This window comes from Pseudoalteromonas prydzensis (assembly GCF_001661495.1).
Lineage (GTDB): Bacteria > Pseudomonadota > Gammaproteobacteria > Enterobacterales > Alteromonadaceae > Pseudoalteromonas > Pseudoalteromonas prydzensis.
In genome coordinates, this window is sequence record NZ_BDDT01000012.1 from 1 (window position 1) to 56,362 (window position 56,362).

The window sequence follows — 56,362 nt, forward strand, 5'->3', positions numbered from 1 at the left end:
GAACCTAGAACCTAGAACCTAGAACCTAGAACCTAGAACCTAGAACCTAGAACCTAGAACCTAGAACCTAGAACCTAGAACCTAGAACCTAGAACCTAGAACCTAGAACCTAGAACCTAGAACCTAAGTTTGTTTTCACCTCTTGATTTTTTATCATCCACCACCATATCTTCAGAGTTAATGACGTTTCACAGTCTTAAATTAAAGTAATGTTTACGGCTTGTTGTAAATTTTCTTGCAGAAAACGCATATCTTAACTATGTGATGGTTTGATGTTTCGCATAGTCTGGTATAGTAGCGCACGTATTGAACGCTGCTTTTGCAACGTTCCTCGAAATTGCTAATTAATATGTGCTCAAAGAGTAATCTATTAATTAGTAATTATAAAAATGGGTTAGCTGATAATCGGCTAGCAAAGAACACATTGTAACGGTTTTATCATGATATCTAATTTATTTACCAAGATTTTTGGTAGTCGCAATGACCGCACTATTAAAAATTTAAGAAAGACGGTCGCGCTGATCAACGCGCTTGAAACGCAACTTGAAGCGCTTTCAGACGAAGATTTAAAAGCCAAAACAGCAGATTTTAGAGAGCGTTACGATAACGGACAAAGTCTTGATGACATTTTACCAGAGGCATTTGCCGTGGTACGTGAAGCATCAAAACGTGTAAATGGCATGCGTCACTTTGACGTGCAGCTACTTGGTGGCATGGTATTACACCAAGGCCGTATCGCAGAAATGCGTACCGGTGAGGGTAAAACCCTTACTGCAAGTTTACCGGCATACTTACGCGGTATTACAGGTAAAGGTGTTCACGTTATTACCGTGAATGACTACCTTGCCAAGCGTGATGCCGAAACTAACCGCCCATTATTTGAGTTTTTAGGTTTAACTGTTGGCTGTAATGTACCGGGTATGATGCCGCAACAGAAAAAAGAAGCCTATGCTGCCGATATTACCTACGGTACAAATAACGAATTTGGTTTTGATTACCTACGTGACAACATGGCGTTTAGCATTAACGAGCGCGTACAACGTCCACTTTACTATGCGGTAGTCGATGAAGTTGACTCAATTTTAATTGATGAAGCCCGTACACCACTGATCATTTCCGGCCCCGCTGAAGATAGTTCGCAGCTATATGCTGAAATTAATACCATTGTCCCTTTACTTGAATTACAAGAGAAAGAAGACGAAGAAGGTGTTGAAGGCGATGGCGATTTCACCATTGATGAAAAAGCCAAGCAAGTTCATTTAACGGAACGTGGCCAAATTAAGGTTGAAGAACTGCTAATTGAACGTGGGTTGATTGAAGAAGGCGATTCGCTTTATTCAGCGGCAAGTATTACGCTGCTTAGCCATATTTATGCTGCATTACGTGCCCATAAACTGTATCAAAAAGACATTGATTACGTTGTAAAAGAAAACGAAGTTATCATTGTTGATGAGCACACTGGCCGTACAATGGAAGGCCGTCGTTGGTCTGAAGGTTTACACCAAGCTGTTGAAGCGAAAGAAAATGTAAAAATTCAAAACGAAAACCAAACATTGGCATCCATTACATTCCAAAACTACTTCCGTATTTACGACACCCTTGCCGGTATGACAGGTACTGCTGACACAGAAGCATTTGAGTTTCAGTCAATCTACGGCCTAGACACCGTTGTTATGCCAACTAATAAGCCGATGATCCGTGAAGATCGCGCTGATTTAGTGTATTTAACGCAAGAAGAAAAATACGAAGCTATTTTAATCGACATTAAAGATTGCCAAGAGCGCGGCCAGCCAGTGTTGGTGGGTACCATTTCAATCGAAAGCTCTGAATATTTATCGCAATTCTTACGTAAAGAAAAAATCAAGCACAACGTACTTAATGCTAAATTCCATGCCCAAGAAGCAGATATCGTTGCCGATGCTGGTTTACCAGGCACTGTAACCATCGCAACTAACATGGCCGGTCGTGGTACTGATATCGTGTTAGGCGGTAACTGGAATAGCGAAGTCGAAAAGCTTGAAAACCCAACTGACGAGCAAATCAAAGCGATTAAAGAAGCATGGCAAATTCGCCATGATGCAGTAATTGCCGCTGGTGGTTTACATATTATTGGTACTGAGCGTCATGAATCGCGCCGTATTGATAACCAGCTACGTGGTCGTTCGGGTCGTCAAGGTGATGCGGGTTCAAGCCGTTTTTACTTATCAATGGATGATGCGTTAATGCGTATATTCGCTGGTGAACGCATGACTAATATGATGCGTAAACTGGGTATGCAACGCGGTGAAGCGATTGAGCACCCGTGGGTTAACCGTGCCATTGAAAACGCGCAACGTAAAGTTGAAGCTCGTAACTTTGATGTTCGAAAACAATTACTTGAATACGATGATGTGGCAAACGACCAACGCCGAGTGGTGTACTCGCAACGTAATGAATTGCTTGAAGAAGGCGATATTTCAGAAACGATCATGGTTATTCGTGGTGATGTATTAAATAATACGATTGACCAATACATCGCACCGCAAAGTTTAGCTGAGATGTGGGATATTCCTGGACTTGAAGAACGCTTAAAGCAAGACTTCTTAATTGAGTTACCAATTTCACAGTGGTTAGCTGACGATAACAAGCTTTATGAAGAAAAGTTACGTGAGCGCATTGAAGAAGCGGTTGAACAAGCTTATAAAGATAAAGAGCAGCAAGTTGGTGATTCAGTACTTCGTCAATTTGAGAAAGCGATCATGCTACAAAGCTTGGATCAACATTGGAAAGATCACCTTGCAGCAATGGATCATTTACGCCAAGGTATTCATTTACGTGGTTACGCGCAAAAGAATCCTAAGCAAGAATACAAACGTGAGTCGTTTGAACTGTTCTCAGAAATGCTTGAAAACCTTAAAATTGATGTAGTAAGCATTTTAAGTAAAGTACAAGTACGCGCTGAAGAAGATGTTGAAAAAGTAGAAGAGCAACACCGCAAGAGTGAAAATGCACCGCGCGAATATCAACATGAAGAAGTTGAACACGTAGGCGGCGAAACACCACAAGGTGCTGTTGTATCTGCACGTGTAGAGCCAAAAGTTGGCCGTAATGAACCATGCCCATGCGGCTCTGGTCAAAAGTTTAAACAGTGTTGTGGTAAGTTAAAATAAGCTGTTTTAATACTGAAAAAAGCGACGCCTGCGTCGCTTTTTTTGTTTTTTGGAATGTGGTGAAAGGGTAAAGGTGCTAGGAAGATAAAGGTACTAGGGAAGTGACTAGGTGCTAGTAGCTATGTTTAAAGCGTAGGAGCGGCTTTATGCCGCGCGGTTTAAAATTCATGGCTAAAGCCATTTCCTACGGGATACTCTCTCGTAGGAGCCGCTTTGGCCGCGAAAGATTTTAGTGATTTATTCACAAAGAGGTTAAGAGAGCGCTGCGCTTAAGAGGTAAATAAAGGAGCTAGGGAAAATGGTTAGGAGCGCGTTGCTCGAAGCCCATGGCTTTTGTTTTCTCATTTCCTCTCATTCACTTCTCTTTGTGCAAAATGGTCTTGTTTAGTGGGGTTATGCCGCGAAAGGTTTTTAGTGATTTATTCACAAAGAGGTTAAGAGAGCGCTGCGCTTAAGAGGTAAATAAAAGAGTAGAGGGGTTAGGTGCTAGGAAGATAAAGGTTCTAGGGAAGTGACTAGGTGCTAGCACTTATGTTTTAAAGCGTAGGCGGGGCTTTCTGCCGCGCGGTTTTGATAAAGGTAATATGATGACGAAAAAAATTGTGCATGTTGCGGTGGGGGTTATCAAAGCAGATAACACACTATTTATTTGTAAGCGCCCAGATGACAAACACCAAGGTGGTTTGTGGGAATTCCCAGGTGGTAAAGTAGAAAGCGGTGAAACCGTATTTGCAGCACTTAAACGAGAACTTCAAGAAGAAGTCGGTTTAACAATTAATAGCTCAAGCGAGTTGATGACGATTGAGCATGATTACGGCGATAAGTGCGTAAAACTCGACGTACATTTAGTGACTGACTTTAGCGGCCAAGCCCATGGCGCAGAAGGCCAACAAAGCGCTTGGGTCGCAATTAACCGCTTAGATGAATATAACTTCCCCGCTGCAAACGTAGAAATTATCGAAAAAATAAAAGTGGATGTTTAAATTTACCTAGGCGAGTGGCTTGCCACCGCGTTTCAAAATGTGGCGTGGTGTTTGTGCGTCAGCAAGCTCAACGCCTACGGGTGTTAAGTTGTACTTTGATGTGTAATTTATTACTTGTAGGCGAGTGGCTTGCCACCGCGTTTTAAAATTTCGTGTTTGTTTATTAAGGAAGCTCAATCTCTACTGGAGAGATCTCGATTAAATACTATATTTACTTGTAGTTAATTGAGGGAAAGTAATGGTTGATACTAGTAAGCGGACTAAAGGGCGATACTCGAGAGTTAATCACTATTACTCAGTTACAATTTGTACTGAAAATAGAGTGCAGCTTTTTTGTGATTTTGATAGTAGTTGTTTAATTATGAGGGAGTTACATTTTTTTTCGCATTCGGGAAACCTTAGGACAATTTGTTTTACATTAATGCCTGATCACTTGCATTGGCTATTCCAGCTTAGAAATACTGATGATCTATCCAAAGTTATTGGTCAATTTAAAAGTATTACTACGATTAAATTGAACCGTTATTTACTTTCTAGCGGAAAAATTTGGCAAGCTAACTTTTATGATCACAAGCTTAGAACTGATGAAGACTTACTTAACCAAGCTAGGTATATAGTTGCAAACCCGCTTAGGGCTGGCTTGGTTAAAAGTGTAGGTGATTATCCATTTTGGAATTGTGTATATTTAAATTAACCTCACTTCTTCTAATCTATTTTTTATTTTCTTCTGCATTTTAAATGTGGTGTTTGTGCGTCAGCAAGCTCAACGCCTACGGGTGTTAAGTTGTACTTTGATGTGTAATTTATTACTTGTAGGCGAGTGGCTTGCCACCGCGTTTCAAAATGTGGCGTGGTGTTTGTGCGTCAGCAAGCTTAACGCCTACGGGAGTTAAGTTGTACTTTGATGTTTAATTAATCACTTGTAGGCGAGTGGCTTGCCACCGTTTAAATGTGTTGTGGCCTTTTGCGTCAGCAAGCTTAACGCCTACGGAGTTTAATCGCTCTATTGGAGCGACTGATAAACTTTGTTACATATTAAAAATGGCTGTTTGGGCTTATCGGTTTATTGTTGCATGGAACAGGTTTAAGATGGGTGCAACGAATATTCTATTTAAGAGCCTTATTTGAGTGGCTGAGTATTCAAACCATAACTAACAAACGAGACAATCATGAAAAAAGTAACGCTTACTGCGGCAAGTATTGCACTTGCTTTGGGATTAGTCGGTTGCGGCGAACAACAAGAACAAGCTAAAGCACCAGAAACGGTAGCTGCAAGCGCACCGGTAGAACAGCTCAATTCTGGTATTGAACTAGCTAATATGGACAAGTCTGTCCGTGCTCAAGATGATTTTTATTATCACGTAAATGGCCAATGGTTGGTGACGACTGAAATCCCGGGTGATAAATCAAACTATGGCTCGTTCTCACAGTTATATGATGATTCGCAAGAAGCGATGAAAATAGTGCTAGAAAAAGCGGCTGCGAATACGGCGGTTAAAGAGGGTACTGATGAATATAAGCTGGGTGCTTTTTTCAAAAGTTACATGAATCAAGATAAACGTAATGAGCTAGGTATTACACCGCTAAATGCACCTTTAGCAGCTATAGATGAGGTAAAAAACAAGTCTGATTTAGTGGCGCTAATGGCGAAAGTTCGCATGCAAGGTGGCGCAGTACCATTTGGTTGGTATGTAAATAATGATGCTAAAAACTCTAGCGAGAATGCATTGTATGCATATCAATCAGGCCTTGGTTTACCTGATCGTGATTACTATTTAAAAGACGATGAAAAGTTCACTAAAATTCGTGCGCAGTACCAAGTTTATGTAGCTGATATTTTAAAACATGCTGGTGTTGAAAAGGCAGATGAAGCAGCTAAAGCGATTATAGCGCTGGAGACCAGTATTGCAGATGCGCAGTGGACACGTGTTGAAAGCCGCGACGCTACCAAATCTTATAATAAAATGAGTGTAGCGGATGCTAACAAGTTGACCGGTGAGTTTGACCTTGCTGAATATTTTAAAGCGTCTGGTGTGAATGTAGAAGATATTATCGTTAGCCAGCCTAGCTACTTTGAAAAATTTGCAGATATCTATAAAACGACCGATTTAGCAACGTGGCAACAGTATTTAAAATTTCACTTAGTAAGCAATTATGCTGGCGTATTAAATAAAGAGTTGGTTGATTTAAACTTTAACTTTTATAGCACTACATTACGTGGCGTTGAAGAACAAGCACCTCTTTGGAAGCAAGCTGTAGATGCATCAAATGAAGTGTTAGGTGAAATATTAGGTAAAGTATACGTTAAAGAAAACTTCCCACCAGAAGCTAAAGCGCGCATGGAAGAGTTAGTTGATAACGTGATCAAAGGTTATGGGGTTGCGATTGAAAACCTCGAGTGGATGAGCCCAGAAACCAAGCTTGCTGCGAAAGAAAAACTCGATAAATTTACACCAAAAATCGGCTACCCTGATAACTGGAAAGATTACTCACAGTTAAGCATTAATGCTGATGATTTGGTGGGTAACTATATTCGCCATAGCGAGTGGGCTTATGCGGATATGATTGACAAGCTAGGTAAGCCCGTTGATCGTTCTGAGTGGCATATGACACCACAAACAGTGAACGCTTACTATAATCCTGTGAATAACGAAATTGTATTTCCAGCAGCCATTTTGCAACCACCATTTTTTAACTTAGAAGCAGATGATGCGGTTAACTACGGTGCAATTGGTGCAGTAATTGGTCATGAGTTAGGCCATGGTTTTGATGACCAAGGTGCTAAGTATGATGGTGATGGTAATTTACGTGACTGGTGGAGTGAGTCAGACTTGAAACAGTTTGAAGCACGTACCGGTCAGTTAGTTTCACAGTACAACGAGTACCAACCGTTTGCAGATGCAAGCGTTAATGGCGAATTAACCTTAGGTGAAAACATTGGTGACTTAGGTGGCCTTACAGTTGCCTTTACTGCTTATCAACTATCCCTTGGCGGTGATAAAGCGCCTGTGATTGACGGTTATACGGGGGAGCAACGTTTCTTTATGGGTTGGTCGCAAATTTGGCGTCGTAAATACCGTGACGAAGAACTACGTAACCGCCTAATGACAGACCCTCATTCACCAAGCCATTACCGCGTGATTGGTATCTTGTCGAATATGCCTGAGTTTTATCAAGCATTTGACGTTAAAGAAGGCGACAAAATGTATATCAAACCAGCCGACCGCGTAAAAATTTGGTAATTAATTTTTATTAGTTTGCTGATTAAACGGTGGCTCAGGCCACCGTTTTTGTTTTTAGGGAAGTAAAAGGTTAAAGAGAAAGGGGCTAGGTTCTAGGGAAGTGACTAGGAGCGCGTTGCTCGAAGCTCATGGCATTTACCCTCATTGTCTTCTCTTTGTGCAAAATGGTCTTATTAGCGGGGTTATGCCGAGCTCTAAAATGTGGCTCGGAGTTTGTGCGTCAGCAAGCTCAACGCCTACGGGTTTTAAATTTTACTTTGATGTTTCATTAATTACTTGTAGGCGAGTGGCTTGCCACCGCGAAAGGTTAAAAAAGGTGCTAGGTGATAGAGAAGTGACTAGGAGCTAGGCTAGAACCTATCGACTAAGACCTAGATCCTATAGCTAGATCTCACTTTTAAAACTGGTACACTCTGGTTTATTAGCGGTAAAAGCGGTTTAAAAATGAAAACTAAAAAACATCACTTAAGTTTAGTGGTTCTGGCTGGTGGGCTGGGCTCACGTTTTGGTGGTAATAAACAAATAGCTGAAATTGCCGGTCTTGGTTGTACCATAATGGAACTCAGTATTGCAGATGCCGTTGCCGCAGGGGTTACTCAAGTGGTATTAGTGATCAACCAAGCGGTGAGAAGTGAGATTGAGCATGTTATTTTACCGCGTTTACCTGTGGGTATAGAGGTTGTGCTTGTGGAGCAACGCATTGACTTAGTGCCCGAGCAATTTCAAGCTTTAGTGCAACAGCGAGAAAAGCCTTGGGGAACAGGTCATGCTTTATTGTGTGCTAAAGAGCATGTTCATAATCCAGCCATCGTTATTACTGCGGATGATTACTATGGCGCGTCGTCGTTTTTATTACTTGCAGATCATTTTAAAAGTAACAATAGTTGGGCTATGGTTGGGTATCCAATTATTGATACCTTATCAGAGCAAGGGGGCGTGAATAGGGGCGTATGCCAGGTTAAAAATAACCAATTAGTTGATGTTGTTGAGTATTTAAATATTCAGAACGAGAACGGTCAAATAATAGGCGACAACCCACAGGGGAGACGTGAGGTGATCGCTGCGGATGCATTAGGGTCAATGAGTTTTTGGGCCATTACACCTGCATTATTTGACTCACTTGAAGCCGGTTTTTTGGCGTTTCTGCAAAAATATGACAACGGTGTCAGATTGGAGTATTATTTACCGGATCAAATTCAACATGCGATCACATCTAATCAGCAAATAGTTACTATTTATACTGCTAAAGAGTCATGGTATGGAGTAACCTATAAATCAGAATTACAGGATGTTACAGGTAAATTATATGAATTACGTCATGGATGAAACAGCCCCGATCTTGCCTTTTCCCGGGCACAATAATAGCGAAGTAAGTATGAAGTCAAATTCCATTGCGGTTCACTTATCTGAAAGTTTTGGCCTTGGTAATGAAGAAGTCAGTTTGAAACCAATTGGTAGTGGTCACATTAATACTACTATGTTATTGACGGCACCCAAAAAATCATTAGTCGTACAAAAGCTGAATACTGAGGTTTTTCCTGAGCCTGATATGCTGGTAAAAAATGCCCGCTTAATTGAACGTCATTTAACTAAAAAGCATCAGTCGGGTGATTATGACTTAGCGATTATTCGCCATGTTCCGACCGTTGAAAATGGTTATTTAGTTGATTGTGATGATGGTGTTTGGCGTGCACTCGAATTTATTGGCGGCAGTTATAGTGAAGATGTTGTGTTAAATACTTCACAAGCACAAACTGCAGCCAATGCATTTGGCCAATTTGCTGTTGCCTTGGAAGATTTTGATGCCAAGCAATTGCATCATGTCATTCCTGATTTTCATAATTTGGCGATGCGTGCTGAAAAACTCAAAGCAGTGGTTGCAAGCGATCCGGTTAAGCGTTTAGCAAGTTGCCAAGCTGAAGTCGATTTTTGTTTTGCACAGTTTGGACTCATTGATGAGCTTAAATTGTTAGCAGGCAATGTACCGGTTAGACCTTGCCATAATGATACTAAAATCAATAATATGTTGTTCTGCAATAAGTCACATGATGCCAAAGCAGTGATTGATTTAGACACCTGTATGCCAGGTTATTGGTTATATGACTTTGGTGATATGGTGCGTACCTTCTGTTCACCAGAGCAAGAAGATTCAACTAATTTAGATAACGTTTGTGTTCGCGAAGAAATTTTTGCGGCTGTAGTGAAAGGCTATGTCGAGCCTTTGAAAGATTTGATCACCGAGCAAGAAAAACAAAGCTTTTGGCTGGGTGCTAAGGTTATGACCTTTATGATTGGTTTGCGCTTTTTAACCGATTACATTGATGGCGATCATTACTTTGCTACTAAGCATGCTAACCATAATTTAGAACGTGCGCAAAATCAGTTTGCTTTATATCGTGATATTCTCGCCAAAAAGAGCACACTGAAAGCCATTTTAAGAGACGTGTAATAAAGGTTAAAGGTTAAAGGTGCTAGGAAGATAAAGGTACTAGGGAAGTTACTAGGACCTAGCGCCTAAAAAACCTAGCACCTATGTTTTAAAGCGTAGGCGCGGCTTTGCGCCGCGAGGTTTATAAAATTCATGGTTAAAGCCATTTCCTACGTCGGCAGTTACGGTTAATGCTAGCCCCTGCTTTTCCTCTGTTATCTATCCTTATCTACTTTACCTGATCTTCTGTTTTAGGTAACTTGCAGTTAAGTAAATCCAAGGATAATAAGAATGAAGCAGTTTAATCGTCGAGATTTTTTAAAAGCCGCCAGTGCAGCGGCTGCAGCTAGTGTGGTTGCAGGCTGTGCAAGTGGCGCTAATGGCAGTGCTATTGCTCCTATGCAACAAGGGCAATCGGTAATTGGCCTGATTGCACCAAAAATGGATGTAGTACGAGTTGGTTTTATTGGTGTTGGCCAGCGAGGCTTTGGCCATGTAAAGCACATGAGTCATATTGCTGGCACTGAAATCAAAGCAATTTGTGACACTCATAATGAAGTATTAGAACAATCTGCAAAATACCTTACCGATAAAGGGCTGGTAAAGCCTGCTCTGTATACGGGGTCAGATAACGCTTATCAAGAGATGCTTAATCGTGATGATATCGACATTGTAATCATCTCGACTCCGTGGGCATGGCATGCGCCTATGGCGATAGATACCATGAACAGTGGTAAGCATGCTTTTGTTGAAGTGCCGTTAGCACTCACAGTGGAAGAAATGTGGCAAATTGTTGATACCGCAGAGCGTACTCAGAAAAACTGTATGATGATGGAAAACGTCAATTATGGTCGTGATGAATTGATGGTATTGAATATGGTTCGCCAAGGCGTGTTTGGTGAGCTGTTACACGGTGAAGCTGCGTATATTCATGAGTTACGCTGGCAAATGAAAGAGATTGAACATAAAACCGGCTCGTGGCGCACAGCTTGGCATGCAAAACGTGATGGAAATTTGTATCCCACTCATGGCTTAGGTCCTGTGTCGCAATATATGAATATTAACCGTGGCGACCGCTTTGACTTTTTAACCTCGATGAGCTCGCCGGCGTTGGGCCGAAGTGCTTATGCGAAGAAAGAATTCCCAGCCGATCATCAACGTAATCAGCTTAATTATATTGCTGGTGATATGAACACCACGCTCATAAAAACAGTCAAAGGCCGTAGTATTATGGTTCAACATGATACCACCACGCCAAGACCTTACTCGCGTCATAATTTAATTCAAGGCACTAATGGGGTGTTTGCCGGTTTTCCAAATCGTATCGCCTTAGAAAATGGTGGCTCGAAAAGCTTCCATGAGTGGGATTACGAAATGGCTGATTGGTATAAAAAATATGATCATCCTCTGTGGCTGAAAATGGGCGAAGAAGCACAGCGTAATGGCGGTCACGGTGGTATGGACTTCTTAATGTTTTGGCGGATGATTTATTGCCTGCGCAATGGTGAAGCGCTCGATCAGGATGTATACGATGGCGCCGCTTGGTCTGTGATATCGCCGTTATCAGCAGAGTCAGTGAGTAACCGTAGTGCATCAATTGATATTCCCGATTTTACCCGCGGGGCGTGGCAAAGTGCCAAACCGCTAGGGATAGTTGGTTGAGGATAGGGGTTCTAGGGAAGTGACTAGGTTCTAGGAGCTAGGTTAAAGTTAGCATCGGTGTTTGGGTTTATTGTAGTCGGGGCTTTATGCCGCGCAAGCCACGAGCCACGAGCGTCGGGCTGCGCGAGGTAAACTCGAGCCTACGGGGTGGCATCGGTGTTTGGATTTGCGTAGGCGCGGCTTTATGCCGCGCAAGCTTATAAGTGACTTATTCACAAAGAGGTTAAGAGGCGCTGCGCTTAAGAGGTAAATAAAGGGATTAGGCACTAGATAAGTGACAAGGTACTGGGCTTTACCTTGCCTTCTCGGTGTAGCGCGAAGCGCCTCAGTGCTCTCGGTAGTAAAGTTTTTTAGTAAATTATTCACCACAGAGGAAGAGATTAAAGGAACAAAGTTCAGTTGGGGTTATGCCGCGCGGCTGACAAAATTCATGGCTACAGCCATTTCCTACCTCGTGAGGATAAGATTGGTATTTTCTGAAGGTTACGTGAAGGTATTACAGATGACTAAACGGTAATTGCCTATAAATAGCGAGTGTTTATACTCAGGCTGTATATAGGCAATTTATTACATTACATGTAGCTTATCGCATGATGCTTTCTTTAAGGTACTGAAATAGCTCTTTGTAGCCTTTAGCTGGCTTTTCAATTTTCACTTCTTTTGCAGCATTACGAATTAATTGTCGTAATTTTTGACGATCAATGGCTGGGTGTTGCTCTACGGTTTGGTTTACTAGATCATCACCTTGGGCAATTAAATCATCACGCAGTTGCTCAATTTTTTTAATCAATACTTCTGCTTGATTATTTTTATTAAGCATAACGTCGATAATAGCGTTGATCTCATCGATATTTTCCACAGTTCGCAACGTTTTTGCGATGTAATTTAAGTGACGACGGTATGCATCACTTTTGTTACTGATTTTGTCAGCAACAACCATTGCCGCTTTTAAATCGTCATTTAAGGGTAAGCGCTCGCGCTGTTTTTTCCCCATTTTGGCAATTTCAGCACCTAACTGATGAAACTCTTGCGCTTCGCGCTTTAGCTCACTTTTTGATATATAGATAATTTCTTCTTCAATTTCAGCAGGCTTGCCTTTTTTCTTCGCCATGAGGGACTCATATGATAACGTTAACTGTGTTTATTATACTTGATTCTTTTAATGATTAATATTAGCTGATGCAATGCAGTGAGTGTGTTAGCATTTAAGTATTATGATTGCGCCCGCAAAACGCTCTAAGCTCAGGACTAAAAAGATGAAAAGCCAACAGCAAGATCCTATTTATACGCAAATTTCTCAAATTAAAGATGCCGTTGCCGAAGTGTTAGAACACGCTAAAAAACTCGGCGCTACGGGCGCTGAAGCCGCGATGTCGAGCACCTCTGGTTTATCTGTCAGTACGCGCATGGGGGAAGTCGAAACAATCGAATTTAACCAAGATGGCGGCTTAGGGATCAGCGTCTATGTTGGTAATCATAAAGGCTCAGCGTCAACCGCTGACTTAAACCCGAAAACGTTACGCACAGTGGTTGAAAAAGCCATTGATATTGCTAAATTTACCTCAGATGATCCGCACAATGGTGTTGCTGATAAAGCATTACTTGAGTTTGCTCCACTTGATTTAGATTTATATCATCCATGGGATGTTAGCCCTGAGCAAGGTATTGAGCTTTGCCATGCTGCAGAGCAAGCAGCGCTTAATGCTGATGCACGTATTGTAAATTCTGATGGTGCGAGTTTCTCATCACATCAAGGTTTGCGAGTGTATGGTAATAGCCATGGTTTAATTACCGGTTACCCACGCACGCGCCACAGCATTAGTACTATGGTGATTGGTAAAGACGGCGAGCAAATGCAGCGAGATTCGGCCTATACCGTTGCGCGTGACCAAGCTGGATTAAATGATGCGGCAGCGGTTGGACTTGAAGCCGCTCATGAAACGTTAGCAAAACTTAATAGCCAAAAGCTAGGCACCATGAAAGTGCCTGTTGTGTTTCGTGCTGATATTGCCAATTCTTTATTTGGCCATTTGGTATCGGCAATTGGTGGTGGTGCGCTATATCGTAAATCGAGCTTTTTACTCGATAGCCTTGGCAACCAAGTATTCAATAATTGCGTTAATATTGCAGAGCGCCCGCATATATTAAAAGGCTTAGCGTCTTCACCTTTTGACAGTGAAGGGGTGAAAACCATTGACCGCGAAATTATCCAAGGTGGCGAGTTACAAACATATCTATTAGCAAGCTACGCAGCGCGTAAAATGAATATGACACCAACCGGCCATGCTGGTGGCATTCATAACTGGCTAGTTGAGCAAACTCACGCTGATTTAGCTGCGTTGTTAAAAACAATGGGTACCGGTTTATTGGTCACTGAGTTAATGGGCCAAGGCGTTAATACCGTTACGGGTGATTACTCGCGAGGCGCAGCTGGTTTTTGGGTTGAAAATGGTGAGATAAAATACCCAGTAAGCGAGATTACCATTGCAGGTAAGCTGCAAGATATGTTTAAAGGCATCAGCGGCATAGGTGGCGACATAGAGCGTCGCGGTGGTATTCAAACCGGCTCTGTATTGATTGAACAAATGCAGATTGCGGGAAGTTAGGTTAAAGTCATAAGCTATAAGTTTTAAGTTTTGATCGGTGTTTTAATTTGCGTAGGCGCGGCTTTATGCCGCGCGGTTGTAATATCTTCTCGGTGTAGCGCGAAGCGCCTCTGTGCTCTCGGTGGTAAAGTTTTTTAGTAAATTATTCACCGCAGAGGACACAGAGTTCACAGAGGAAGAGATTAAAGGAACAAGTTCACCGCGCAAATTTTTTTAAAGGCACTAGGTTCAAGGAAAGAGACTCGGTGCTGCCCTAAAACCTAGCGCCTCTATCCTAATACCTTTCACTTCTAAACTTTTTATAAAAAACACTTTACCTCAATATTACTTGAGGTTTTATTGTGGCTTTAATTACTTATATAAAGGAACTTAATTATGTATTTAGAGCACGTGAACTTGGTCGTTGATGATGTTGAAGCTATGCTGCATTTTTATAAGGCGGCGTTTCCGCACTGGTCTATAAGAAGTCAAGGCGAAGGGGAGTGGTACGGTAAACCACGAAAATGGTTGCACTTTGGCGATGACTTTCAGTATTTAGCATTGAGTGATCATGGTGAACAACACAACCGTGATTTAACTGGGCACCAAATTGGTTTGGCGCATTTTGCCTATGTTACAAATAATATTGCAGCGGTTATTTCGCGTTTAGAAAACGCAGGTTACAGTATTGATAAGCCTGGTGCGGTAAATCCATTTCGCAAAAATGTCTATTTTATTGACCCAGCAGGGTTTGAAGTTGAGTTTGTTGAGTATTTAAGCGATATACCCAATGAGCGCAATAACGATTTATAAAATCGCGTCAGCAAGCTTAACGCCTACGGGTGTAAACGGTTAATTTCAGTGTTTAATTACTCACTTGTAGGCGAGTGGCTTGCCACCGCAATATTCAATATTGTTTCGGTGTTTTTTGCGTCAGCAAGCTTAACGCCTATAGGTGTTAAGCTTTAACTGTGTTTTACCCACTAATGTTTATTCATATCTTGCCAGCTGGTTTTAAGGCTGTTGGCAAAAGAGACAAACTTTTCCTTAATGGTTCGTTTGATTTTAATTTCTACAGATCCAAGCACCACTTTACCTTCGATAGTAATGGTTGGCCCTTGCTGCTTGTTCAGTGACACCGATTTGTTTTCAACACTGCCAATAATACTGAATAGTTTTGATACGACATTGACGTGCTCTGGTACGTAAATTTGATCACTGCCAAGCAAGCAATTAACATGCAGGGTGATATTTTGATGCTGAAATATGGCATCAGTAAAATCAAGTTCAATAGAACCCAGTAAGTTAGTAAGATGAATTTCTTTTGGCACTACCCATTGTCCACTGCGCTCGTTTGAGCCCAAAATACTACGAAGATGCAATGCTTCATCGCCGCTTTTATTACTATAGTTTGGGCTAAACTGTGCACGCTTTTCCGACTGGTAACTACTATCGGTAGTGAGTTCAAGATCACTAACCAAATCAATTAAGCTTTGGTTATTTTTTGCTTCCATTGCTTGGTCTAATCGTCGCTCAAATGCCTCGGCTGAAATAACTGCATGACTGTAGTTATAAATTAATTGATCAATAACTTGTTCGCGCACTTGCTCAATTGGGCGATCTTCTAGTTTTACAGTCATGGCGTATTCCTTATAAGTGATGCTGTTGGTGTATATGTACGATTACTTTGTAATGCTGTAACTAAAGCAAGGCTTAGGCCATTATTTAATTCATTAATAATCAGTTATTTAGGTTTTATGCTGTTGAATGAGTTTGTTATATTAACGACAGATTAACGAATAATGCTATTAAATAGTTAATTTTGCAACGACCAGAATAAATTACCGAGCAGTCGGTAAATTCTTACCAAGCTAAAATGCAAGATTATATAGATTTAAATTTAAGTGTTTGATTTTAAATTATTTTAAAGTTGGCCTGATGTTCGCATTAATCATATTGTCTTTAATCAAAAGGAGAAAGATTATGAAAACATTTAACAAATCAATTATCGCTGCGTTAGTTCTTGGTACTACTGCTATGGGTGCTCAAGCAAGTAGCTGGGAAAATGAAAGTAAAGATGCTTGGATTGATGGAAAGGCAGAAACAGTTCTACTAATGAACACAAATCTAAACAACTTTGACATTAACACTGATGTAAAAAATGGCAAGGTAGTACTTACCGGTAAAGTTGAGAGCGATTTAGATAAAGAGCTAGCTGAAGAGCTTGTATTAAGCCTTGATGGCGTAACTGATGTTGATAACAAGCTGACAGTTGTTAAAAATGTTGATACAAAAAACAAGAAAATGAAGTCTGATAGTACTGAAAGTGACTTAACGGACGCTAAAATTACTACTGTTATCACGACTCGATTCTTGTTCAACTCTGAAGTGGGCGGTACCGATATTGATGTAGATACAGATAAAGGTGTGGTAACACTAAATGGTACAGTTGGCTCTGATGCTGAAAAACAACTAGCGGTGAAAATTGCTAAGAATGCTGAAGATGTTCGCGATGTAGTTGATAACTTAACTATTGTAGCTGAATAATCTATAAGCCACGAATGCCCAGCTGTGCTGGGCTTTCTTCTGCAAACTTCAGGGAGTGAGAATAATGGATTTAATACGCATTATATTTTCAGTGCTTATTCCACCACTTGGTGTGTTTTTACAAGTTGGTTTAGGTGCTCAGTTTTGGATTAATATTTTGTTAACATTACTAGGGTATATTCCTGGTCTAATACATGCGATTTATATTATTGCACGTCGTTAGAGTTACAGTGTTAAACGCAACAAGGATGATCTGCCCATTAGATGGCAAGGAGAAACATTATGGATAACGTATTAAGGAAAAACCAGCAAGGAGGCGCAGTAAGCGCAAAGCCACTTTGGACCGCGCAGCAATGGAAACAGTTAATGGATAATGCATCAAAGGAATGAAGCTAAAGCAGCAAGGATTGGGCTTTAATTATAAGGATCATATAAATACAAAAGGATTGGCTTAATGACTAAGCCCACAAGGATGATACAGGTATGATTATCGGATGATAAGTTCACAGCCCACTAGAAGGAATTTACTAGGATGTTAGATACCAAAATTATAAGTGCATGTTGTTCTTTGTATTGAGAGCATGCACTTATAACCCTACCCAAGAATGTTTTACCTCCCATTTATTTATAGTCGTAAACTGGCCCATCACCGCGTTTGAAATGTCGCATGGTGTTTTTGCATCAGTAAGCTTAACGCCTACGGATTGGCATAGGTATTTGGATTTGCGTAGGCGCGGCTTTATGCCGCGCAAATTTATACCATTCATGGCTAAAGCCATTTCCTACGTTACGATGTTAACCTAGAACCTAGAACCTTTATTCCTATCTACACCAACAACCATGTGGCGGTGCCGAGGAAGGCGAAGATGCCGACGATATCTGTAACTGTGGTTAGTACGACACTGCCTGCTAAGGCGGGGTCAATTTTCATTTTCTTCAAAATCAGTGGGATACTTGCACCGGCAATACCTGCGGCGACTAAGTTCATAAACATGGCAAAGGCGAGTACGCCGCCAAGCTTAAAGTCCCATTGCCAAATGGCAACAACACCGGCTATTAAAATTGACCACACCATGCCGTTTATAGCACCGATCGCCAGCTCTTTCATTAGTAAAAAGCGTTGGTTAGTTTGGTTTATGTGACCTACCGCAATACCACGTATTACTAGTGTTAATGTTTGGCTTCCAGCAACACCACCCATTGATGGCACGATACCATTGAGGACTGCAAGTATCGGTAGAATCGCCAAGGTGTTTTCAAAGAAGCTTGCCACAATAGCCGCGAGTAACGCGGTTAATAAGTTAACCCCAAGCCAAACAGAGCGTTTTTTGGAGCTTTTTAATACCGGTGCAAAGGTATCTTCTTCATCATCAAGACCTGCTAAGCTTAATAAGCTGTGCTCTGCATCTTCACGGATAACGTCAACGATATCATCGATGGTGATCCGACCTAGCAGATGGTCGTTATCATCAACAACAGGGGCCGATATCCAGTTATGGCGCTCGAACAATTGCGCTACTTCACTCTCATCCATGGAAATAGGGATTGATTCACAATCTTCATCCATTAATTCGCGAATAATTTTGTCCGGCGAGTTGGTGAGTAGAGTGGTCAGCGACATTGCGCCTAAAAAGCAGTTATGTTTATCAACTACGTAAAGGTCATCGGTGCCCTCTGGTAGCTCGCCACGTAAGCGTAAGTAGCGTAGCACCACGTCAATAGTGACGTCTGGGCGAATGGTTACCGTATCGGTATTCATCAGTGCGCCAGCCGAGCGCTCTTGATAAGAGAGTGCTTGGGTTGCACGTTCGCGGTCTTGACTGTCCATGGCGCTGACGACGTCTTGGTAGACGGTGTCAGGTAAGCTACGTAATACTTCCCCTAAATCATCGTGGCTCATGTCCTCGGTCGCGGCAGCAATGTGCTCCGGTTCCATTTGGGCGATGATCCCTAAGCGAACATCTTCAGAAAGCTCTTCGAGTACGTCACCTTGTACATCTGGATCAACGAGTTGCCATAGTAAGGTACGAATTTTATGCGGGGATGATTCGAGTAGTAACGCCGTGTCACACGGAGCCGTTTTTGCCAACATACGCCTTACTTGAACAAATTGACCACTATTAAGTGACTTGGTCACTTGTTTTAGTTGTTGTAGTGGATAATCTTGTTCAAAAGCTTCTGGCATTGGCGTCCTTAAGTTATTAATACAGTTTATTGGGTAGGCAAGACTTTGATAATTCAGGCTGATTGCTTAAACCAGCAACTTATTCAGTTTAACGCAATTTTGTTGTGCTGACTACGGACTATTCTTGCTCGTTAAAGCGTTGCGCGATGAGCTCGCCAATGGCAGCAAGAGCAGGTTCAGCATCTGGTCCTTCGCAGACTACTTTCACTTCTTTGCCTTGGCTGCTTTCTAATAACATTAGGCCCAGTACGCTATCGCCTGCGGCTTGTTTATCGTCTTGATGAAGCGTGATACTGGCATCAAACTGCACGGCTAATTGTGCTAATACACTGGCTGCACGGGCATGTAAGCCCAGTTTGTTTTTTATTAAAAATGTATCTTCTAAGCGCATCAACATTCCTTACTGTAAGCGTGTGTTGTTATTCTTGCTCGCGGTGGCGAATTTTTACATTGCTGTGGCTCATTGAAAAGCTTTCACCAATGGTTTGCGCTAAATAAACTGAACGATGTTGACCGCCAGTACAACCAATTGCGATTGTGAGATAACTACGGTTGTTTCGCTCTAGATGTGGTAACCAAGTTTGCACAAAGGTTTGGATCTGCCAAGTGAACTTTTGCACGATGCTGTGGCTGGCTAAATAATCTTTTACTGGTTGATCAAGGCCGGTAAGTGGCTTTAACTCAGGTTCCCAATGTGGGTTTGGTAAAAACCGCGCATCAAATACGTAATCGGCCTCTTTTGGAATGCCATACTTAAAGCCAAATGATTCAAAGGTAATGATTAGTTTTTTGTCTTTTTTACCTAAAATTTTCTCACGGATTGACTCTGCCAGCTGGTGGACACTAAGGTCGGTGGTATCCAGCATAAAATCGGCACGAGTTGTTAGCACATCAAGTAATACTTTTTCTTGTTTGATAGCTAAATCGAGCGGCAAAGAATCCAATGATAATGGGTGTAAGCGGCGAGTTTCAGAAAAGCGTTTGATCAGCGTTTGATCATCACAATCTAAATAAAATAATGTTGGATTGGCGAAACCTGGCAAGTATTCAAGAATATCGTTAAATTCTTCTTGTTCTTTCGGTAAATTACGCACATCAATGCTAACTGCAATTTTGTCGTAATTATCAGAAACACTACGCACTAATGAAGGTAATAAGTTTACTGGAATATTATCAACACAATAATAGCCAAGATCTTCGACTACGCGCAGTGCAACAGATTTACCTGAGCCAGAGCGGCCGCTGATGATGATTAACTCCATGTAAACTCTCCTTCATTTGGCTACGACTGCTCAACAATAACGTGGTATAAATCTTGATCTGTTTTTGCACTACGTAATTGTTTGCAAAAATCTTTATCGTTAAGTTTATCAGCAATTGTGGCTAACGTCTTTAAATGAAGTTGGCTATCACCATCTGGTACGATGAGGGCGATAAAGAGATCCACAGGACGGTTATCAATCGCATCAAAATTAATGGGCGTTTCGCTTACTAAAATTATCGCTAGTGGGCTTTCAATACCCGTCATACGGCCATGTGGAATAGCAATACCACGACCAATCCCCGTACTGCCTAGTTTTTCTCTGGCGAGTAATGCATCGAGGATTTCTTGTTGTGATAGCTGAGGAAGTTGTTCATGAGCCAATTGGCTGATAAATTCAATGATCCGTTTTTTGCTATTAAAAAGGACCGCAGCTTTGCTGCAGTCCTGGCAAATAAGTGAGCTTAATTTCATAGTATTAGTGTCGAGCGTGCTTCTCTTTGTGTTTGATTACTTGACGGTCAAGTTTGTCAATTAGTCCGTCAATGGCTGCATACATGTCTTGGTGCTCAGTTGAGGCAAATAATTCAGCGCCACTAACATGTATTGTGGCTTCTGCTTTTTGGCTTAGCTTTTCAACGTCAAGAATAACATGGACATTGTTGATGTGATCAAAATGCCTCTCAAGCTTCGCAAACTTATTGTTTACATAGTCTCTTAATGAATCAGTAATTTCTACGTGACGACCAGTTAAATTTAGTTGCATAAGCATTTTCCTTTTTTGATTTTACGCCTTAAATCAAACTCTTTCTTTGATTTGACGGTGGAATAGCCAGTGACTCGCGGTATTTTGCAATAGTCCGTCTAGCTACTTTGATACCTTGCTCTGCCAATATATCTGCAATTTTACTATCACTCAATGGTTTCGCTGAGTTTTCTGCGCTGATCAGTTTTCTGATCAATGCGCGAATTGCGGTAGACGAACATTCACCGCCGTTCTCAGTGCTTACATGACTTGAGAAAAAATATTTTAGCTCAAAAATACCCCGTGGAGTATGCATGTATTTTTGGGTTGTTACGCGAGAAATTGTCGACTCATGCATTTCAACCATTTCAGCAACGTCATTTAGCACCATCGGGCGCATAGCTTCAGGGCCATGTTCAAAGAATCCTTGCTGCTGTTTAACAATGCAGTTGGTTACTTTGAGTAATGTGTCGTTACGACTTTCTAGGCTTTTTATAAACCATTTAGCTTCTTGCAGATGCGAACGAATAAATTGGCTGTCAGTGCTCGATTTAACGGAGCGTGACATGGCCGCATATTGGCTGTTCACTCTAATTTTTGGCATGCTGTCTGGATTAAGTTCAACCACCCAGCGGCCTTTAATTTTTTTCACTGATACATCAGGAATAACGTACTCTGACTCTTCCCGTACTATGGTATCCGCAGGCTTTGGATTGAGACTGTGGATCAGTGTCATGACTTCTTTTAAATCTTCTTCTTTAAGCTTAGTCTTTTTCATCAAAGTGCGATAGTCGCGACTAGCTAATAAATCGATATGATCCGTTAAAATCATTTTTGTCTCTGCAATCCAAGGAGTTGCAGGATCAAATTGATTTAATTGAATACATAAACACTCTTGTAAACTACGCGCGGCAATGCCAACAGGATCAAATAATTGAATGCGCTTTAAAACCGCTTGCACTTCGTCCAGTTCGATTTCTTCTTCGCTGTTGCCTTGATTTAAGCTCTCTACAAGGTCTTCACAGCTGAGTGTTAAAATACCAGAGTCATCAATGGCCTCAACAATGGCAATGGCGATTGCTTCATCGGTTGGGCTAAAGGGCGTTAGCTGTAACTGCCACATTAAATATTCATGCAAGGTCTCTGTTGAGGCGCCTTGATAAATAGATTCATCTTCGGGCATTGGCCCCGATGAACTGTTAGGCGCAGCACTCATGTATTCATCCCAAGTGACGTCCATTGCCATTTCGTCACTGAGGGTTTCTTTACTTAATGCTTCGCTGCTTTCTTGTTCGTATTCGCTAGGCTTGTCGTCCGCTGAGGCACTGACAGTTAAGTCATCGTTGTCTTGTTTTTGTTCGTTTTTGCCAGCAGCATCTTCTGAATATTCATGTTCTTCTAGTTCTAACAACGGATTGCTATCTAGCGCTTCTTGAATTTCTTGCTGGAGATCCAATGTACTGAGCTGCAATAAGCGAATAGCTTGTTGCAGTTGCGGTGTCATTGTAAGTTGCTGGCCCATGCGCAGCTGGAGTGATTGCCTCATGTATCTCTAACAATCCTTTTATTGTTGTCATTGTTAAGTTTAGCAGATGCTTTACCGAGTGTGGCTTTATAGCCTAAATTGCTCACCCAGGTAAACATCGCGAACTGTTTGGTCGGCAAGTACATGCTCAGGTGTGCCTGATGCAATTAACTCCCCATGAGAAACTATGTAGGCTTTTTCACAAACATCAAGGGTTTCTCGTACATTGTGGTCGGTAATAAGTACGCCAATACCACGGTTTTTAAGGTGTTCAATAATCTTCTTTATATCTAACACTGAAATAGGATCAACGCCAGCAAAAGGCTCATCTAGCAGGATAAATTTTGGATTTGCGGCTAAAGCGCGCGCAATTTCAACGCGACGGCGTTCACCACCCGATAACGCCATACCTTGGCTGTCACGAATATGTTGAATGCTAAATTCATCAAGTAAGCTGTCGAGGGCTTCTTCTCTGGCTTGTTTTTTTAGGTCTTTGCGAGTTTCTAAAATCGCCATCAAGTTTTGATACACAGTCAACTTGCGAAATATCGATGACTCCTGAGGCAAGTAACCAATTCCCAAGCGGGCACGGCTATGCATTGGTAGCAGGGTAATGTCATTATCATCAATACTGATTTTACCTTTGTCGCTAGGCACTAAACCGACAATCATGTAAAAAGTGGTGGTTTTACCTGCGCCATTTGGGCCCAGTAAACCAACAATGCTGCCAGCCGTGACTTCTAAACCAACACTTTTGACTACTTGACGACCTTTGTAGCTTTTAGCTAAAAATTCAGCTTTTAATGTACTCATGGCTGACCTTTAGATTTGGTTTTTTTACTGTCTACAGGCACGAGTATGGTGTGTACGCGATCGTCTGAACTAGCGCCTTTTTCAGCACTGATCAGTTGTTGGTCCATGTCGTAGGTAATGCTTTTAGCGTTAATCTTTTGCCCTGCTTGAGTAACCTGTGCGTCACCAATTAGCGTTAAGTAGCGTTTTGCAACGTCGTAACGAACTTCATCTGCGCTGGCGCTCATAATTGTGCCATCGGCTTGTTTTTCTTCAAAATAAGCCGGGCTGCCAGTTGCGACTAGTAGTTGTTTATTATCGCCTAAGTCTTCACGTTTGTGCACTTCAAGGCGATCAGCTTTGATACGACGGTTACCATGAATGATCTCAACATTTTTTTCAAAAATACCGATATTATCTTTCAGTTGCGCAAGCTGCTTGTCTGCACTGATCGATACTTGATCTGCAGGCGGTGAGGCCGTCTCTGCAAAACTTGAAAAGGCTATGAATAAGCTTGGTATAACAAGCAAGTGAGCAAATTTATTGGTCATAATATATGGTTCGCGTATGGTTAATTAGTTCTACCACTTCGGCTTTTAAGTCGGCATGGAGGCCGCGCCCAGTGATCTTTAAATTTGGTCCGATCAATTCTACTGGTTGTTCAGAACTCATGGTTTGCAGTTCAATATCAACCTGAATGTTGTCTGCGTTTATATGTTCAATCATGGCGTTGTTGGTGAGGTTTTTAGCCACCACATTGCCTTCTAAAATTAATTGATGATTTTCATATAAGGTGGCTTCGTCTGCATTAATTTGCCACGTTTGTTGTTGATTATATAAAGTAAAAATAGGTTGCTCAAAGTAAGTGAAACCTAACTGCTGGTACAGCTCCATTTTTGCAGCGGTTACTTTGTGACTAATTTTACCTTGTTCATCAAACGCGGTTTGTTTTAATGCCACCGCTGTGTAATCAGGTTTTGCTATTATATCTTCTTGATTCTGTACTGTGGTTGTAGGCTGATTAAAATAAGGGAACCACAGCCACACCATACAAACGACGAACAATACGCATAATATCAAACGCGCACTATTCATGAGCTGGTTCCTTCGCAGGTTAATGATTTACCATTTTCAAGCATCAGTAAATCAGTTAACTCACGCACTGCACCAAAGCCACCCGGTAACATAGTTGTATAATGTGAAATACGTTTTATGAGTGGATGCGCATCATTTACTGCCACCGCAAACCCCACCAATTCCATCACTGGCATATCAGGACCGTCGTCACCAATGTAGGCAATTTGCTCATCAGTTAACTGCAGTTTATCTTTGAGCTGTTGATAAGCTTGCAACTTATTTTCTTGGCCTTGATAAATATGCGGTACAGTCAGGCTAGTCATTCGTTGCTGAACTATCTGTGAATGACGACCGGTGATCACGGCGACTTCAAAACCACTGTTGATCAAGGCTTTAATGCCAAAGCCGTCTTTGGTATTAAAGGCTTTTAGCTCTTCACCCTGGTTGCCTAAATAAATACGGCCATCTGAAAATACGCCATCAATGTCGCAAATAAGCAGTTTAATTTTCTGTGCGCGGCTGCGTACATCATCACAAAGCGGCTGGTATAAATCAGCAAACTGCATTATAAAACTCCTGCTTTTAGCAAATCCTGCATGTTCAGTGCACCAATAGGATGTTGATTATCATCAATCACAATTAAGCCGTTGATACGCTTATTTTCCATAATGTTGAGTGCCTCTGCGGCGAGCATATCTGCGGTTGCTGTAGTACAAGAACGGGTCATTACAGTGCTTATCAAAGTGCTATGAATATCAACCCGTTGCTCTAAAATACGGCGTAAATCACCGTCAGTAAACAATCCTGCAAGCTGGTTGTTATCATCAACAATAGCGGTCATACCTAAGCCTTTGGCAGACATTTCAATTAACGCATCTTTGATGCATTGTTTGTCATTAATGATAGGTGTTGCATCACCACTGTGCATAATATCTTTTAAGCATAGCAGTAAGCGTTTACCTAAGCTGCCACCTGGGTGTGATAGTGCAAAGTCGTCGGCGGTAAATCCGCGAGTCTCTAGCAGCGCAACAGCGATTGCATCACCCATCGCGAGCGTGGCTGTGGTGCTGGCTGTAGGTGCAAGCCCTAATGGGCAGGCTTCTTGGCTTACTTTAATACATACATGAGCATCCGCCCACTTTGCCATTGACGATGCTGGATTACCGGTCATGGCAATCATTTTTGCGCCAATACGTTTAATAACTGGAATTATATTGAGTACTTCGCTGGTTTCACCTGAGTTGGATAGCAACATGACTACATCATCGCGGGTGATCATCCCTAAATCGCCATGGCTTGCTTCACCAGGATGAACAAAAAACGCTGGTGTACCGGTACTTGCCAATGTTGCAGCAATTTTATTGCCAATATGACCGGATTTTCCCATACCCACTACAATGATCCTGCCATGGCATTGATACATTAGTTGGCAAGCTCGATTAAAGTTTTCGTCTAGGTATTGGACTATCTCAGTCAGTGCTTGGCGCTCGATATCGAGAACCCGCTTACCTTGTTCAATAAAATTTAACTGCGTCATCGTGTTATCCATTTTTGGGTAGCATTAAGCAACTTGGTTGAAAATATAACCTTGATAGACTAAAAACGCGACCAATAACAGGCCACCTTCAACTCGATTAATGCGTCTAGTGCCTTTAAAGCTTAAAGACATAGCAATCAATGCTATGGTGGCTGCAATCATTATTAGTGCATCACGGTTTGCCGCTGATGGGTCAATAATTGCTGGATTAATAATCCCTGCCAGTGGCAATACCGCTAATATGTTAAAGATATTAGAGCCGACAATATTACCCAGTGCTAAATCATCTTCTTTTTTCAGTACCCCTGCGATACAGGCGGCAAGCTCAGGTAAGCTAGTACCAATGGCAATAATGGTTAAACCAATGACCAGATCACTTAAGCCAAAGAATTTGGCAATATCAACCGCAGAGCCGACTAAAAAGTGCGAGCTGATAGGCAGTAATATCATACCTATGATTAACCAAAATAAAGCCGACTTAGTTGGCACATTATCTGGCACATCTTCACAAGCTTCACTGACAAATGGGTCATCAGCTTGGTTTTTAGCGCGAATAGAAATAATAACTAAGCCAGCAATAAATACGACAAAGCCAATGATTAATGCAACGCCTTCTGTAAATGAAAAGTAGTTATCAGAAAATACATACCAAGCAGCAATTGACACTAACAACACCAGCGGCATTTCACGCTTCAAGGTCATTGAGGATACTGAAAGAGGGCGCAATAGCGCGGTAATACCTAACACAAGTAAAATATTAGTGATATTTGAGCCAACGGCATTACCCACGGCTGTATCAGTTTTACCCGCAAGAGCAGCTGATGCTGAGACCATCATTTCTGGGGCTGACGAGCCCATAGCAACCACTGTTAAGCCAACAATTAGTGTAGGGACACCGAAATTTTTTGCCAGCGCAGCCGCGCCGTAAACAAAGCGATCTGCACTCCAAACGAGAGCTGCAAACCCGAGAATTAAAATGACAAAAGAAGTCACCATTGTGTTACGCCAATTATTCAAAATAAGATGACTGCAAATAGTAACAAAAGCCAACCTGAAAGTATAAATAAAAGAATCAGGTCAACTTGTTAGTAAGTCGTTATTTTTACCTCAGAAAAAATTATTTAAGCGTCTGTTAAGCCTACTGCTGTAAGGTTTTGCTTGTTATTACATAGAATATTACAAAATTTTACGAATTGTTTTTTCCATCTTGCTGTAAAAACGCTTAAAATAGGAGAACTAGTGAATATAGTAATGGAGAGCGACTTGTCGCAACCAATAGTAGAAATCAAGGATGTAAGTTTTTCTCGAGGTAATCGCAGCATATATAAAAATATGAGTTTTAGCGTTCCTAAAGGGAAAATTACGGCAATCATGGGGCCAAGCGGAATTGGTAAAACCACCATGTTGCGTTTAATTGGTGGTCAGTTAAAACCAGATAGCGGCACTATATTATTCGAAGGTAATAACATTCCAACTATGTCGCGTAAAGAACTTTACGCTGCACGTACCAAAATGAGTATGTTATTCCAAAGCGGCGCATTATTTACCGATATGTCTGTGTTTGACAATATAGCGTTTCCGCTGCGTGAACATACTCGCCTTAGTGAAGATTTAATCCGCCTAGTAGTGCTAATGAAATTACAAGCCGTTGGCCTTCGTGGTGCTCAGGATTTAATGCCTTCAGAGCTCTCAGGCGGAATGGCGCGTCGTGCTGCATTAGCACGCTCTATCGCACTTGATCCTGAATTAATTATGTATGATGAACCGTTTGCAGGCCAAGACCCTATTTCGATGGGCGTGTTGGTTAAACTGATTAAATCACTTAATCAAGTGCTCGGTTTGTCGTCGCTGATAGTGACTCATGATGTAACCGAAGTAATGAGTATTGCCGATCACGTTATTATTATCGCTGATCAAGGTGTTATTGGCAGCGGTACCCCGGATGAAATGCGTAATCATGAATCACCGCTGGTGCAGCAGTTCTTAAAAGGTTTATCAGATGGCCCTGTGCCATTTCATTTTCCTGCACCATCTTACCAGCAAGAGTTACTGGGAGGGCGCCGCTAATGTTCGATTTTTTGCAAATGCTAGGTCATAAAACGTTAGGGCGTTTTGCGGCGCTTGGCCGTTCTACACAAATGTTGGTTGGCGCACTGTGGAATGTTCCTAACTTCAGAAAAGGCACGCCTTTACTGGTACGTCAATTGTATATGGTAGGCTCGCAGTCACTGTTGATTATCATGGTGTCGGGTTTATTTATCGGCATGGTACTGGCGTTACAGGGCTACACTGTACTGGTTGGTTATGGCGCAGAAGATAGCTTAGGACCGTTGGTGGCATTGAGTTTATTGCGCGAGTTAGGCCCTGTTGTTACGGCATTATTATTTGCCGGACGAGCGGGCAGTGCGTTGACTGCTGAAATTGGTTTGATGAAAGCGACTGAGCAGTTATCGAGCCTGGAAATGATGGCGATTGACCCACTTAAGCGTATTATTGCACCGCGATTTTGGGCGGGCTTTATCAGTATGCCATTGCTCGCATTGATATTTTCAGCCGTTGCAATCATTGGTGCTCACTTGGTTGGGGTTGATTGGTTGGGGGTAGATACAGGTAGCTTCTGGTCAATCATGCAGTCGCAAGTGTCATTTCAGCAAGATATTTTAAATGGCATGATCAAAAGCTTTGTGTTTGCCATTGTCGTTACATGGATAGCGCTTTATAAAGGTTATGATTGTATACCGACCTCTGAAGGGATCAGTAAAGCAACAACAGAGACGGTAGTGCACTCTTCTTTGGCTGTTTTAGGGTTTGATTTTATTTTGACAGCGGTAATGTTTACCAGCTAATTAAGGTATAAAAAATGAATTCACGGAAATTAGAAATTTTAGTTGGTTTTTTTGTTGCGTTAGGTATCGCGGCATTTGCAATGTTGGCGTTAAAAGTAGCTAACGCAGGGATCAGCGGCAATGGCGAAACCTATTTATTAAAAGCTAAGTTTGAAAACATTGGCTCGTTAAAAGCACGCGCACCAATCAAGGTTGGTGGCGTTGTGGTTGGTCGAGTTGAGTCGATTTCAATTCATCCACAAGAATTTGTGCCCGTGGTTGATATGACCATTGATGCGCAATACCAATGTCGTTTTTCAGATACCAGCTCAGTGTCAATCTTGACCTCAGGTATTTTAGGTGAGCAGTATCTAGGTATTAACCCGGTTATTGCGCCAAAATCAGCTGAGCAAGCATGTTTTGGCGTTGCGGTAACCAGCGATGATAAAAATTTAGGGCTAGATGAGTTATTCGGTGTTGAAAGCAAAGCCTTAAATGATGGTGATTATATCACCGACACTAAATCGGCACTGGTGCTTGAAGAGTTAATCGGGCAGTTTTTATTCAATCAAGGCGGTGAGTAAGCAATTATGTTTAAACAATTTTTAATGGTAGTGGCGCTTACTTTCAGCGCAATCAGTGTAGCTAATGAGCCGGTCGATTTAACCGACCCATATAAAATGGTACGCCAAGTTTCAGATAATACGTTTCAGCGTATAACCCGTGATCAGCCTTTAATTGAAAAAGATAAAGAGCACTTACGCGTGATCGTAAAAGAAGAATTGATGCCGTATATTGATTATAAATATGCAGCACTGCGGGTGTTAGGCAGCCATGTTTCAAAAGTACGCTCAATTAAAGATCCGGCCGAGCAAAAACAAGCTGTTGAAGACATTAAACGCTTTATTGATGTGTTTCAAGAATACCTAATCGCAACCTATGCGGGGGTGTTTACGCAATACACCAACCAAAAAGTAGAATTTGGCCCAAGTAAAGAGTTTGCCGGACAAGATTTAGTGTTGGTAAAAACGAAAATTATTGAGCCGGGCAAGCCAGAAATTAAAATTGATTTTAAAGTACGTGAAGACCGCGGTGGTGAATGGCGTGCTTATGACATGGTAGCTGAAGGCATTAGCTTATTGGATGCAAAGCAAAGTGAATTCCAAGGCATTTTACGCCAACAAGGAATTGACCATGTAAGTAACTTACTTGAACAGAAAAGCAAGTTACCAGTGCAATTTAGAGGCGAAGGCGGTAATGAGTAAAGTAACGGTTACTCAGCTGAGCGAACAGCAATATCGAGTCAGTGGTGAATTGACTCGAAATTCAATTTCTGCTGAACGACTTCTGAATAAAAAACCACAAAGTGACCATAAAACTTGGTATTTTGACCTTTCTGAGGTGTCTAGGGTTGACACAGCGGGCTTAGCTTGGTTAATTCACTCTTTCGCAGAATTAAAGCAGCAAGGTATTCACCTTGAGTTGCAAAATATTCCTGAGCAATTGCAAAAATTAATGCAATTGGGACAGGTTACCAACCTATTTGAGTGAGAGTTATGGAAACAAGCCAGGTCGAAACCTTATTACGCGACGAGCTACAATTAGCTGAAGTACATGTCAAAGCCAACGGTAGTCATTATGAAGTCATCGCTGTTGGTGATTGCTTTGATGGCTTGAGCCGTGTCAAAAAACAACAGCTAGTTTATGGGCCGTTGATGAACACTATTTCTGACGGCACCATCCATGCAGTGTCGATTAAAGCTTTTACGCCGACCGAGTGGAAGCGCGAGCAAAAATTCATTTTACCTCAATAAAAAGGTTTCCTCATGGATCAATTTGTAATTCAGGGTGGAACCGGACTTGCCGGTGAAGTCACAATTTCAGGCGCTAAAAATGCTGCATTACCGATTTTATTTGCTTCATTATTAGCTGACGGTAAAAGTACCTTTAGCAATGTGCCTCGCCTACGTGATATTGGCACCACAGAAGCGTTGTTAAAAACCCTAGGTGCAGAAATCCAATGGCATGGTGACCAGCTTGTTATCGATGGTAGCAAAGTGGATAAAACCCTTGCCCCTTATGAGCTTGTTAAGCAAATGCGTGCATCGGTATTAGCCTTAGGGCCATTAGTTGCACGTTTTGGCCAAGCGCAAGTATCGCTGCCTGGCGGCTGTGCAATTGGCGCACGGCCTGTTGATATTCACATTCAAGGTTTAGAGCGCATGGGCGCGGTTATAAGCGTTGAAAATGGGTATATCAATGCCAAAGTTGACGGGCGTTTAAAAGGCGCTGAAATATATATGGAAATGGTCAGCGTAGGTGCGACCGAAAATTTATTGATGGCCGCAACCTTGGCTGACGGCAAAACCGTATTAGAAAATGCCGCTCGTGAACCCGAAATTATTGATTTAGCCGTGTGTTTAACCGCGATGGGGGCAAAAATTACTGGTGCCGGTAGCAGTCGTATTGAAATTGAAGGTGTTGAAAAACTACACGGTTGTGAGCACCGCATTTTACCTGATCGTATTGAAACCGGTACTTTCTTAGTCGCAGCCGCGATGGCTGGCGGTGAAGTGCTATGTAAACTTACTGATTTTCACAGCCTTGAGCCAGTCATTGAAAAGCTACGTGCAAGTAATGCCTTGATTGAAATACATGATGACAGTATTTACCTTGATATGCGTGGCCGTGAGCTTAAAGCTGTTAATATCAAAACTATGCCACACCCAGGTTTCCCTACCGATATGCAAGCCCAGTTTACCGCGTTAAATGTGGTGGCTAATGGCAGTGCGACAATCACAGAAACGATTTTTGAAAATCGCTTTATGCATGTGCCTGAGTTACAGCGTATGGGTGCTAATATTCGTTTAGAAGGCAATACCGCTATCTGTGGTGACACTAAAAGCCTAACTGGTGCGCAAGTGATGGCAACAGACTTACGTGCTTCAGCTAGCTTAATTTTAACTGGGATTGTGGCACAAGGTGAGACGGTTGTTGATCGTATTTACCATGTTGACCGTGGTTATCAACGTATTGAAGATAAACTCAGTGCATTGGGTGCAAATATCAAACGTCGAAGTAGTTAATAGCCTAGAACCTAGGTCCTAGCTTCTAGGCCCTAGGTTTTAAAGTTTAGTCTCAAGTTCTGCCACTTTAACCATTACTTTTAATACTTCTCCACTGCGATACAGTTCAAACTCAATTTCATGGCCTGGCTCAGAATTACCTATAATATTTAAGGTTTTTTGTGGGTTAGTGACATTTTCTCCAGCAATTTTTACGACAATATCTTGCTCTTTAATACCTGCCTGCCATGCAGGACCTAATGGATCAAGATTGGTAATGCGCAGACCTGCCACTGGCGTATAGTTATCGCTGACTTCTTTCCCTGTGCTATCAACAGCTGTACCTGTGAAACCTAAATAGCCACGTACAACGCGACCATGACGGATCAGTTTATCCATCACCTCTTTGGCTAACGAAAAAGGCACAGCAAAGAAGATACCTTGAATATCTAAGTTCTCGCGGGTTTTAAATTGTGCAGAAGTGATACCAACAAGATCGCCGTTAGAGTTCACCAGCGCACCTCCAGAGTTGCCCACGTTTATCGCTGCATCCATTTGTAATAGGCTGTTATAGGGGCTGTCGGTAATTTTTTGTTTACCAGTCGCACTGATGATCCCTTGGGTGATTGTTTGCCCTAAGTTGAGTGGGTTACCAATAGCAAGTACGACATCACCCACACGTGGTATAAAGCGCTCACTGATTGGAATAACTGGTAAATGTTCCACATTGATTTTTAATAATGCTAAGTCGGTGATGGTATCAAAACCAATCAACTGTACATCAAAATAACGGCGACCATCGGTGAGCAGCACCATAATTTGATCGGCATTATTGATCACGTGATAGTTGGTTAGAATATAACCATCACTCGACATGATCACGCCGGAGCCAAGTTCTTGCACGGTATTTTGTCGTTTATAGCGCGGTTCTTTTGAAATACTCTCTGAAATAATGGTTACCACCGATGGCGCTGCGCGTTCTACAGCATCGGCAAAACTCAGGTGGTCAATACTCATAGCGCTAGGTAAAGGCACATTGGGTAATAAGGTTGCACGCATATTAGGGCTAAAAAAAACCACCAAAAAAGCGATGCCGAGTCCCGCAAACAGCGGAGGAAGGACAAACTTAAAGAATTTCAGCACAATTTTCTTATTCTTAGTGAGCAATCTTGTAATGATGGCATAAAAAAAATAGCAGCGGCAAGTGCCACTGCTATTATTTATTGATTTAATCGCTTTGTTGTTACTGAATTAATACAAATACGGATTCTCGGCCACGTTGTACCCCAAGTACAATGTTACCTTTGGTATTTTCAATGATCTTATTCATATCATTAATTGTTTCAACGCGCTGACGATTCACTTGCATGATAATGTCACCTTCTTCAAGGCCAACCCGTGCAGCTGGAGAACGTGGATCTACAGAGGTAAGTTCAACCCCTTTATTACCATTCTTCTGGGTGTTTTCAAGGGTGGCGCCTTGGAATGCTGGGTGGAGTTCATCGCCTGAGGCAGTTAACCCTGATGCACCATCGAGCGTCACTTTAACTGTTTGCACTTTACCGTCACGATAAATACCTAGCTTAACTTTTCGGCCCTCACCGAGCGTGGCGATTTTACTGCGTAGCTCATGGAAACCACTGATCTCACTGCCATCTATGCTTGTGATCACATCGCCTGCTTTAATACCTGCTTTGCTAGCTGCAGAATCATCCATTACCTGCATAACATACGCGCCTTGTTTTACATCCAGCTTTTGTGCTTTGGCTAAGCCAGCATCAAGAGGACGCCCCGAAATACCCAAAGAGCCACGACGCACTTCACCATGCTCAATAATTTGATCAACGAGATTTTTCATCATGTTTGAAGGAATGGCAAACCCTATCCCAACATTACCACCAGAGGCGCCTAAAATTGCGGTGTTAATGCCAATTAGCTCACCGTTTAAATTAACTAACGCACCGCCTGAGTTGCCTTGGTTTATTGCTGCATCGGTTTGAATAAAGTCTTCATAACCTTCAATATTTAAACCACTACGACCCAAGGCACTAACAATACCTGAGGTTACGGTGTGGCTTAAACCAAATGGATTACCAATGGCAACAGCAAAATCACCTACGCGCAATTGATCTGAATTAGCTAGCTTGACTGCGACAAGATCGTCGGCCTCAATCTGTAGTAACGCGATATCTGACTCTTTATCGCTACCAATTTTTGTTGCTTCGTACTCGCGGCCGTCTTCAAGGGTTACCAGCATTTTCTCTGCGTCTTGAACTACGTGATTATTGGTAACCACGTAACCTTCTTCTGCATCGATAATAACGCCTGATCCTAAGCCGCTAAATTCACGCTTTTGACTACGTGGTTGCGGGTTACCGAAAAAGAAGTCAAGCGGATCGGCGCGACGGCGTACTTCTTTTGAGCCGGAGACTTGAATGCTAACAACGCCCGGTGTTATTTGTTCTAGCATTGGCGCTAACGTTGGCAATTGTTGACCATTCACAGCGATAGGCATTTTTGCCATTGATACAGCTGGGGCTAATAATAAGCTGGTAGATAACATTGCTGCACTGATTAACGATAATTTCATTTTCATAGTCAGGGTTTACTCCACATCACAGGAAAAAGCACAAACAAAAAAGGCTGCAAATGCAGCCTTTCTTCATTAATCTCGTTCTAACCACATTATAATAGCTAGCTATTGCAAGGGGTTTAGAACTGTATATAAAACATAAGCTGCTCTATTACAGACTATGGGGTCAAAAAAAAGTTCATCAAGAGACTTTAGAATGTTCTGAAACTTTATCTTCGCCAGCAAATAATCCCGAGGTACCTGATACATAATCAGCGGGTTGCGCATTTGCTGACGAGCGATCACTTTGACGTTCTTTTAAAGAGCGTTGTAATTGCTCGGTTGTTTCTTTTGAGAAGAATGGTTCAGCAGGGTGCTGTTTTTTATCAGTTAGTAATAGCTTATTAGTTTCATCAACATGATTTAATAATTGATCATAGTTGTCTTTCATTTTGCTAACTAATTTACTGGTACTTGCTAAATGATCAGCCACGTCTTGGCGATATTGCTCCAAGGCATTCTTAGCTTGTTCAGCTTGTTGTTCTAACTCATCTTGCTTAAATTGTTTTTTGGTTACAAATGCACCAAGGAAAAATGCAGCCACTGCCACAATAACAATAATGCCGATCCAAGTAACTGTGCCCATAAATTCTACCCCTTTGGGAATTAATACGTAAAAAATAAAAATAACGCCTTGATTGCGTATTCAAGAATAAATCCTGTTGTTGCTAATATACCCCGAGTTACGATGCGTGTTAACATATTGCGTAAATTAAACCGTGTTTTATTGTAACTATCTATGACTCCTTGGCAAAAATATCAACAAGATTTACAGCGCGATGACTTTGTTTACGATGCCGCGCAAGAAAACGCAGTGCGTCACCTGCAAAGGTTATTTGATGACTTAACGGCCGCGAAACCGGCTACTAAAAGTTGGTTTTCTAAACTCTTTAATAAAGATAGCACGCCGCCTATAAAAGGGTTGTATTTTTGGGGAGGAGTAGGGCGCGGTAAAACATATTTAGTTGATACTTTTTATGAAGCTTTACCCGGCAAGCGCAAGATGCGTGTGCATTTTCATCGGTTTATGCATCGTGTTCATGATGAATTAAAAAAATTAAATAACACGGCTAACCCATTAGAAGTGGTGGCGGATATTCTAAAAGCTGAAACTGACATTATCTGTTTTGATGAGTTTTTTGTGCAAGATATTACCGATGCCATGTTGCTCGGTGGTTTAATGGAAGCCTTGTTCGCCCGTGGTATTGTGTTAGTGGCAACCTCTAACATAGTGCCTGATGAGTTATATCGCAATGGCTTACAGCGCGCGCGTTTTTTACCAGCAATTGCTTTGGTTAACGCCAATACTGAAATCGTCAATGTCGATTCTGGCATTGATTACCGTCTGCGTACTTTGGAACAAGCAGAAATTTTCCACAGTCCTTTAGATGCTCAGGCTGATAAAAACTTATTTGAGTATTTTGATAAATTATCGCCGGAGCCAGGCGTTCTTGATCAAGCTATTGAAATTGAAGGGCGGATGATCAAAACACGTAAAGTATCAGATTGTATCGTGATGTTTGATTTTCCTGAGCTATGTGAAACCGCTCGAAGCCAAGTCGACTATATGGAAATAAGCCGCTTATATAACACCGTGATCTTATCGAACGTAAAGCAACTAGGGCAAAATAATGATGATGCCGCGCGTCGCTTTATAGCTTTAGTGGATGAGTTTTACGAACGCCATGTAACATTAATTATCTCGGCGGAACAACCGATCACTGAACTCTATACCCAAGGCAATCTTAATTTTGAGTTCAAACGTTGCATTAGCCGTTTACAAGAGATGCAGTCGCTAGAGTATTTAGCAAGAGAGCATTTGGCGTAACTTGAGCCGTCAGCCGTCAGCCGTCAGCCGTCAGCCGTCAGGTAAAGATAAGATTTTCTTGACTCTGAAGTTGATAGGGACAAAGTTTTGATAGCTGATAGCTGATAGCTGATAGCTGATAGCTGATAGCTGATAGCTGATAGCTGATAGCTGATAGCTGATAGCTGATAGCTGATAGCTGATAGCTGATAGCTGATAGCTGATAGAACAAATTTCTTGCGGAAAAAACAACCGTCGAGTAGCAATGTGATAAAAGTGCTGGTATACTCCCGCGTCTGCCACGTTGCGTTCTATTGCCTTCATCAGATTAGCCTCTTTTGAATGGCGCTAAAGTCTTAAACTCGAAGGGGTTGGAGCAAACATTTAGAGCGGTAATTAATAATAATTACCTGTGGTTTTAATTGAAAAACATTGGATTTTTATAAATGAAAACGTTTGTTGCTAAACCAGAAACAGTAAAACGTGACTGGTACGTAGTTGACGCTGAAGGTAAAACTTTAGGTCGCATCGCTACTGAAATCGCTCATCGCCTACGCGGTAAGCACAAAGCTGAATATACTCCACACGTAGATACTGGTGATTACATCATCGTTATCAACGCGGAGAAAGTTACTGTAACTGGTAACAAATTCAAAGATAAAGTGTACTATGCACACTCTGGTTTCCCAGGTGGTCTTAAGTCTGTTACTTTTGATAAACTTCAAGCTGCAAAGCCTGAAATGATCATCGAGAAAGCTGTTAAGGGCATGTTGCCACGTGGTCCTTTAGGCCGCGCTATGTACCGTAAACTTAAAGTTTACGCGGGTACTGAGCACAACCATGCTGCACAACAGCCTCAGGTTCTAGACATTTAAGGAGCACTAACATGGCAAATCAATACTACGGTACAGGTCGTCGTAAAAGTTCAAGTGCTCGCGTATTCTTACGCCCAGGCACTGGTAACATCGTAATCAACAATCGCTCTTTAGAAGAGTATTTTGGTCGCGAAACAGCACGCATGGTTGTTCGTCAAGCTCTTGGGCTTGTAGATATGACTGAAAAGTTTGATCTTTACATCACCGTTGCTGGTGGTGGTACTACTGGTCAAGCTGGTGCAATCCGTCACGGTATCACTCGTGCACTTATGGAGTTTGACGAGTCACTACGTCCACAACTTCGTAAAGCAGGTTTCGTTACTCGTGATGCACGTAAAGTTGAACGTAAGAAAGTGGGTCTTAAGAAAGCGCGTAAGCGTCCACAGTTCTCAAAACGTTAATATTTACGTTATCAAGAATTTCAAAAACCCAGCTTCTGCTGGGTTTTTTGTTTTTGGAGCTATATAAAGTTAGCGAGAGTAAAGTTAGAGAAGAAAGTAGCGATAATCCTTGAGTTGTATATAGCGGCGTTATTTAATTAATCTTGAAAAACTCGCCAACTCGCACTTTTTATCAGACATAAGCAAACTCGTATCAAATATGCGCCTAATAATTAACCTTCCATAGTCTTTCCTGCGTATAACCTTAAAAAAAGTTCAATAATTATCGTAATAAGTGTAAATCCGTCAGTTAATTGGTGAATTTTTTTGCTACAATTGTCTGGCAAGTAATGTGAGTGAGTTCAACAGCACCATGTGCAGTTTATCTGTTTCCTCTTAGTGAGGTTGATCTTGGTCAGTATATTGTTTTTTTAAAGTCGTTATCATAGCAAACGGCTTCATACTCGAGCCGACCCTATTAATAATTTAATTAAATCGGGTTTATTCGAGCATGGAACTGTGAATAACCTTGTTTTAATCAAGGGTTTTAATTATGATCGCGTCTATTTTAAAATTTCTAAAAATTAACCTGCTGTAACTGATGTTCTCAATATAGCAAGTGTTGGGAATCATAGTGGAGATAAGTGGATGAGCAATGCGCCTGTAGACAATGGCCGACGTCGCTTTTTAACCATAGCTACCTCTGTTGTAGGTGGTGTTGGTGCGGCTGGGGCTGCTGTTCCTTTTATTGCGTCTTGGAATCCAAGTGAGCGAGCTAAATCTGCGGGTGCGCCTGTAGAAGTAGATATCAGCAAACTTGAGTCAGGACAATTAATACGTGTCGAGTGGCGTGGTAAACCTGTATGGGTTGTATCACGTACCCCAAAAATGCTTGAGCAGATGAAAGCACATGAAGGTCAACTTCGTGATCCTGCATCTGAAGAGCCTCAACAACCTGAATCAGCTGTAAACGAATACCGTTCAAAACGTCCGGAAATTTTTGTTGCGGTTGGTATTTGTACACACTTAGGTTGTTCACCTGGCTTTTTTGAAGGCAACTTTAGTGAAAAAGTAGAAGGGACCGACGACGGTTTCTACTGCCCATGTCACGGTTCTAAATTTGATATGGCTGGTCGCGTATTCCAAGCGGTTCCGGCGCCATTGAACTTAGAAATACCGCCTTACACCTTTATCGATGACACCACTATTTTAGTGGGCGAAGAAGAAGGGGCTGCCTAATGTTTGGTAAGATTATTGGTTGGATCGACGACCGTATCCCAATGACACGTGTTTGGAACATGCATATTGCACAGTATCCAGCACCAAAAAACTTTAACTTCTGGTACTTCTTTGGCTCATTAGCCATGTTAGTGCTAGTAAACCAAATCCTAACAGGTATTTGGTTAACGATGAACTTTGTGCCTTCTGCTGAAGGTGCATTTGCATCTGTTGAATACATCATGCGTGATGTTGAATACGGCTGGTTGTTACGTTATTTGCACTCAACGGGTGCATCAGCGTTTTTCATCGTTGTATACCTGCATATGTTCCGTGGCATGATCTACGGTTCTTACCAAAAACCACGTGAATTACTGTGGTTGTTTGGTATGTTTATCTTCCTAGCGCTAATGGCTGAAGCTTTCATGGGGTATTTATTACCATGGGGTCAAATGTCATTCTGGGGTGCACAGGTAATCATTTCATTATTCGGTGCGATACCGGTAATTGGTGATGACTTAACACTTTGGATCCGTGGTGATTATGTAATTTCAGGTGCAACGCTTAACCGCTTCTTTGCATTACACGTTATTGCCTTACCATTGGTTATTGTTATTCTTGTATTCTTACACATTGTGGCACTTCACGAAGTGGGTTCAAATAACCCTGATGGTGTTGAAATCAAGCGTAAGAAAGGCTCTGTAGCTGAAGAAGATAAGCCTAAATTTAAATTCCATGAGTATTACACTGACAAAAAAGACATTGTTGATGCGATACCGTTCCACCCATATTACACCGTAAAAGATATTATGGGCGTGGTTGGTTTCTTAATCTTATTCTGTTGGGTTGTGTTCTTTATGCCTGCGATGGGTGGGTTCTTCTTAGAAGCGCCTAACTTTGAGCCAGCAAACCCACTTAAGACTCCTGAGCATATTTTCCCAGTTTGGTACTTTACGCCATTCTATGCCATCTTACGTGCAATCCCTGATAAGTTAATCGGTGTTGCAGCAATGGGTGCATCAATTGTCGTACTTGCACTATTACCTTGGATTGACCGTGGCACAGTGAAATCGGTTCGTTACCGTTGTGGCTTCCATAAATGGAACATCGCAGGTTTTGTCGTTACTTTCGTTTTACTTGGTTGGGTGGGTGCAACTCCACAAACTGATTTGAAAACGATTATTTCGCAAATCTGTACTGTGACTTACTTTATGTTCTTCGTACTGTTATTTGTATACAGTAAGAATGAAAAAACTAAGCCATTGCCAGAGAGGTTAACGAAATGATGAAAAAGCTAATTATCGGTTTATTTGCTTTATCAATAAACGTATTGCCGGCAATGGCTGCGGGTCCTTCGGTTCCATTAATGGAAGCGGGTAATGACCTAACTGATCAGCCATCATTGCAACGTGGTGCAAAGTTGTTCATGAACTACTGTCTTGGTTGTCACCAAATGCAGTATCAACGTTATGAACGTACTTTCCGTGATATCGGTATTCCTACAGATGTAGGTCTTGAACAGTTAATTTTTGACGGTTCAAAAGTCGGTAGTCACATCACTAATTCTATTGAAAAAGATGATGCTGCAAAATGGTTTGGTGCGGCTCCGCCGGATCTAACAAATGTTGCGCGTGTGCGTGGCAGTGATTGGATTTACACCTATTTAAAATCGTTTTATAAAGATGAATCTCGTCCGTTCGGTGTGAATAATACAATATTTCCATCGGTAGGTATGCCGCATGTTCTGCAAGAACTGCAAGGTTTACCTACGCCTATTACTGAAGAAGTGGAAGAACATGGTCACACTGTGACTAAAGTTGTTGGCACTAAAACAGATGGTACCGGTGAATTAAGTGTAGATGAATATGACCAAGCAGTTCGTGATTTAACGAACTTCCTAGAGTACGTAGGTGAACCTACGCGTCTTGAATCGGAAGCGCTGGGTCTTAAGGTAATCGGATTTTTAATTATTCTGTTTATCTTGTCATTTATGCTGAAGAAAGAATACTGGAGAGATGTTCATTAATTTTGAACATATTTAAAGGTAATTTTGCAATAGGGGCTTAAGCCCCTTTTGCTGTTTTTGTTATTTAATGGAGGTAGGCATGGCCGTAGCTGCCAATAAGCGCCCTGTAATGACCCTTTTTTCTGGTGCTAACTGTATGTATAGCCACCAAGTACGTATTGTACTTGCTGAAAAAGGCGTAAGTGTAGATATTCATCTGGCTGAAAAGGACAACCTGCCAGAAGCACTTCATGAAATTAACCCTTACGGAACAGTGCCAACACTGATCGACCGTGAGCTAGGTTTATATCAGGCAAACATCATCATGGAATACCTTGATGAACGTTTTCCTCATCCTCCACTAATGCCAGTTTATCCGGTAATGCGTGGCCGTAGCCGTTTAATGATGCATCGTATCGATACGGATTGGTACAGCCTTGCTGCAAAAATTTACGCAAATGGTGCAGAGTCTGCACAAGCGCGTAAAGAACTAACAGAAGCTTTACTAGCTGTTTCAGCAATCTTCACTGAAGCGCCATACTTTATGAGCGAAGAATTCAGTTTAGTTGATTGTTACTTAGCACCATTGTTATGGCGTTTACCAGAGCTTGGTATTGAGCTGACAGGTGCAGGTTCTAAAGAGATGAAAGAATATATGATCCGTTTATTTGAGCGTGAATCATTCCAAGCTTCTCTTACTGAAACTGAGCGCGAGATCCGTTTGTAATGACGCCTAATCGTCCTTATTTACTTCGTGCTTTCTTTGATTGGATTGTTGATAACCAGTGCACGCCGCATTTAGTGGTGAACGCTGACTTTCCTGCCGTGCAAATACCAACGCAGTTTGTTCAAGATGGACAAATCGTATTAAATATTAGCCCGTCAGCTGTCACACAATTCTCAATGGATAATCAGCAACTAAGCTTTAGTGCTCGCTTTGGTGGTCAGCCAATGCAAGTATACGTACCAATTGGTGCCGTGCTTGCTATTTATGCCCGCGAAAACGGTGAAGGCACTGTGTTTACCGCAGATGAGTTTTTAGAGGACGAAGACGAGTTTGCAGCTGAGTTAGAAAGTGTTGATATCGCAGATGAATTATTACCTGACGAACCAGCACCAACTAAGCCAGAAAAGAAAAAAGGCTCACACTTACGTGTTATTAAGTAATATGTAATTGTTTGATAAAAACCGCTGATTAAGCGGTTTTTTTATGTCTGTATAAAAGTAAGTGAAAGGTGAAGCCAAGTAAAGTGTTTGGTTTCAGCGTAGGCGCGGCTTTATGCCGCGCAGGTGTAGTTTAAGTTCACGGGCGACGAGCTGCGAGCTGCGAGAAGCGGGTTAAGGTTGATTGTTGTAGCAACGGGTTACCCGCGTTTTAAGCGAAAATGCGTGAGGTACACTCCCGCGTACAGGAATTAAAAAGCCTTGCAATATTAACTGCAAGGCTTATAAGTTCCTCGAACCTAGAACCTAGAACCTAGAACCTAGAACCTAGAACCTAGAACCTAGAACCTAGAACCTAGAACCTAGAACCTAGAACCTAGAACCTAGAACCTAGAACCTAGAACCTAGAACTTGATACCTCTACAAATACTCAAAGACCTTAATAACACGTTCTACGCCAGAGACATTACGGGCAACGTCTACTGCTGTATTTGACTCGGCATCAGACACTAAGCCCATTAAAAATACTTCGCCGTTTTCAGTAACTACTTTAATATTGTTGCTGCTGATATTGTCAGTGGTGAGTAATTGCGTTTTTACTTTAGAGGTTAACCAAGAATCATGGGTTTGGGTGCTCATACTAATGTTAGAGCCTATGCGCAGCTGGTTATGTATTTTACGTATTGCAGGTAGGCCCTCAATGGCACGCTGAGCTTCATCTTTCATTTCTTGATTAGCAACTTGGCCTACTAACAGCACGATGCCGTTAACGCTAACCACGCTGATATTGGCATGATCAGCAAGGCGCGGTACATCGTTGATTGCCACTCCGGCTTTTATTTCGATATTACTATCATCAATTTGTGAACCAAGCGTTCGGCGATCGTTCGCAGCAGTAACTGCACCGGCAGTGCCTGCAACCACCGCAGCGGCGCAACCTTGTAATAATAAAACCGTACTGATAACGATAAGTGATTGTTTCAACATTAATTTTCTTCCTGTGGGAATAGGGTTAAGTCGACGAGTTCGCTTAAACAATGCAGATTAACCAAATGAGACTCTATAATGCGACTCGGACGTTTTGATGGCACTCGTATTTCGACATCATTGGCACCCAATAAACCGACCAACTCACCACCATCATCGCCAACGAGTACAATGACTTTCATATCTTTGGTGAGTGCCGCTTCAACTGCACTAATGATGTTTTTTTCATTACCATTGATTGCTAGTACTAACAGTAAGTCGCCTTGTTGAGCAAAGGCACGAATTTGCCGAGCGAAAGTTTCTTGGTCGTCACTTTGATTGCTTTGGCCAAGATTAATATGTTCTTGAGAAAGCGCAATTGCAGGTAAGCAAGGACGCTCAGTTTCATAATAGTTGATTAGTACGCCAGCCATGTGTTGAGCGAGCATATGGCAGCTTGCAGTGCCACAACAAATCAACTTATTACCATTGATCAGGCTTTGCGCTATGGTAAATGCAGCTGCTTCTAAGGCGCTAGGGAGTACTTCACCTGCGGCAATTTGCACTTGAATACTTTCTGTGAAAATTTCTTTAATGGTATCTTGCATATTAAAATACGTTTTTTATCCAATTAAGTTGTTGTGATGCTTCGCCGGTTATAGCGACAAAATCAATTCTTATAGCTTGATCACTCAGTTTTTTAGCTGCTAGATAATGGTAAATAGTACGCTTTAAACGTTCCTGCTTTTGTTTACCTAAAGCATGGAGTGCGCCACCTTTAACATGACTACTGCGAAATTTCACTTCCACAAATACTAACGTGTTGCCATCGCGCATTATTACATCTAGCTCCCCGTAAGGGCAGTTATAGTTACGCTCGATTGGGATTAACCCTTGCGTCACTAGGTACTTTTGAGCTTCAAGCTCGTAATACTGACCTTTCTCTCGGCTATTCTGCCACAGCTGTTTAAACCACGACATGACCACATCCTTGTTTTATATACTTGCTAACAGCTACTCACTGTCTGACACTGTGCTAGCTGATTGCATAAATAGAGGCAATGGTGCAGTTGTTTCTAACTGCACAGCTTGAATTTGTCTGTCTTTGTATTGTGCCCAATTAAGGTGACGATTAACTTGCCCATCACTAGTAATACTTAATTGACCGGTTAAACCATTAAATCGCTTACCCGGGATCATACTCAATTGAGTTATATTACTCAGCATCGCCACCGAGTCATACGCCATGGCAAATAAACGTTGGCTTATATCTGCTTGCTCTGGCCACAGCGAGTTATATTGCTGACGCAAAGTATGATCAGTTATTTGTCCGCTCAGCATCCATGGAAGTTCAGTAAAATATAATCCATCAAGATCGCCCTTATCTGTACTATCAATTTGTTTACTATGACTTTTGGAGCTTGCATAAAGAGGAATGCGATCAGCAAAGGTACTGACATTGACATCTAAATACGGTTTTATCAGCCGTGTTTCAATCGCATCACCAAGAATATAAATAACATCAATATCGCGGCGAGATCGAGTTTCACTCTCTACTTCTTGTTTAAATAATGCTTTAACAGTGGCAATTCGCTCTTTGGATTTATCTACTTCGAGCAAGCTAACAATGGTGGTTGGCATATCTTCTTTATTATTATAGAGCCCGACTTGTGGAGCGGTTTCGCTGTAGCGTTGCCATTGCATGTTGAAAAAATCAACTAAGCGTTGTCCGGCGCTATTGTTTGGCGCTAGTAACATCGGTTTTTGGTAGCCAACAGTTAAAAAATGCTCCAGAGCTTGTTGTACTTCGTGCTCAGGATTAAGCGCAAAAAAATAATGCTGCGCAGATTGACGCTCACCATCAAAAGAATTTAAGTGTAAAACAGGGTAATCAAGCAATGTTTTACTGACTGCAAACTTATCGATACTGCCTTTAAGGAGCGGCCCAACTATAAAACTGGGTTGTATTTCAAGTAGTTTTGCTGAGATCTCCGCAGGGCTGAGCATTTCATCAATAAAAATGGTTTCACCAATTGATGCATTATCTAACGCAGCTAATGCTCCTGCTTTTAAAGCATCACCTAAGCGCTCATTGGCGCCAGATTGCGGCAATAACACCACTAAGCGCTCAATCTTAAGCGGTTCGATCGCCATTAACTCCGCCACTTTCTTCGGTAATACATCAATTGCAGGGTGTCCAGGGTAGCGGCGCTGCCAATTATTAATGGCTTGATCAAGTTCTACCGGCGCACCTAAATACACTTGGTGATAAAGCGCTAAGTTTACCCAGCCTTGCTGCACAACTGAGCCGCGATTAAAGCGCTCCAACGCATAGGAAGATAATTGTTGTAGGTTTTGCCACAGGTCTCTGTTGAGTTGTGGAATCGTTAAATTATTTTTACTGGCAGTTTCAGAGGCACGAAAGAAATAGGTCATGGCCTCTTTAGGCAAGTTTTGTGAGGCATACACACTGGCGGTTAAATATTGATGCCAAGCAAAGTGCTCAGGCTGGCTTAGCTGGTTATCTAAACTGGCTAAAATCTCAAGTGCCGCGTTATTCTTATTTTGTTGTTTTTGTGCAAAAGCGATATACAGCTTATTTTGCACTTGGTCTACGCTTGGAGTTCGCTCCAATTCAGTACATACTAGCTCTAGAAGCGGCCATTGCTGTTCGGTGATAGCGGCATCGCGTGCGCTATAAAGCAGTTGAATTTTATCTGCACCTTGGCGATTTAAAGCTAATTGGTACATCGATTGTGCATCAGCCGTTTGAATTTGTGACGTGCTATTCGCGGAACTGAGATTTTCAGTGGTTTTAGTCGGTTTTTCGGTTGTACTACAGGCCGATAACCCTGACAATATAATAACTAGACTAACAAGTTTAAGTCGCACAATGATTTCCCAATACGTTAAACGCGATTTGCTTATATTACTGACTGACGCAGGAGACCTCAATGTTAAATGAGGAGAATTCACAGAAAATCGGCACTCTTTACATTGTAGCCACCCCAATCGGCAATTTTGACGATTTAAGTCAGCGTGCAATCGCGACATTATCGCAAGTTGACTTAATCGCTGCTGAAGACACCCGCCACACAGGTAAGTTGCTCAGTCACTTTGGTATTAAGGCAAAAACCTTTGCTTTACACGATCATAATGAAAAGCAAAAAGCGCAACAAATAATTGATCAACTTAATCAAGGTTTAAATATAGCACTGGTTTCCGATGCCGGCACACCGCTTATTAGTGATCCAGGCTATGCGGTTGTAAACTTATGCCGAGAGCAAGGCGCCCATGTTACACCTATCCCTGGTGCATGCGCGGCAATTACCGCGGTATGTTGTTCTGGTTTGCCAACGGATCGCTTTCAGTTTATTGGTTTTACCCCAGCAAAAAGTAAAGCTCGGCAAGACTTTTTTATCGAAGCGGTTAATTCCAACATCACCAGTATTATGTACGAAAGTACCCATCGCATTATGGCAAGCCTTGATGACTTGGAGATTGCCCTTGGTAGTGAGCAACAGGTAGTATTTGCCAAAGAGCTAACCAAAACCTTTGAAACATTTTTTAATGGCACAGTGAGTGAACTCAAACAGTTTTTAACCGACGATCCAACCAAGCAGCGCGGTGAAATTGTACTAATGTTGCCAGGTAGTCCAAAGCAGGTTGATGATATTCCTCCAGAAGCACGTAAAATGTTGGCGCTACTTGAGAATGAAATGCCAATGAAAAAAGCCTGTGGCATTGTAGCCGAGTACTTTGGTATGAAGAAAAATGCCCTTTATAAAACAATTATTGACGAAAAAGGCTAAATCTTTACTGCACATACAATCCAGCTCAGGTATACTGCGCGCCGAGTCAGCCAAGATGATCGCTGCCTGCAACGAAAATGCGCAGGGGGAGGAAAGTCCGGGCTCCATAGGGCAGGGTGCCAGCTAACGGCTGGGGGGCGTGAGCCTACGACAAGTGCAGCAGAGAGGAGACCGCCAATCTTCGGATTGGTAAGGGTGAAAGGGTGCGGTAAGAGCGCACCGGGCCACTAGCAATAGTTGGTTGCAAGGTAAACTCCACCCGGAGCAAGACCAAATAGGGTTCCTTATGGCGTGGCCCACGTTGGAACCGGGTAGGTTGCTTGAGCCATAGAGCGATTTATGGCCTAGACGAATGATTATCACTTTCTTCGGAAAGGACAGAACCCGGCTTATACGGCTGACTCACTCATTCAACAAAAAAGCCCGCAGTTAACGCTGCGGGCTTTTTTGTGCTTGAAATATACGCTCTAAATCCAAAAGTAAACACAAATGCTATAAGCCATTTTCTTAGTCGGAATAAGAAAAACGATGATATTAACTTCCTTCATTAGCGCCTAACCTATTGCTTTATTGTTAGTTTAGGGAATTAGAATGAGCGTGATCGAGGGCAGTACAAGGGAGTTTGGCAATACAAGGGTGCTATTACATAGCTTGGGATCATCATGCTATCGCATCGAGTGGTATAGCAAGATGACGGGAGCATCAACCAGCCTGACGCGGATCAAACTAGGAAAATATTTAGTGCTGCGTAAATGGGCATCAGCGCTTAATATACAGGATGTGTCCAGTGAGTTTGATCGGCGCAATAGCGCACTCATCCACTTTTTAAATAATGTCGATATTGTGAAGTCTAAAGACGATTTGATACTTGCGGCAAAACAGCACTGCGTTAATCTTTTCACCAATTATGAAGGCTTAAAGCCGATCAATAAAGTCACTTTTCCTAAACCTAGATTGCAGGGAGCTATTGGCAAAAAAGTGGTTATTAAATCAAAAGTAGGTGATAAAGAAATTGCCGAAGGGTTGTTATTGCAGTTAGTTGGCAATCAGGCTGAAGTGCAAGTATCAGCAAGTGAAAATGACATTTCACATGTTCGCAAGAAGTTTTATTCCAAGCAGGTTTACCTTCGCTAGCGGCTATTCGTTAGATCAACTGGGGAATGTCACTGTGATAGTGAAGCCCTGCTCATTTGAGAATGCGCATTGACCGCCAAGCGCGGTCGCGCGCTCATCAATGAAAGCGAGACCATAACCGCCAGAATGCGAGGCTGTTGTGACAGTATTACCATTATCCTGAATAATTAACGTGATCAGATCCGAGTTGGAATCTAAGCTAATTACCAACTCAGATGCGCAGCTGTGTTTTATGCAGTTGGTGACTGCTTCTTGGCAAATTCGATAGATCGCAATTTGATGCTCTTCACTGAGCTGTTTGTTTAAGCATAAATGCGTTGTATATTGCATCTTTTCCTTATGCATTAAGCTTTTAAATTTCCCTTGTGACAGTGCTTTTGCTAAGCCTAATTCATCTAGTTCACGTGGGCGTAGATAATGCATCAGATGGTAGACTGAATCGTACATTGCATTGGCATTTTGTTTAAGGGCCGTGACAATATCTGTCGCTCGCTGATCCGTCATACTGGCTAAAACGGCAAGTTCGGTTTTAAATGCGGTAAGATTTTGTCCCAATTCATCATGCAGCTCTTGCGACAAATGCTTTCTCTCGCTTTCTTGCACATTCACCATTTTAATCGCCAGTTGTTGGTTTTTTTCTAGTAGCGCTCTCAGTTCTAGGTTTGTCACTGTTAGTATCTTATTTTTTTGTCGCAGCTCTGCGGCGGCTGCGCCAAGTAATAAGCTTGTTGCTGCGTTGGTTAGAATAAATAATTGGCTAATATAGGTATTAGTTGCATCTTGGCTGATGCTCGCTTCTAAAATTATTAGGCCATTAGCTGCTGCCGCGGCAAATATAGCGCCGGTAATGCCAAAGTGATATGAAAACCAAATAATAGGTAGCAAAGACGCTAAGCGTAACAGTGAATAAATATCGGGACGTAGTAAATATATTGCTAACACCAACAGGGTAAAAGCGATGACTGCAATAGCCAGTTTCAGCCCACCTTGAAGGTTAAAAGCCCGTTGGTAACGATTTGCGCACAGAATAAGAAAAGGTGCAATAAACAAGCTGCCAGTCAAATCGCCCAATGTCATATTTAGCTGATATTGCAGTAATTGCTTGCCCTCTAACCAGGTTGTGAACTCGAAAGAGCTGGCAAATAAAAACCACTTTGATGCGGTTGCTACACTGGCTAATAAAATCAGTGATAGCATGCCTTTGCTGTCTTTTATAGTAGGAGGCCAACGACTATGCTTAAAAGCGAAAATGATGGCGAAATAAATCGCTTCTTGCCACACACCATGGAATAAATTTAAATGCCATTGCTGAGTATAAAAAGAACCTAAGTACGCTGCATAGAGTCGCGATGCAAACCATATCATTGGCCAATAGCGTGTTGGGAAAATAATCACAAAAGCCAGCTTAATACCTGCTGGGAGGAATATAGCGCTACTTTGCGGGACTGTTTCTAGATGGTTACTAACCCATGAAGCAGCAGCTAATGCGATTAAATAAGCAATGCAAACAGTGAGCTGTTTAGTCGTCACTCGCAATATGTTTGCAGCGGGAGGTGTGAAAGTGATCACCCTAGACCAACTCATTAAGTTGGATAACCCCAATATCAATGGCAACTTTTAATAGTTCAAATGATGTTGTTGCGTTTAGTTTATTACAGATATTTGTTTTATGTACGTGAGCGGTTTTTGGCATCATACCAAGCTGTTGAGCAACCTGTTTGGCATTTAAACCTTTTGCAAAAAGTGGTAGAGCCTCGATTTCTCGATTCGTTAACAGGTCTTTTTTATTCGAAACACAGCTGTAGCTGAAGTTAACATCTTCACTGATATAGCGATGGCCGCGCATTACCGTTTTTACTGCATCGATCATCGCGTCTGAAGCAGAACGTTTCGATACATAGCCGAGCGCGCCAAGTTGTATCGCATTACTGACGTACGGTTCATGGTCATGCATGGACGCAACGATGGTTTTTATTGCTGGGTAATGTTCATTTAAGTAGGAGAGAAAAGTTAGACCGGTATCACCTTCGTGCATTGAAATATCAACAATAAAAACATCTGGCTGGTCAATATTTACGGCTAACTTTGCTTCGTTCACTGAACAAGCTTCTATTGTTACTTGCCAGTTTAACTCGAGCTCAAGTAGCTTTTTAAAACTATCTCGAACTAACTGATGATCTTCTATGATGCCAATCTGCATGGGGTCCCTCCATTTTTGGCAATTATACCTCTAAATCAAATTATTATGTCTAAGAATTATTCTTAGTGAAATTACCTAGCGATTCTTAACATGAAGGTTAATACAGGTTTGTAGCAACTATATATTTCAAAAGTCGTGTTAACCGCGCAAAGGGCTAAATCTTTTTACTATTGATGGCTTTAAACACTGAGTAGCTAACGGCTAATACTAGGCAGATGGTTGCGGGGATAAAGAGTGCATTAAAGTTATAAAACTGGAATGCATAAGCACCTAATGTGCCGCCGCAAATGAACCCTGAGATGATCAGTAAAAATAACAGTGCTTTGCGTTTATCAAAGGGTTCGCCTCTTAATTTAGCGCCGAGCATGAGGCCTAGATCGGTAAAAATACCGGTAACGTGAGTGGTGCGAATAACTGCGCCGCTGTAAGTGGTGGCTAATGCGTTTTGTAAGCCGCAGGCTGCGGATGCTAAATAGTGGCCGTTTACAGAGTCGTTTGATAAAAAATACACTGAGCTTGCTAACAGTATGGCTTCAAGCAGCAGTAAGCTACTGTAATTATGGCCAAGTTTGAGTGCACCACTTTGTAAAAAGGCGCCGGAGATCGCCGCACCGGCTAAAAAGCTCAGTAGGATAAGCGCTAAGTGTAATGCATCAGTAACAGGTGAAGTAACAAGGTTTGCGCCAAGGAGTGTTGCTGTGCCTGATAGATGTGAAATTGATTGATGTTTGAAGCCTAGTAACCCTATCGAATTAACAAGCCCAGCGACAAGCGCAAGTAAAAACGATCCATATTCTACCCAACGAGGCAATTTTGAAATCACGGCTAACAGTTAATTTAATAAGATCTGTTTGGTAACCTATCAGTTCGTTATTTATTAAACAATAGCTAGCTAAGTTTTCAGTGCATAGTTTGTGCTGGATCTGTATTTAGCTCGTTGTTGTGGATTGATTGCTTACCAGTGCTAAAAATTCCTGTTCGGGTAATGGCTTTGAAAACAAATAGCCTTGGCCATAATCACAGCCTAAGCCGAGTAGTAATTGTTGTTGCTCTGGTGTTTCAATGCCTTCGGCAATCACTTTTAAACCAAACTGGTGGGCCATAGTGATAATGGCTTTGCATAACGCCAGATCTTGATTGCCCGCTTGAATGTTATCAACAAAACATTTATCAATTTTTAAATAATCAGCATCCATTTGTTGCAAGTAGGCAAGCGATGAATAGCCGGTGCCAAAATCATCCAGTGCTAGTTCCATCCCCGATTTGACCAGCGCTTTCAGGCGTTGTTGAGTTAGCTGCTCAGGTGCGATCATTAATCCTTCGGTGATCTCGGCAACAATCGCGCTCGGTGGTAAGTTAGCGTCTTTTAGTAGCGCTGGCCACAGATCAATACCACTATCAAGGCAACTAAATTGCACCGGCGAGACGTTGATACTAAGTTGAAAATCGGCATCAACTTGTGCTCGTAAAATCGTTAGTGTTTGTAATGCGCGAGTAAATACAAACTGCCCTAATGGATTGATATACCGAGACTCTTCGGCTAAAGGTATAAACTCTGCGGGGCTAATTACGCCACGTGTAGGGTGTTGCCAGCGGATCAGAGCTTCCGCTTTATGTATATGCCCAGAATCAAGGTTTACAATCGGTTGGTAGTAAAGATCAAATTGTTGCTGTTCGATACCGCTGCGCATACTTTTAAGTAAATCCATACGTGCTTGTGCTTGCTCACGTAAGTTGTGATTAAAAAACTTAAAACAGTTGCGGCCACTTTGCTTGGCTTTATACATGGCTTGATCGGCGGCTTTTAATAACAGCTCTGAACTATCACCATCGATTGGTCCAATAGCGATGCCGATGCTGGTGGCAATATGCAGTTCTTCACCCTCGAGTATAAATGCTTTTGTCATGGCATTGAGGATATCGTTGGCTACTTTTTTGATGTGTTCCTCAGTGACTAGCTTGGCATGCACAATAACAAATTCGTCGCCACCAATACGGGCAATAAACTCAATATCAACAATTTCTTGCTGCAAGCGAATGGCGATTAATTTGAGTAATTCGTCGCCATAAAAATGGCCTAAGGTGTCATTTATATCTTTAAAATGATCAATATCAAGAAGCATGATCACTAGTGGCTCATCAGGATTTAATGGGTTATTTAAGTGCTGATTTAAGCGTTTTTTAAGCTCAATTCGATTGGGTAAATTGGTTAAATGATCAAAGTGAGTTTGATGCCAAATTAATTCATCCGCAGCTTTTTTCTCGGTGATATCAGTAAAAATAGCGACTCTGCGCTGTGCTTCATGCTGTTCGTTGTAAACAGTATCGATAGTAAGCCATTCTGTGAATAACTCGCCATCTTTACGACGGTTAATTATTTCACCTTGCCAACGGCCTGTTTTTTGTAATTGCAGCCACATTGCGTGATAAAACGCTTTACTGTGTTTGCCTGAAGCTAAGATAGCAGTGGTATTGCCCAAAATTTCATCTTTACTGTATTGGGTGACTTCACAAAAAGCGGGATTTACGTCGAGTATGAGGCCATCAGGATCGGTAATGGCCATGCCTTCACTGCTGTTTGAATAAACTAGGGAAGCTAAGTGGGAGGCTTTTTCAGCGTGTTTTCGATGGCTAATATCTTGCACAACAATCGTGTATTCATTGCTATTAGATTGAGCGCTGATACGCATTTCAAATATTTGTTCGGTTGGGCTGTTTGGTACTGATAACTCAAATTGAGAGGTGCCGTTTTTAGTTGGCAAGCGACTCAATAGGAATCGGCTTCTTTCTTCGTCAAATAGTTCTCTTAGGTGTAATTTAGAGCGACTAAAACTTGGTGGGTTTAACAGCGAGATATTGCCGCCTAAGTTCAGTACGTCACCGTGGACATTGATGCGAATATAGCTATCAGGCAGGGCATTTAATAAGCTACTTAATTCATCATGTTGGCGTTTTACATTGGCTTCGGCTGCAAGGCGAGTTTTTGCCATTTCTTTAAAGTGTGAGTATAGCGTGCTGAGCTCTGAGCTATTAAGTGGAAACTGCTTTGGCAGTTTACCTGTTGCGAGCTCCCCGATTGCGTGTGTCAGGCGGGCTATTGGCTTAAATACATCACGTTTTAAACTTATATAGGCAAAAATACACAAGACAATAATCATACCAATAAAGGCAATTAAGGTGTTCACAAATAATTGGTTTGCAGCCTTGATAGCGTCATTAAATGGCATGGCAACATAAACGTTTAAAGTATTTTCGGTGGCATCTTGATACATGGTCTTACTATGCAAAACATGATTAATACCTTGCAAATCAATAGTGTTACTCAAGATTGGTGAGTTAGAGTTAAAGCCATAGGTATTAATTTTTTTACCAAAGCGCAATGGATCGTTTGGGTAGTTAGCGATAATACGATCATTATCATCGGTTATAACTGCCAACGCATCCGATGGTAAATGAAAATTAGCTAGCTCTTGGCTCCACCAGTCTAAATTTATCACAGTAACAACCGCACCATATACTTGCTGGTGCTGATCAATTAAGGGATAAGCGAAGTTTACCGAAGGAGTGTTCATGCTGCGATCGTTTTGGAAAAAGCCAATGGCAAAACTTTTTGTTGCTATAGCATTTTGAAAATACTCGCGGTCCGCAATGTTGATATTTGCACGGCCTTTAATAATACAGGTGGCATCACCTTGCAAATTAACAATGCCAATATTGGCTATTTCAGGGTTTAATTTTTGTATTTTTAACAAGTAATCAGGGCAGCCTTGGTTACTGCGGGTAATGTCTTCGTTTATTAGCTGCGCTAATTGCACAGTGAAGTTTTCAATTTCTTTTAACAGTGCGGTTTGTTGTTCAGCAAGTTGTTTGGCGATCGTTAAAGCCTGCTGCCGGCTTTCTTGCAGCGCAGTTTCTTTTGCATGCCAGAGGCTAAACAATATTACGATAAGTCCAGGCAAGCTTAATAAAATAAACAGCCGGTATAATCGATGTTTTAACGATAGAGTAAAAATAATTGCATCTTTTTAGTATGTTCTTGGCACAAAATTGTAGCCAAAAAATGTTAAATTAACCATATTTAATATAAGGTTAATTTAATATACAAAATAGGTAATGAAAAGTTTGTTTAGCTTTAAAGGACTGAATATCTTTTCTAAGGTGATACTAAAGCTGCAATAATATTCATTGGCGAGCTAGTCACAGTAAGTGCTTTACGAGCGATAAAGTAGATTTGCTTACTATAAAACCAATACAATAAAAATTTATAGTAAGCGGAGTAACCAACTAAACTGGCTAAGCTGAGAGAGTTTATTGCTTTTGCCACTGTTACCGTTTAATGCTTGATAACCAGCGCCTGCGGTAAATGCACTGGCAATACCAACTTTGGTTACCGCAAAGCGCTTTAGTCGGTAATTTAAAGCTTGATGGTGTTGTTGCTTTAAACTTTGTATGGTGTTCATTTTTTGAGTTAAATGAGCCACTTTCCGGTTTGGTTTGAGAATAAAATAATCAATCAGCATTTATCACTCCTTGGTAATATTGAGCAACTGCTTAATACTATGGCTGGTTTTATCGAAGCCAATTTTACTGCTGATGTAGCCAATGTTTTTCCACAGCCAGAATAAACAGATCAACTGCAAGCTAATTAAACATAAGGCACTGAGCCATATTGATTGACTAAAAGCAAAAATAGCTAAGCCAAGCGTAGCTAACAAGCCTGCCCATAACAATACCAAGCCGCCAGCAAAGCTTACTAACAAAATTATTGTCAGTGCTAACGAGCGGGTTGATAGCCGCCATTCAGCACTGGCTAATTCTTTGCAAATACCGGCTTGTTGGCGATAGTCCTGATAAAGTTGTTCACCATATTGAGTTAGTTTAGCGAGGTGATCTTGCCACTGATCTGCACTTTGCAGTGCAGGATCAGCGGCCTGATCCTGATGTTGTTTATCTTTAAGATCAGTCTCTTGTTGCATAACTACCTACTTGCGACGTAGTAGTGCAGTAACTAGCATACCTGCAGCAAAGGCAATACCTGCTGTTGCAAGCGGGTTTTCTGATGCTAATTGACGTGTTTTACCACTGTATTCGGTCAATTTTTCACGGGCTATTTTTTGCTTTTCAGACAGTGTTTCAGCTGAGCTGGCAGCACCATGACGAATACCTTGCTCTGCTGTTGCTGCTCTCGAAGAAAGCGCATCAACAGCCTGATGCGCCGCTGAAGTTGCTTTATCAGTGAAAGGTGCATCAGTATGAGATGCAAGATCATCCACCTTTTTGTTAGCTGCAGCAGCTGAATTAGTACTTGTTGTTGAAGTAGCCATAATAATCATTCCTTAAATATTAAAATTAAATAGTGTAGTACTTGTTGCATCCTTCGTACCAGTTATGCTATTTAATTATTTTTAATTATAAATCAGTGCTTTAGTTTTTTGCCTGAAGATTTTACGCTTAAATTAACAGCATTTTCAGTAACAATTGCAAAGCAACCACGTAAATTTTACAAGGCCTAATGAGTAGGGATTAAGTGCTGTTTATTTTGTAACTATTCATTGATTATTCATTAATCACTTTACGGCATTTATTTGTTTTTATCTGAGAATAAAATATTTTTTTTCAAGTTATCCACTTTTTCCCACGTAATTCAGTAGCTTTGCGTGAGGCCTTATTTTTTCTGGCTTTCACAGTTAATAATAGGATTTTACCGACTTGACAAAACCGCTTGTCAAGCCCTAAACTGGAGCACTGTGGTAAAAAGTGGTTTTTAGTGGATCAAATTGGATCAAATTAATCAAAGTGGATTAATTTTCAACTTTTAGAATAGGCTTTTTATGTTCCGTGGTGCGAGTTCGCTCAGTATGGATGACAAAGGACGGTTTGCGGTACCTACTAAGTACCGAGATTCTTTGTTGTCTGAAGATCAGGGCACGGTGATCTGTACCGTTGCACTGAACGAGCCTTGTTTGTGGTTGTACCCACTCGCACAATGGCAAGACATAGAAGATCGCCTTGCTAAAATTTCCAATATGAATCCACGCGCTCGACGCATGCAAAGGATGTTGTTAGGTAACGCAACTGAATACCAATTAGATAAAAATGGCCGAATTTTGCTGGCACCGTCACTACGGAGTCATGCAGATTTAGGCAAAAAAATCATGTTGGTTGGTTTGATGAATAAATTTGAGATCTGGGATGAAGAGCGTTGGCATGAGCAAATGCGCCAAGACACCGAAATAGAACGACTCGGTGAGTTTGAATCAACACCTGACTTAGATAATTTTTCACTCTGATCACACAATAAAAAGGCAAATAATAGCTAATGACAGCTCAATTTGAACATATTTCCGTACTAATGGACGAAACCATCGATGCGCTAGCAATTAAGCCAGACGGCATCTACATGGATGGTACATTTGGCCGTGGCGGACATTCTGGACAAATCTTGGCGCGCCTTGGTGAGCATGGTCGGCTACAAGCGATCGATCAAGATCCACAGGCCATTAAGTCTGCCGAAAAGTTTGCCGATGATAGTCGTTTTGCCATTGCGCATACCCGTTTCTC

General features: G+C 41.7%; 59 protein-coding genes and 1 other RNA gene (1 of these 60 cut by a window edge). 31 read left to right on the plus strand and 29 right to left on the minus strand.

Annotation, left to right across the window (positions count from 1 at the left end; genetic code table 11):
- Nucleotides 1–440: 440 nt before the first annotated feature.
- The 7 genes from secA to A7968_RS17210 all read left to right on the plus strand — a co-directional run bounded on the left by secA (nt 441) and on the right by A7968_RS17210 (nt 11,464).
- Nucleotides 441–3,149 carry a preprotein translocase subunit SecA gene (gene secA / locus A7968_RS17180; RefSeq protein ID WP_064667802.1) on the plus strand — a complete coding sequence of 903 codons (2,709 nt, stop codon included), beginning with the start codon at nt 441–443 and terminating at the stop codon, nt 3,147–3,149.
- A gap of 587 nt (nt 3,150–3,736) precedes the next feature.
- On the plus strand, nt 3,737–4,132 hold the full coding sequence (gene mutT / locus A7968_RS17185) for an 8-oxo-dGTP diphosphatase MutT (protein WP_064667803.1): 396 nt from the start codon (nt 3,737–3,739) through the stop codon (nt 4,130–4,132).
- 238 nt (nt 4,133–4,370) lie between these two features.
- Entirely contained in the window at nt 4,371–4,826 is a 456-nt protein-coding gene (locus tag A7968_RS17190) for an REP-associated tyrosine transposase (protein WP_064667804.1), read from the plus strand.
- A 475-nt stretch (nt 4,827–5,301) separates the two neighbouring features.
- Nucleotides 5,302–7,374, plus strand: coding sequence for a M13 family metallopeptidase (locus A7968_RS17195; protein WP_064667805.1), 2,073 nt, complete (start codon nt 5,302–5,304; stop codon nt 7,372–7,374).
- Nucleotides 7,375–7,818: 444 nt separating this feature from the next.
- Nucleotides 7,819–8,700 (plus strand): nucleotidyltransferase family protein, encoded by an 882-nt coding sequence (locus A7968_RS17200; protein ID WP_064667806.1) that lies wholly within the window; start codon nt 7,819–7,821, stop codon nt 8,698–8,700.
- 49 nt (nt 8,701–8,749) lie between these two features.
- A complete protein-coding gene (locus A7968_RS17205; RefSeq protein ID WP_064667928.1) occupies nt 8,750–9,823 on the plus strand; it encodes a phosphotransferase enzyme family protein in 1,074 nt (357 codons plus the stop codon).
- 270 nt (nt 9,824–10,093) lie between these two features.
- A complete protein-coding gene (locus tag A7968_RS17210) occupies nt 10,094–11,464 on the plus strand; it encodes a Gfo/Idh/MocA family protein (protein WP_064667807.1) in 1,371 nt (456 codons plus the stop codon).
- Nucleotides 11,465–12,047: 583 nt separating this feature from the next.
- Here A7968_RS17210 and yjgA read toward each other — a convergent pair.
- Nucleotides 12,048–12,575 carry a ribosome biogenesis factor YjgA gene (gene yjgA, locus A7968_RS17215; protein ID WP_064667808.1) on the minus strand — a complete coding sequence of 176 codons (528 nt, stop codon included), beginning with the start codon at nt 12,573–12,575 and terminating at the stop codon, nt 12,048–12,050.
- A gap of 145 nt (nt 12,576–12,720) precedes the next feature.
- Between yjgA and pmbA the strand changes: the two genes are divergently transcribed.
- Together pmbA and A7968_RS17225 are read left to right on the plus strand one after the other, a co-directional pair.
- Nucleotides 12,721–14,070: a metalloprotease PmbA gene (gene pmbA / locus A7968_RS17220; protein ID WP_064667809.1), complete on the plus strand. Its 1,350-nt coding sequence runs from the start codon at nt 12,721–12,723 to the stop codon at nt 14,068–14,070.
- Nucleotides 14,071–14,445: 375 nt separating this feature from the next.
- Nucleotides 14,446–14,862 (plus strand): VOC family protein, encoded by a 417-nt coding sequence (locus A7968_RS17225; RefSeq protein ID WP_064667810.1) that lies wholly within the window; start codon nt 14,446–14,448, stop codon nt 14,860–14,862.
- A gap of 170 nt (nt 14,863–15,032) precedes the next feature.
- Here A7968_RS17225 and A7968_RS17230 read toward each other — a convergent pair whose 3' ends face one another.
- A complete protein-coding gene (locus tag A7968_RS17230) occupies nt 15,033–15,689 on the minus strand; it encodes a LiaF domain-containing protein (RefSeq protein ID WP_064667811.1) in 657 nt (218 codons plus the stop codon).
- 343 nt (nt 15,690–16,032) lie between these two features.
- On the opposite strand from A7968_RS17230, the gene A7968_RS17235 reads away from it, so the two are divergent.
- Together A7968_RS17235 and A7968_RS17240 are read left to right on the plus strand one after the other, a co-directional pair.
- The gene (locus A7968_RS17235) at nt 16,033–16,596 is read left to right on the plus strand and encodes a BON domain-containing protein (protein WP_064667812.1); all 564 of its coding nucleotides are present in this window, start codon (nt 16,033–16,035) and stop codon (nt 16,594–16,596) included.
- A gap of 64 nt (nt 16,597–16,660) precedes the next feature.
- The gene (locus tag A7968_RS17240; RefSeq protein WP_064667813.1) at nt 16,661–16,819 is read left to right on the plus strand and encodes a YqaE/Pmp3 family membrane protein; all 159 of its coding nucleotides are present in this window, start codon (nt 16,661–16,663) and stop codon (nt 16,817–16,819) included.
- Between the two features lie 603 nt (nt 16,820–17,422).
- Here A7968_RS17240 and mgtE read toward each other — a convergent pair.
- From mgtE to A7968_RS17300, 12 genes are all read right to left on the minus strand, one after another.
- Complete coding sequence (gene mgtE / locus A7968_RS17245; protein ID WP_064667814.1) at nt 17,423–18,781, minus strand: magnesium transporter; 1,359 nt, start codon at nt 18,779–18,781, stop codon at nt 17,423–17,425.
- A gap of 118 nt (nt 18,782–18,899) precedes the next feature.
- The gene (locus A7968_RS17250) at nt 18,900–19,172 is read right to left on the minus strand and encodes an HPr family phosphocarrier protein (protein WP_064667815.1); all 273 of its coding nucleotides are present in this window, start codon (nt 19,170–19,172) and stop codon (nt 18,900–18,902) included.
- A 28-nt stretch (nt 19,173–19,200) separates the two neighbouring features.
- Nucleotides 19,201–20,043, minus strand: coding sequence for an RNase adapter RapZ (gene rapZ, locus A7968_RS17255; RefSeq protein WP_064667816.1), 843 nt, complete (start codon nt 20,041–20,043; stop codon nt 19,201–19,203).
- 20 nt (nt 20,044–20,063) lie between these two features.
- Nucleotides 20,064–20,516 carry a PTS IIA-like nitrogen regulatory protein PtsN gene (gene ptsN / locus A7968_RS17260; RefSeq protein ID WP_064667817.1) on the minus strand — a complete coding sequence of 151 codons (453 nt, stop codon included), beginning with the start codon at nt 20,514–20,516 and terminating at the stop codon, nt 20,064–20,066.
- Between the two features lie 4 nt (nt 20,517–20,520).
- The gene (gene hpf, locus A7968_RS17265; RefSeq protein ID WP_016710074.1) at nt 20,521–20,808 is read right to left on the minus strand and encodes a ribosome hibernation promoting factor; all 288 of its coding nucleotides are present in this window, start codon (nt 20,806–20,808) and stop codon (nt 20,521–20,523) included.
- A gap of 28 nt (nt 20,809–20,836) precedes the next feature.
- Nucleotides 20,837–22,333, minus strand: coding sequence for an RNA polymerase factor sigma-54 (locus A7968_RS17270; protein ID WP_064667818.1), 1,497 nt, complete (start codon nt 22,331–22,333; stop codon nt 20,837–20,839).
- 66 nt (nt 22,334–22,399) lie between these two features.
- Nucleotides 22,400–23,125 carry an LPS export ABC transporter ATP-binding protein gene (lptB, locus tag A7968_RS17275; RefSeq protein WP_064667819.1) on the minus strand — a complete coding sequence of 242 codons (726 nt, stop codon included), beginning with the start codon at nt 23,123–23,125 and terminating at the stop codon, nt 22,400–22,402.
- Entirely contained in the window at nt 23,122–23,655 is a 534-nt protein-coding gene (lptA, locus tag A7968_RS17280; RefSeq protein ID WP_064667820.1) for a lipopolysaccharide transport periplasmic protein LptA, read from the minus strand. The genes lptB and lptA overlap by 4 nt, the downstream gene beginning before the upstream one ends.
- Nucleotides 23,645–24,199, minus strand: a complete 555-nt coding sequence (lptC, locus tag A7968_RS17285; RefSeq protein WP_064667821.1) for an LPS export ABC transporter periplasmic protein LptC — start codon at nt 24,197–24,199, stop codon at nt 23,645–23,647. The genes lptA and lptC overlap by 11 nt, the downstream gene beginning before the upstream one ends.
- A complete protein-coding gene (gene kdsC, locus A7968_RS17290; RefSeq protein WP_064667822.1) occupies nt 24,196–24,747 on the minus strand; it encodes a 3-deoxy-manno-octulosonate-8-phosphatase KdsC in 552 nt (183 codons plus the stop codon). The genes lptC and kdsC overlap by 4 nt, the downstream gene beginning before the upstream one ends.
- Nucleotides 24,747–25,718 (minus strand): KpsF/GutQ family sugar-phosphate isomerase, encoded by a 972-nt coding sequence (locus A7968_RS17295; protein ID WP_064667823.1) that lies wholly within the window; start codon nt 25,716–25,718, stop codon nt 24,747–24,749. The genes kdsC and A7968_RS17295 overlap by 1 nt, the downstream gene beginning before the upstream one ends.
- Nucleotides 25,719–25,742: 24 nt before the next feature.
- Nucleotides 25,743–26,714, minus strand: a complete 972-nt coding sequence (locus tag A7968_RS17300; RefSeq protein ID WP_064667824.1) for a calcium/sodium antiporter — start codon at nt 26,712–26,714, stop codon at nt 25,743–25,745.
- Nucleotides 26,715–26,969: 255 nt separating this feature from the next.
- Here A7968_RS17300 and mlaF point away from each other — a divergent pair, with 255 nt between their 5' ends.
- Genes mlaF through murA form a run of 7 tightly spaced genes read left to right on the plus strand, consistent with a single transcriptional unit; the run spans nt 26,970 to nt 31,629 of the window.
- Entirely contained in the window at nt 26,970–27,785 is an 816-nt protein-coding gene (mlaF, locus tag A7968_RS17305; protein WP_064667825.1) for a phospholipid ABC transporter ATP-binding protein MlaF, read from the plus strand.
- Entirely contained in the window at nt 27,785–28,564 is a 780-nt protein-coding gene (mlaE, locus tag A7968_RS17310) for a lipid asymmetry maintenance ABC transporter permease subunit MlaE (protein WP_064667826.1), read from the plus strand. Before mlaF ends, mlaE begins: the two co-directional genes overlap by 1 nt.
- A gap of 14 nt (nt 28,565–28,578) precedes the next feature.
- Nucleotides 28,579–29,127 carry an outer membrane lipid asymmetry maintenance protein MlaD gene (gene mlaD, locus A7968_RS17315; protein WP_064667827.1) on the plus strand — a complete coding sequence of 183 codons (549 nt, stop codon included), beginning with the start codon at nt 28,579–28,581 and terminating at the stop codon, nt 29,125–29,127.
- Between the two features lie 6 nt (nt 29,128–29,133).
- Nucleotides 29,134–29,808 carry an MlaC/ttg2D family ABC transporter substrate-binding protein gene (locus A7968_RS17320; RefSeq protein ID WP_064667828.1) on the plus strand — a complete coding sequence of 225 codons (675 nt, stop codon included), beginning with the start codon at nt 29,134–29,136 and terminating at the stop codon, nt 29,806–29,808.
- Complete coding sequence (locus A7968_RS17325) at nt 29,801–30,094, plus strand: STAS domain-containing protein (protein ID WP_064667829.1); 294 nt, start codon at nt 29,801–29,803, stop codon at nt 30,092–30,094. Before A7968_RS17320 ends, A7968_RS17325 begins: the two co-directional genes overlap by 8 nt.
- Nucleotides 30,095–30,099: 5 nt before the next feature.
- Nucleotides 30,100–30,357, plus strand: a complete 258-nt coding sequence (locus A7968_RS17330) for a BolA family protein (RefSeq protein ID WP_064667830.1) — start codon at nt 30,100–30,102, stop codon at nt 30,355–30,357.
- A 12-nt stretch (nt 30,358–30,369) separates the two neighbouring features.
- Nucleotides 30,370–31,629, plus strand: a complete 1,260-nt coding sequence (gene murA, locus A7968_RS17335; RefSeq protein WP_064667831.1) for a UDP-N-acetylglucosamine 1-carboxyvinyltransferase — start codon at nt 30,370–30,372, stop codon at nt 31,627–31,629.
- A gap of 39 nt (nt 31,630–31,668) precedes the next feature.
- On the opposite strand, the gene A7968_RS17340 is transcribed toward murA, so the two are convergent.
- The 3 genes from A7968_RS17340 to A7968_RS17350 form a co-directional block, all read right to left on the minus strand.
- Nucleotides 31,669–32,751 carry a trypsin-like peptidase domain-containing protein gene (locus A7968_RS17340; RefSeq protein ID WP_064667832.1) on the minus strand — a complete coding sequence of 361 codons (1,083 nt, stop codon included), beginning with the start codon at nt 32,749–32,751 and terminating at the stop codon, nt 31,669–31,671.
- Nucleotides 32,752–32,851: 100 nt separating this feature from the next.
- On the minus strand, nt 32,852–34,204 hold the full coding sequence (locus tag A7968_RS17345; RefSeq protein WP_064667833.1) for a Do family serine endopeptidase: 1,353 nt from the start codon (nt 34,202–34,204) through the stop codon (nt 32,852–32,854).
- A gap of 178 nt (nt 34,205–34,382) precedes the next feature.
- The gene (locus A7968_RS17350) at nt 34,383–34,826 is read right to left on the minus strand and encodes a Z-ring associated ZapG family protein (RefSeq protein WP_064667834.1); all 444 of its coding nucleotides are present in this window, start codon (nt 34,824–34,826) and stop codon (nt 34,383–34,385) included.
- A gap of 153 nt (nt 34,827–34,979) precedes the next feature.
- On the opposite strand from A7968_RS17350, the gene zapE reads away from it, so the two are divergent.
- The gene (gene zapE / locus A7968_RS17355; protein ID WP_064667835.1) at nt 34,980–36,068 is read left to right on the plus strand and encodes a cell division protein ZapE; all 1,089 of its coding nucleotides are present in this window, start codon (nt 34,980–34,982) and stop codon (nt 36,066–36,068) included.
- 30 nt (nt 36,069–36,098) lie between these two features.
- Here the strand turns inward: zapE and A7968_RS17360 are convergent, their stop codons facing one another.
- On the minus strand, nt 36,099–36,371 hold the full coding sequence (locus A7968_RS17360; RefSeq protein WP_208855849.1) for a hypothetical protein: 273 nt from the start codon (nt 36,369–36,371) through the stop codon (nt 36,099–36,101).
- Nucleotides 36,372–36,493: 122 nt separating this feature from the next.
- On the opposite strand from A7968_RS17360, the gene rplM reads away from it, so the two are divergent.
- From rplM to A7968_RS17395, 7 genes are all read left to right on the plus strand, one after another.
- Nucleotides 36,494–36,922 (plus strand): 50S ribosomal protein L13, encoded by a 429-nt coding sequence (gene rplM, locus A7968_RS17365; RefSeq protein WP_064667837.1) that lies wholly within the window; start codon nt 36,494–36,496, stop codon nt 36,920–36,922.
- An 11-nt stretch (nt 36,923–36,933) separates the two neighbouring features.
- On the plus strand, nt 36,934–37,323 hold the full coding sequence (gene rpsI, locus A7968_RS17370; protein ID WP_016710054.1) for a 30S ribosomal protein S9: 390 nt from the start codon (nt 36,934–36,936) through the stop codon (nt 37,321–37,323).
- 627 nt (nt 37,324–37,950) lie between these two features.
- Nucleotides 37,951–38,541 (plus strand): ubiquinol-cytochrome c reductase iron-sulfur subunit, encoded by a 591-nt coding sequence (gene petA / locus A7968_RS17375; protein WP_064667838.1) that lies wholly within the window; start codon nt 37,951–37,953, stop codon nt 38,539–38,541.
- The gene (locus A7968_RS17380; RefSeq protein WP_064667839.1) at nt 38,541–39,806 is read left to right on the plus strand and encodes a cytochrome b; all 1,266 of its coding nucleotides are present in this window, start codon (nt 38,541–38,543) and stop codon (nt 39,804–39,806) included. The genes petA and A7968_RS17380 overlap by 1 nt, the downstream gene beginning before the upstream one ends.
- On the plus strand, nt 39,803–40,546 hold the full coding sequence (locus tag A7968_RS17385; RefSeq protein WP_064667840.1) for a cytochrome c1: 744 nt from the start codon (nt 39,803–39,805) through the stop codon (nt 40,544–40,546). The genes A7968_RS17380 and A7968_RS17385 overlap by 4 nt, the downstream gene beginning before the upstream one ends.
- A gap of 79 nt (nt 40,547–40,625) precedes the next feature.
- Nucleotides 40,626–41,252, plus strand: a complete 627-nt coding sequence (gene sspA / locus A7968_RS17390; RefSeq protein ID WP_064667929.1) for a stringent starvation protein SspA — start codon at nt 40,626–40,628, stop codon at nt 41,250–41,252.
- On the plus strand, nt 41,252–41,692 hold the full coding sequence (locus A7968_RS17395; RefSeq protein WP_064667841.1) for a ClpXP protease specificity-enhancing factor: 441 nt from the start codon (nt 41,252–41,254) through the stop codon (nt 41,690–41,692). The genes sspA and A7968_RS17395 overlap by 1 nt, the downstream gene beginning before the upstream one ends.
- Before the next feature lie 417 nt (nt 41,693–42,109).
- On the opposite strand, the gene dolP is transcribed toward A7968_RS17395, so the two are convergent.
- Genes dolP through A7968_RS17415 form a run of 4 tightly spaced genes read right to left on the minus strand, consistent with a single transcriptional unit; the run spans nt 42,110 to nt 45,547 of the window.
- Nucleotides 42,110–42,676 (minus strand): division/outer membrane stress-associated lipid-binding lipoprotein, encoded by a 567-nt coding sequence (gene dolP, locus A7968_RS17400; RefSeq protein ID WP_064667842.1) that lies wholly within the window; start codon nt 42,674–42,676, stop codon nt 42,110–42,112.
- Nucleotides 42,676–43,263, minus strand: coding sequence for an SIS domain-containing protein (locus A7968_RS17405; protein ID WP_064667843.1), 588 nt, complete (start codon nt 43,261–43,263; stop codon nt 42,676–42,678). The genes dolP and A7968_RS17405 overlap by 1 nt, the downstream gene beginning before the upstream one ends.
- A gap of 1 nt (nt 43,264) precedes the next feature.
- A complete protein-coding gene (locus A7968_RS17410; RefSeq protein WP_064667844.1) occupies nt 43,265–43,636 on the minus strand; it encodes a YraN family protein in 372 nt (123 codons plus the stop codon).
- A 33-nt stretch (nt 43,637–43,669) separates the two neighbouring features.
- On the minus strand, nt 43,670–45,547 hold the full coding sequence (locus A7968_RS17415; RefSeq protein ID WP_064667845.1) for a penicillin-binding protein activator: 1,878 nt from the start codon (nt 45,545–45,547) through the stop codon (nt 43,670–43,672).
- Between the two features lie 62 nt (nt 45,548–45,609).
- On the opposite strand from A7968_RS17415, the gene rsmI reads away from it, so the two are divergent.
- From rsmI to A7968_RS17430, 3 genes are all read left to right on the plus strand, one after another.
- Nucleotides 45,610–46,467: a 16S rRNA (cytidine(1402)-2'-O)-methyltransferase gene (rsmI, locus tag A7968_RS17420; protein ID WP_064667846.1), complete on the plus strand. Its 858-nt coding sequence runs from the start codon at nt 45,610–45,612 to the stop codon at nt 46,465–46,467.
- A gap of 43 nt (nt 46,468–46,510) precedes the next feature.
- An RNA gene (rnpB, locus tag A7968_RS17425) (RNase P RNA component class A) lies at nt 46,511–46,875 on the plus strand.
- Nucleotides 46,876–47,058: 183 nt separating this feature from the next.
- Nucleotides 47,059–47,601, plus strand: coding sequence for a hypothetical protein (locus A7968_RS17430; RefSeq protein WP_064667847.1), 543 nt, complete (start codon nt 47,059–47,061; stop codon nt 47,599–47,601).
- Nucleotides 47,602–47,616: 15 nt separating this feature from the next.
- Here A7968_RS17430 and A7968_RS17435 read toward each other — a convergent pair whose 3' ends face one another.
- The 7 genes from A7968_RS17435 to A7968_RS17465 form a co-directional block, all read right to left on the minus strand.
- Nucleotides 47,617–49,185 carry an MASE1 domain-containing protein gene (locus A7968_RS17435; protein ID WP_064667848.1) on the minus strand — a complete coding sequence of 523 codons (1,569 nt, stop codon included), beginning with the start codon at nt 49,183–49,185 and terminating at the stop codon, nt 47,617–47,619.
- Entirely contained in the window at nt 49,172–49,801 is a 630-nt protein-coding gene (locus A7968_RS17440; protein ID WP_064667849.1) for a response regulator transcription factor, read from the minus strand. The genes A7968_RS17435 and A7968_RS17440 overlap by 14 nt, the downstream gene beginning before the upstream one ends.
- Nucleotides 49,802–49,955: 154 nt before the next feature.
- Entirely contained in the window at nt 49,956–50,624 is a 669-nt protein-coding gene (locus tag A7968_RS17445; protein ID WP_064667850.1) for a YoaK family protein, read from the minus strand.
- A 106-nt stretch (nt 50,625–50,730) separates the two neighbouring features.
- The gene (locus tag A7968_RS17450; protein WP_227008859.1) at nt 50,731–53,739 is read right to left on the minus strand and encodes an EAL domain-containing protein; all 3,009 of its coding nucleotides are present in this window, start codon (nt 53,737–53,739) and stop codon (nt 50,731–50,733) included.
- Nucleotides 53,740–54,063: 324 nt separating this feature from the next.
- Entirely contained in the window at nt 54,064–54,321 is a 258-nt protein-coding gene (locus A7968_RS17455; RefSeq protein ID WP_064667852.1) for a hypothetical protein, read from the minus strand.
- Nucleotides 54,322–54,324: 3 nt separating this feature from the next.
- On the minus strand, nt 54,325–54,777 hold the full coding sequence (locus A7968_RS17460; protein ID WP_064667853.1) for a hypothetical protein: 453 nt from the start codon (nt 54,775–54,777) through the stop codon (nt 54,325–54,327).
- 6 nt (nt 54,778–54,783) lie between these two features.
- Nucleotides 54,784–55,125 (minus strand): hypothetical protein, encoded by a 342-nt coding sequence (locus A7968_RS17465; protein WP_064667854.1) that lies wholly within the window; start codon nt 55,123–55,125, stop codon nt 54,784–54,786.
- Between the two features lie 507 nt (nt 55,126–55,632).
- Here A7968_RS17465 and mraZ point away from each other — a divergent pair.
- Together mraZ and rsmH are read left to right on the plus strand one after the other, a co-directional pair.
- On the plus strand, nt 55,633–56,091 hold the full coding sequence (gene mraZ / locus A7968_RS17470; protein ID WP_064667855.1) for a division/cell wall cluster transcriptional repressor MraZ: 459 nt from the start codon (nt 55,633–55,635) through the stop codon (nt 56,089–56,091).
- Between the two features lie 29 nt (nt 56,092–56,120).
- On the plus strand, nt 56,121–56,362 hold the 5' end (the start) of the coding sequence (gene rsmH, locus A7968_RS17475) for a 16S rRNA (cytosine(1402)-N(4))-methyltransferase RsmH (RefSeq protein ID WP_064667856.1). The gene runs 697 nt beyond the window's last position; only the first 242 of its 939 coding nucleotides appear in the window; the start codon lies at nt 56,121–56,123; the stop codon falls past the right edge of the window.

What these genes read in the sequence shown, in the direction of transcription:
- A7968_RS17465 (WP_064667854.1), bottom strand. Translation starts at nt 55,125, where the DNA reads ATGGCTACTTCAACAACAAGTACTAATTCAGCTGCTGCAGCTAACAAA.
- A7968_RS17235 (WP_064667812.1), top strand. Translation starts at nt 16,033, where the DNA reads ATGAAAACATTTAACAAATCAATTATCGCTGCGTTAGTTCTTGGTACT.
- A7968_RS17460 (WP_064667853.1), bottom strand. Translation starts at nt 54,777, where the DNA reads ATGCAACAAGAGACTGATCTTAAAGATAAACAACATCAGGATCAGGCC.
- dolP (WP_064667842.1), bottom strand. Translation starts at nt 42,676, where the DNA reads ATGTTGAAACAATCACTTATCGTTATCAGTACGGTTTTATTATTACAA.
- A7968_RS17320 (WP_064667828.1), top strand. Translation starts at nt 29,134, where the DNA reads ATGTTTAAACAATTTTTAATGGTAGTGGCGCTTACTTTCAGCGCAATC.
- A7968_RS17405 (WP_064667843.1), bottom strand. Translation starts at nt 43,263, where the DNA reads ATGCAAGATACCATTAAAGAAATTTTCACAGAAAGTATTCAAGTGCAA.
- A7968_RS17190 (WP_064667804.1), top strand. Translation starts at nt 4,371, where the DNA reads ATGGTTGATACTAGTAAGCGGACTAAAGGGCGATACTCGAGAGTTAAT.
- A7968_RS17345 (WP_064667833.1), bottom strand. Translation starts at nt 34,204, where the DNA reads ATGAAAATGAAATTATCGTTAATCAGTGCAGCAATGTTATCTACCAGC.
- rplM (WP_064667837.1), top strand. Translation starts at nt 36,494, where the DNA reads ATGAAAACGTTTGTTGCTAAACCAGAAACAGTAAAACGTGACTGGTAC.
- mraZ (WP_064667855.1), top strand. Translation starts at nt 55,633, where the DNA reads ATGTTCCGTGGTGCGAGTTCGCTCAGTATGGATGACAAAGGACGGTTT.
- A7968_RS17330 (WP_064667830.1), top strand. Translation starts at nt 30,100, where the DNA reads ATGGAAACAAGCCAGGTCGAAACCTTATTACGCGACGAGCTACAATTA.
- A7968_RS17440 (WP_064667849.1), bottom strand. Translation starts at nt 49,801, where the DNA reads ATGCAGATTGGCATCATAGAAGATCATCAGTTAGTTCGAGATAGTTTT.
- A7968_RS17230 (WP_064667811.1), bottom strand. Translation starts at nt 15,689, where the DNA reads ATGACTGTAAAACTAGAAGATCGCCCAATTGAGCAAGTGCGCGAACAA.
- mlaE (WP_064667826.1), top strand. Translation starts at nt 27,785, where the DNA reads ATGTTCGATTTTTTGCAAATGCTAGGTCATAAAACGTTAGGGCGTTTT.
- lptA (WP_064667820.1), bottom strand. Translation starts at nt 23,655, where the DNA reads ATGACCAATAAATTTGCTCACTTGCTTGTTATACCAAGCTTATTCATA.
- A7968_RS17295 (WP_064667823.1), bottom strand. Translation starts at nt 25,718, where the DNA reads ATGACGCAGTTAAATTTTATTGAACAAGGTAAGCGGGTTCTCGATATC.
- mgtE (WP_064667814.1), bottom strand. Translation starts at nt 18,781, where the DNA reads ATGCCAGAAGCTTTTGAACAAGATTATCCACTACAACAACTAAAACAA.
- A7968_RS17430 (WP_064667847.1), top strand. Translation starts at nt 47,059, where the DNA reads ATGAGCGTGATCGAGGGCAGTACAAGGGAGTTTGGCAATACAAGGGTG.
- mlaF (WP_064667825.1), top strand. Translation starts at nt 26,970, where the DNA reads ATGGAGAGCGACTTGTCGCAACCAATAGTAGAAATCAAGGATGTAAGT.
- zapE (WP_064667835.1), top strand. Translation starts at nt 34,980, where the DNA reads ATGACTCCTTGGCAAAAATATCAACAAGATTTACAGCGCGATGACTTT.
- secA (WP_064667802.1), top strand. Translation starts at nt 441, where the DNA reads ATGATATCTAATTTATTTACCAAGATTTTTGGTAGTCGCAATGACCGC.
- A7968_RS17225 (WP_064667810.1), top strand. Translation starts at nt 14,446, where the DNA reads ATGTATTTAGAGCACGTGAACTTGGTCGTTGATGATGTTGAAGCTATG.
- mutT (WP_064667803.1), top strand. Translation starts at nt 3,737, where the DNA reads ATGACGAAAAAAATTGTGCATGTTGCGGTGGGGGTTATCAAAGCAGAT.
- A7968_RS17250 (WP_064667815.1), bottom strand. Translation starts at nt 19,172, where the DNA reads ATGCGCTTAGAAGATACATTTTTAATAAAAAACAAACTGGGCTTACAT.
- rapZ (WP_064667816.1), bottom strand. Translation starts at nt 20,043, where the DNA reads ATGGAGTTAATCATCATCAGCGGCCGCTCTGGCTCAGGTAAATCTGTT.
- yjgA (WP_064667808.1), bottom strand. Translation starts at nt 12,575, where the DNA reads ATGGCGAAGAAAAAAGGCAAGCCTGCTGAAATTGAAGAAGAAATTATC.
- A7968_RS17270 (WP_064667818.1), bottom strand. Translation starts at nt 22,333, where the DNA reads ATGAGGCAATCACTCCAGCTGCGCATGGGCCAGCAACTTACAATGACA.
- lptB (WP_064667819.1), bottom strand. Translation starts at nt 23,125, where the DNA reads ATGAGTACATTAAAAGCTGAATTTTTAGCTAAAAGCTACAAAGGTCGT.
- pmbA (WP_064667809.1), top strand. Translation starts at nt 12,721, where the DNA reads ATGAAAAGCCAACAGCAAGATCCTATTTATACGCAAATTTCTCAAATT.
- A7968_RS17385 (WP_064667840.1), top strand. Translation starts at nt 39,803, where the DNA reads ATGATGAAAAAGCTAATTATCGGTTTATTTGCTTTATCAATAAACGTA.
- hpf (WP_016710074.1), bottom strand. Translation starts at nt 20,808, where the DNA reads ATGCAACTAAATTTAACTGGTCGTCACGTAGAAATTACTGATTCATTA.
- A7968_RS17455 (WP_064667852.1), bottom strand. Translation starts at nt 54,321, where the DNA reads ATGCTGATTGATTATTTTATTCTCAAACCAAACCGGAAAGTGGCTCAT.
- murA (WP_064667831.1), top strand. Translation starts at nt 30,370, where the DNA reads ATGGATCAATTTGTAATTCAGGGTGGAACCGGACTTGCCGGTGAAGTC.
- kdsC (WP_064667822.1), bottom strand. Translation starts at nt 24,747, where the DNA reads ATGCAGTTTGCTGATTTATACCAGCCGCTTTGTGATGATGTACGCAGC.
- A7968_RS17410 (WP_064667844.1), bottom strand. Translation starts at nt 43,636, where the DNA reads ATGTCGTGGTTTAAACAGCTGTGGCAGAATAGCCGAGAGAAAGGTCAG.
- A7968_RS17395 (WP_064667841.1), top strand. Translation starts at nt 41,252, where the DNA reads ATGACGCCTAATCGTCCTTATTTACTTCGTGCTTTCTTTGATTGGATT.
- A7968_RS17240 (WP_064667813.1), top strand. Translation starts at nt 16,661, where the DNA reads ATGGATTTAATACGCATTATATTTTCAGTGCTTATTCCACCACTTGGT.
- A7968_RS17350 (WP_064667834.1), bottom strand. Translation starts at nt 34,826, where the DNA reads ATGGGCACAGTTACTTGGATCGGCATTATTGTTATTGTGGCAGTGGCT.
- A7968_RS17210 (WP_064667807.1), top strand. Translation starts at nt 10,094, where the DNA reads ATGAAGCAGTTTAATCGTCGAGATTTTTTAAAAGCCGCCAGTGCAGCG.
- A7968_RS17195 (WP_064667805.1), top strand. Translation starts at nt 5,302, where the DNA reads ATGAAAAAAGTAACGCTTACTGCGGCAAGTATTGCACTTGCTTTGGGA.
- rsmI (WP_064667846.1), top strand. Translation starts at nt 45,610, where the DNA reads ATGTTAAATGAGGAGAATTCACAGAAAATCGGCACTCTTTACATTGTA.
- petA (WP_064667838.1), top strand. Translation starts at nt 37,951, where the DNA reads ATGAGCAATGCGCCTGTAGACAATGGCCGACGTCGCTTTTTAACCATA.
- sspA (WP_064667929.1), top strand. Translation starts at nt 40,626, where the DNA reads ATGGCCGTAGCTGCCAATAAGCGCCCTGTAATGACCCTTTTTTCTGGT.
- A7968_RS17205 (WP_064667928.1), top strand. Translation starts at nt 8,750, where the DNA reads ATGAAGTCAAATTCCATTGCGGTTCACTTATCTGAAAGTTTTGGCCTT.
- A7968_RS17360 (WP_208855849.1), bottom strand. Translation starts at nt 36,371, where the DNA reads ATGAAGGCAATAGAACGCAACGTGGCAGACGCGGGAGTATACCAGCAC.
- A7968_RS17435 (WP_064667848.1), bottom strand. Translation starts at nt 49,185, where the DNA reads ATGAGTTGGTCTAGGGTGATCACTTTCACACCTCCCGCTGCAAACATA.
- mlaD (WP_064667827.1), top strand. Translation starts at nt 28,579, where the DNA reads ATGAATTCACGGAAATTAGAAATTTTAGTTGGTTTTTTTGTTGCGTTA.
- rpsI (WP_016710054.1), top strand. Translation starts at nt 36,934, where the DNA reads ATGGCAAATCAATACTACGGTACAGGTCGTCGTAAAAGTTCAAGTGCT.
- A7968_RS17300 (WP_064667824.1), bottom strand. Translation starts at nt 26,714, where the DNA reads ATGGTGACTTCTTTTGTCATTTTAATTCTCGGGTTTGCAGCTCTCGTT.
- ptsN (WP_064667817.1), bottom strand. Translation starts at nt 20,516, where the DNA reads ATGAAATTAAGCTCACTTATTTGCCAGGACTGCAGCAAAGCTGCGGTC.
- A7968_RS17380 (WP_064667839.1), top strand. Translation starts at nt 38,541, where the DNA reads ATGTTTGGTAAGATTATTGGTTGGATCGACGACCGTATCCCAATGACA.
- A7968_RS17200 (WP_064667806.1), top strand. Translation starts at nt 7,819, where the DNA reads ATGAAAACTAAAAAACATCACTTAAGTTTAGTGGTTCTGGCTGGTGGG.
- lptC (WP_064667821.1), bottom strand. Translation starts at nt 24,199, where the DNA reads ATGAATAGTGCGCGTTTGATATTATGCGTATTGTTCGTCGTTTGTATG.
- A7968_RS17325 (WP_064667829.1), top strand. Translation starts at nt 29,801, where the DNA reads ATGAGTAAAGTAACGGTTACTCAGCTGAGCGAACAGCAATATCGAGTC.